Annotated in this window: 58 protein-coding genes (2 of these 58 running past the window's edge); 33 read left to right on the forward strand and 25 right to left on the reverse strand. The window is 72.1% G+C overall.

All coding sequences use genetic code 11. The annotated features are described in order from the left end of the window. Positions 1-127, reverse strand: partial view of a VOC family protein gene (locus tag ACZ42X_RS23270; RefSeq protein ID WP_361414994.1) — the 5' portion only. 275 nt of this gene lie to the left of the window's left edge; only the first 127 of its 402 coding nucleotides appear in the window; it begins with the start codon at positions 125-127; the stop codon falls past the left edge of the window. 285 nt (positions 128-412) lie between these two features. Between ACZ42X_RS23270 and abc-f the strand changes: the two genes are divergently transcribed. The 4 genes from abc-f to ACZ42X_RS23290 all read left to right on the forward strand — a co-directional run bounded on the left by abc-f (position 413) and on the right by ACZ42X_RS23290 (position 3,767). Further along, positions 413-2,011, forward strand: a complete 1,599-nt coding sequence (gene abc-f, locus ACZ42X_RS23275) for a ribosomal protection-like ABC-F family protein (protein ID WP_361414996.1) — start codon at positions 413-415, stop codon at positions 2,009-2,011. Between the two features lie 311 nt (positions 2,012-2,322). Then, positions 2,323-2,544, forward strand: a complete 222-nt coding sequence (locus ACZ42X_RS23280) for a helix-turn-helix domain-containing protein (protein WP_254751967.1) — start codon at positions 2,323-2,325, stop codon at positions 2,542-2,544. Positions 2,545-2,706: 162 nt separating this feature from the next. Continuing rightward, a complete protein-coding gene (locus ACZ42X_RS23285; RefSeq protein ID WP_468293238.1) occupies positions 2,707-3,507 on the forward strand; it encodes an enoyl-CoA hydratase/isomerase family protein in 801 nt (266 codons plus the stop codon). A gap of 8 nt (positions 3,508-3,515) precedes the next feature. After that, positions 3,516-3,767 (forward strand): hypothetical protein, encoded by a 252-nt coding sequence (locus tag ACZ42X_RS23290; protein ID WP_468293240.1) that lies wholly within the window; start codon positions 3,516-3,518, stop codon positions 3,765-3,767. A 78-nt stretch (positions 3,768-3,845) separates the two neighbouring features. Here ACZ42X_RS23290 and ACZ42X_RS23295 read toward each other — a convergent pair whose 3' ends face one another. Then, the gene (locus tag ACZ42X_RS23295) at positions 3,846-4,565 is read right to left on the reverse strand and encodes a hypothetical protein (protein WP_468293243.1); all 720 of its coding nucleotides are present in this window, start codon (positions 4,563-4,565) and stop codon (positions 3,846-3,848) included. Positions 4,566-4,658: 93 nt separating this feature from the next. Between ACZ42X_RS23295 and ACZ42X_RS23300 the strand changes: the two genes are divergently transcribed. Genes ACZ42X_RS23300 through amaP form a run of 5 tightly spaced genes read left to right on the forward strand, consistent with a single transcriptional unit; the run spans position 4,659 to position 6,897 of the window. Continuing rightward, positions 4,659-5,174 carry an Asp23/Gls24 family envelope stress response protein gene (locus ACZ42X_RS23300; protein ID WP_468293246.1) on the forward strand — a complete coding sequence of 172 codons (516 nt, stop codon included), beginning with the start codon at positions 4,659-4,661 and terminating at the stop codon, positions 5,172-5,174. A gap of 34 nt (positions 5,175-5,208) precedes the next feature. Further along, entirely contained in the window at positions 5,209-5,400 is a 192-nt protein-coding gene (locus ACZ42X_RS23305; protein WP_468293249.1) for a hypothetical protein, read from the forward strand. Positions 5,401-5,404: 4 nt separating this feature from the next. Next, positions 5,405-5,773, forward strand: a complete 369-nt coding sequence (locus ACZ42X_RS23310; protein ID WP_361415008.1) for an Asp23/Gls24 family envelope stress response protein — start codon at positions 5,405-5,407, stop codon at positions 5,771-5,773. After that, on the forward strand, positions 5,770-6,312 hold the full coding sequence (locus ACZ42X_RS23315) for a DUF6286 domain-containing protein (protein WP_468293253.1): 543 nt from the start codon (positions 5,770-5,772) through the stop codon (positions 6,310-6,312). Before ACZ42X_RS23310 ends, ACZ42X_RS23315 begins: the two co-directional genes overlap by 4 nt. 6 nt (positions 6,313-6,318) lie before the next feature. Continuing rightward, positions 6,319-6,897 (forward strand): alkaline shock response membrane anchor protein AmaP, encoded by a 579-nt coding sequence (gene amaP, locus ACZ42X_RS23320; protein ID WP_468293255.1) that lies wholly within the window; start codon positions 6,319-6,321, stop codon positions 6,895-6,897. A 15-nt stretch (positions 6,898-6,912) separates the two neighbouring features. Here the strand turns inward: amaP and ACZ42X_RS23325 are convergent, their stop codons facing one another. From ACZ42X_RS23325 to ACZ42X_RS23350, 6 genes are all read right to left on the reverse strand, one after another. Beyond that, entirely contained in the window at positions 6,913-7,668 is a 756-nt protein-coding gene (locus ACZ42X_RS23325) for an SDR family oxidoreductase (RefSeq protein WP_468293257.1), read from the reverse strand. Positions 7,669-7,673: 5 nt separating this feature from the next. Continuing rightward, positions 7,674-9,464 (reverse strand): glycoside hydrolase family 15 protein, encoded by a 1,791-nt coding sequence (locus ACZ42X_RS23330; protein WP_468293260.1) that lies wholly within the window; start codon positions 9,462-9,464, stop codon positions 7,674-7,676. 79 nt (positions 9,465-9,543) lie between these two features. After that, positions 9,544-10,392 carry an SURF1 family cytochrome oxidase biogenesis protein gene (locus ACZ42X_RS23335; RefSeq protein ID WP_468293263.1) on the reverse strand — a complete coding sequence of 283 codons (849 nt, stop codon included), beginning with the start codon at positions 10,390-10,392 and terminating at the stop codon, positions 9,544-9,546. A gap of 61 nt (positions 10,393-10,453) precedes the next feature. Then, on the reverse strand, positions 10,454-10,690 hold the full coding sequence (locus ACZ42X_RS23340; RefSeq protein ID WP_078887695.1) for a hypothetical protein: 237 nt from the start codon (positions 10,688-10,690) through the stop codon (positions 10,454-10,456). 54 nt (positions 10,691-10,744) lie between these two features. Further along, positions 10,745-11,755, reverse strand: a complete 1,011-nt coding sequence (locus ACZ42X_RS23345) for a DEDDh family exonuclease (RefSeq protein WP_468293266.1) — start codon at positions 11,753-11,755, stop codon at positions 10,745-10,747. A gap of 121 nt (positions 11,756-11,876) precedes the next feature. Further along, positions 11,877-14,462, reverse strand: a complete 2,586-nt coding sequence (locus tag ACZ42X_RS23350) for an MXAN_6230/SCO0854 family RING domain-containing protein (RefSeq protein WP_468293269.1) — start codon at positions 14,460-14,462, stop codon at positions 11,877-11,879. A 219-nt stretch (positions 14,463-14,681) separates the two neighbouring features. On the opposite strand from ACZ42X_RS23350, the gene ACZ42X_RS23355 reads away from it, so the two are divergent. Next, the gene (locus ACZ42X_RS23355) at positions 14,682-15,395 is read left to right on the forward strand and encodes a VIT1/CCC1 transporter family protein (RefSeq protein WP_468293271.1); all 714 of its coding nucleotides are present in this window, start codon (positions 14,682-14,684) and stop codon (positions 15,393-15,395) included. Here ACZ42X_RS23355 and ACZ42X_RS23360 read toward each other — a convergent pair. After that, positions 15,392-18,487: an NACHT domain-containing protein gene (locus tag ACZ42X_RS23360; RefSeq protein WP_468293274.1), complete on the reverse strand. Its 3,096-nt coding sequence runs from the start codon at positions 18,485-18,487 to the stop codon at positions 15,392-15,394. The two genes, ACZ42X_RS23355 and ACZ42X_RS23360, sit on opposite strands and share 4 nt — an antisense overlap. A gap of 159 nt (positions 18,488-18,646) precedes the next feature. On the opposite strand from ACZ42X_RS23360, the gene ACZ42X_RS23365 reads away from it, so the two are divergent. Beyond that, positions 18,647-19,525, forward strand: a complete 879-nt coding sequence (locus tag ACZ42X_RS23365) for a sterol desaturase family protein (RefSeq protein WP_468293277.1) — start codon at positions 18,647-18,649, stop codon at positions 19,523-19,525. After that, positions 19,522-20,301: a lysoplasmalogenase gene (locus tag ACZ42X_RS23370; RefSeq protein WP_468293280.1), complete on the forward strand. Its 780-nt coding sequence runs from the start codon at positions 19,522-19,524 to the stop codon at positions 20,299-20,301. The genes ACZ42X_RS23365 and ACZ42X_RS23370 overlap by 4 nt, the downstream gene beginning before the upstream one ends. On the opposite strand, the gene ACZ42X_RS23375 is transcribed toward ACZ42X_RS23370, so the two are convergent. After that, positions 20,202-21,611 carry a CoA transferase gene (locus ACZ42X_RS23375; RefSeq protein WP_468293283.1) on the reverse strand — a complete coding sequence of 470 codons (1,410 nt, stop codon included), beginning with the start codon at positions 21,609-21,611 and terminating at the stop codon, positions 20,202-20,204. The two genes, ACZ42X_RS23370 and ACZ42X_RS23375, sit on opposite strands and share 100 nt — an antisense overlap. 51 nt (positions 21,612-21,662) lie before the next feature. After that, positions 21,663-23,252, reverse strand: a complete 1,590-nt coding sequence (locus ACZ42X_RS23380) for a S8 family serine peptidase (RefSeq protein ID WP_468293286.1) — start codon at positions 23,250-23,252, stop codon at positions 21,663-21,665. A gap of 240 nt (positions 23,253-23,492) precedes the next feature. Here ACZ42X_RS23380 and ACZ42X_RS23385 point away from each other — a divergent pair, with 240 nt between their 5' ends. The 3 genes from ACZ42X_RS23385 (at position 23,493) to moaA (ending at position 26,636) form a co-directional block, all read left to right on the forward strand. Next, the gene (locus tag ACZ42X_RS23385) at positions 23,493-23,861 is read left to right on the forward strand and encodes a DUF485 domain-containing protein (RefSeq protein WP_468293289.1); all 369 of its coding nucleotides are present in this window, start codon (positions 23,493-23,495) and stop codon (positions 23,859-23,861) included. Next, on the forward strand, positions 23,858-25,492 hold the full coding sequence (locus ACZ42X_RS23390; RefSeq protein ID WP_468293292.1) for a solute symporter family protein: 1,635 nt from the start codon (positions 23,858-23,860) through the stop codon (positions 25,490-25,492). The genes ACZ42X_RS23385 and ACZ42X_RS23390 overlap by 4 nt, the downstream gene beginning before the upstream one ends. 154 nt (positions 25,493-25,646) lie before the next feature. Then, complete coding sequence (gene moaA, locus ACZ42X_RS23395; protein WP_468293294.1) at positions 25,647-26,636, forward strand: GTP 3',8-cyclase MoaA; 990 nt, start codon at positions 25,647-25,649, stop codon at positions 26,634-26,636. Positions 26,637-26,678: 42 nt separating this feature from the next. Here the strand turns inward: moaA and ACZ42X_RS23400 are convergent, their stop codons facing one another. Together ACZ42X_RS23400 and ACZ42X_RS23405 are read right to left on the reverse strand one after the other, a co-directional pair. Beyond that, positions 26,679-26,942: a hypothetical protein gene (locus ACZ42X_RS23400; RefSeq protein ID WP_468293297.1), complete on the reverse strand. Its 264-nt coding sequence runs from the start codon at positions 26,940-26,942 to the stop codon at positions 26,679-26,681. A gap of 214 nt (positions 26,943-27,156) precedes the next feature. Then, positions 27,157-27,564, reverse strand: coding sequence for a DUF3099 domain-containing protein (locus ACZ42X_RS23405; RefSeq protein WP_468293448.1), 408 nt, complete (start codon positions 27,562-27,564; stop codon positions 27,157-27,159). Between the two features lie 227 nt (positions 27,565-27,791). Between ACZ42X_RS23405 and ACZ42X_RS23410 the strand changes: the two genes are divergently transcribed. Beyond that, complete coding sequence (locus tag ACZ42X_RS23410; protein ID WP_361415044.1) at positions 27,792-28,067, forward strand: GlsB/YeaQ/YmgE family stress response membrane protein; 276 nt, start codon at positions 27,792-27,794, stop codon at positions 28,065-28,067. Between the two features lie 84 nt (positions 28,068-28,151). Here the strand turns inward: ACZ42X_RS23410 and tyrS are convergent, their stop codons facing one another. From tyrS to ACZ42X_RS23425, 3 genes are all read right to left on the reverse strand, one after another. Further along, entirely contained in the window at positions 28,152-29,420 is a 1,269-nt protein-coding gene (gene tyrS / locus ACZ42X_RS23415) for a tyrosine--tRNA ligase (protein ID WP_468293302.1), read from the reverse strand. A gap of 66 nt (positions 29,421-29,486) precedes the next feature. Then, complete coding sequence (locus ACZ42X_RS23420; protein ID WP_468293305.1) at positions 29,487-30,878, reverse strand: metallopeptidase TldD-related protein; 1,392 nt, start codon at positions 30,876-30,878, stop codon at positions 29,487-29,489. Then, positions 30,875-32,398 carry a TldD/PmbA family protein gene (locus ACZ42X_RS23425; protein WP_468293308.1) on the reverse strand — a complete coding sequence of 508 codons (1,524 nt, stop codon included), beginning with the start codon at positions 32,396-32,398 and terminating at the stop codon, positions 30,875-30,877. The genes ACZ42X_RS23420 and ACZ42X_RS23425 overlap by 4 nt, the downstream gene beginning before the upstream one ends. Positions 32,399-32,608: 210 nt before the next feature. Here ACZ42X_RS23425 and fabG point away from each other — a divergent pair, with 210 nt between their 5' ends. From fabG to ACZ42X_RS23440, 3 genes are all read left to right on the forward strand, one after another. Further along, positions 32,609-33,313 (forward strand): 3-oxoacyl-[acyl-carrier-protein] reductase, encoded by a 705-nt coding sequence (gene fabG / locus ACZ42X_RS23430; protein WP_361415052.1) that lies wholly within the window; start codon positions 32,609-32,611, stop codon positions 33,311-33,313. 4 nt (positions 33,314-33,317) lie between these two features. Then, a complete protein-coding gene (gene fabI / locus ACZ42X_RS23435; RefSeq protein ID WP_468293312.1) occupies positions 33,318-34,085 on the forward strand; it encodes an enoyl-ACP reductase FabI in 768 nt (255 codons plus the stop codon). Positions 34,086-34,278: 193 nt separating this feature from the next. After that, positions 34,279-34,608, forward strand: a complete 330-nt coding sequence (locus tag ACZ42X_RS23440; protein WP_468293315.1) for a hypothetical protein — start codon at positions 34,279-34,281, stop codon at positions 34,606-34,608. On the opposite strand, the gene ACZ42X_RS23445 is transcribed toward ACZ42X_RS23440, so the two are convergent. Then, positions 34,587-35,315, reverse strand: coding sequence for a FadR/GntR family transcriptional regulator (locus tag ACZ42X_RS23445; protein WP_468293318.1), 729 nt, complete (start codon positions 35,313-35,315; stop codon positions 34,587-34,589). The two genes, ACZ42X_RS23440 and ACZ42X_RS23445, sit on opposite strands and share 22 nt — an antisense overlap. A 91-nt stretch (positions 35,316-35,406) precedes the next feature. Here ACZ42X_RS23445 and ACZ42X_RS23450 point away from each other — a divergent pair, with 91 nt between their 5' ends. From ACZ42X_RS23450 to ACZ42X_RS23465, 4 genes are all read left to right on the forward strand, one after another. Next, positions 35,407-36,789, forward strand: coding sequence for a CynX/NimT family MFS transporter (locus ACZ42X_RS23450; protein ID WP_468293321.1), 1,383 nt, complete (start codon positions 35,407-35,409; stop codon positions 36,787-36,789). A gap of 18 nt (positions 36,790-36,807) precedes the next feature. Beyond that, positions 36,808-36,927, forward strand: coding sequence for an SGM_5486 family transporter-associated protein (locus tag ACZ42X_RS23455; protein ID WP_361415062.1), 120 nt, complete (start codon positions 36,808-36,810; stop codon positions 36,925-36,927). A 268-nt stretch (positions 36,928-37,195) separates the two neighbouring features. Continuing rightward, the gene (locus ACZ42X_RS23460; RefSeq protein WP_468293324.1) at positions 37,196-37,420 is read left to right on the forward strand and encodes a hypothetical protein; all 225 of its coding nucleotides are present in this window, start codon (positions 37,196-37,198) and stop codon (positions 37,418-37,420) included. A 57-nt stretch (positions 37,421-37,477) separates the two neighbouring features. Beyond that, positions 37,478-37,996, forward strand: coding sequence for a SixA phosphatase family protein (locus tag ACZ42X_RS23465; RefSeq protein ID WP_468293327.1), 519 nt, complete (start codon positions 37,478-37,480; stop codon positions 37,994-37,996). A 95-nt stretch (positions 37,997-38,091) separates the two neighbouring features. Here ACZ42X_RS23465 and serB read toward each other — a convergent pair whose 3' ends face one another. Beyond that, entirely contained in the window at positions 38,092-39,297 is a 1,206-nt protein-coding gene (serB, locus tag ACZ42X_RS23470; RefSeq protein ID WP_361415068.1) for a phosphoserine phosphatase SerB, read from the reverse strand. Positions 39,298-39,850: 553 nt separating this feature from the next. On the opposite strand from serB, the gene ACZ42X_RS23475 reads away from it, so the two are divergent. Continuing rightward, positions 39,851-42,463 carry an ABC transporter ATP-binding protein/permease gene (locus ACZ42X_RS23475; RefSeq protein WP_468293330.1) on the forward strand — a complete coding sequence of 871 codons (2,613 nt, stop codon included), beginning with the start codon at positions 39,851-39,853 and terminating at the stop codon, positions 42,461-42,463. An 80-nt stretch (positions 42,464-42,543) separates the two neighbouring features. Here the strand turns inward: ACZ42X_RS23475 and ACZ42X_RS23480 are convergent, their stop codons facing one another. From ACZ42X_RS23480 to ACZ42X_RS23490, 3 genes are all read right to left on the reverse strand, one after another. Next, entirely contained in the window at positions 42,544-43,275 is a 732-nt protein-coding gene (locus ACZ42X_RS23480) for a transglycosylase SLT domain-containing protein (RefSeq protein WP_468293334.1), read from the reverse strand. 301 nt (positions 43,276-43,576) lie between these two features. After that, on the reverse strand, positions 43,577-44,713 hold the full coding sequence (locus ACZ42X_RS23485; RefSeq protein WP_468293336.1) for an S-adenosylmethionine:tRNA ribosyltransferase-isomerase: 1,137 nt from the start codon (positions 44,711-44,713) through the stop codon (positions 43,577-43,579). Next, positions 44,710-45,414 (reverse strand): SDR family NAD(P)-dependent oxidoreductase, encoded by a 705-nt coding sequence (locus ACZ42X_RS23490; RefSeq protein WP_468293339.1) that lies wholly within the window; start codon positions 45,412-45,414, stop codon positions 44,710-44,712. Before ACZ42X_RS23490 ends, ACZ42X_RS23485 begins: the two co-directional genes overlap by 4 nt. Before the next feature lie 179 nt (positions 45,415-45,593). On the opposite strand from ACZ42X_RS23490, the gene ACZ42X_RS23495 reads away from it, so the two are divergent. From ACZ42X_RS23495 to ACZ42X_RS23505, 3 genes are all read left to right on the forward strand, one after another. Beyond that, positions 45,594-46,760 (forward strand): GAF domain-containing sensor histidine kinase, encoded by a 1,167-nt coding sequence (locus tag ACZ42X_RS23495; RefSeq protein WP_361415078.1) that lies wholly within the window; start codon positions 45,594-45,596, stop codon positions 46,758-46,760. Then, positions 46,753-47,415 carry a response regulator gene (locus tag ACZ42X_RS23500; protein ID WP_468293344.1) on the forward strand — a complete coding sequence of 221 codons (663 nt, stop codon included), beginning with the start codon at positions 46,753-46,755 and terminating at the stop codon, positions 47,413-47,415. Before ACZ42X_RS23495 ends, ACZ42X_RS23500 begins: the two co-directional genes overlap by 8 nt. A 142-nt stretch (positions 47,416-47,557) precedes the next feature. Next, complete coding sequence (locus ACZ42X_RS23505; RefSeq protein WP_361415082.1) at positions 47,558-47,803, forward strand: chaplin; 246 nt, start codon at positions 47,558-47,560, stop codon at positions 47,801-47,803. 285 nt (positions 47,804-48,088) lie between these two features. Here ACZ42X_RS23505 and ACZ42X_RS23510 read toward each other — a convergent pair whose 3' ends face one another. Then, entirely contained in the window at positions 48,089-48,877 is a 789-nt protein-coding gene (locus tag ACZ42X_RS23510; protein ID WP_468293348.1) for a hypothetical protein, read from the reverse strand. A 165-nt stretch (positions 48,878-49,042) separates the two neighbouring features. On the opposite strand from ACZ42X_RS23510, the gene ACZ42X_RS23515 reads away from it, so the two are divergent. The 5 genes from ACZ42X_RS23515 to ACZ42X_RS23535 all read left to right on the forward strand — a co-directional run bounded on the left by ACZ42X_RS23515 (position 49,043) and on the right by ACZ42X_RS23535 (position 52,550). Next, a complete protein-coding gene (locus ACZ42X_RS23515) occupies positions 49,043-49,834 on the forward strand; it encodes an ABC transporter ATP-binding protein (RefSeq protein ID WP_468293351.1) in 792 nt (263 codons plus the stop codon). 86 nt (positions 49,835-49,920) lie between these two features. Continuing rightward, the gene (locus tag ACZ42X_RS23520) at positions 49,921-50,349 is read left to right on the forward strand and encodes an NfeD family protein (protein ID WP_468293354.1); all 429 of its coding nucleotides are present in this window, start codon (positions 49,921-49,923) and stop codon (positions 50,347-50,349) included. A 171-nt stretch (positions 50,350-50,520) separates the two neighbouring features. After that, entirely contained in the window at positions 50,521-51,516 is a 996-nt protein-coding gene (locus tag ACZ42X_RS23525) for an SPFH domain-containing protein (protein WP_468293357.1), read from the forward strand. Positions 51,517-51,583: 67 nt separating this feature from the next. After that, the gene (locus ACZ42X_RS23530) at positions 51,584-52,357 is read left to right on the forward strand and encodes a sulfite exporter TauE/SafE family protein (RefSeq protein WP_468293360.1); all 774 of its coding nucleotides are present in this window, start codon (positions 51,584-51,586) and stop codon (positions 52,355-52,357) included. 4 nt (positions 52,358-52,361) lie between these two features. Continuing rightward, positions 52,362-52,550, forward strand: coding sequence for a DUF1272 domain-containing protein (locus ACZ42X_RS23535; RefSeq protein ID WP_468293363.1), 189 nt, complete (start codon positions 52,362-52,364; stop codon positions 52,548-52,550). A 44-nt stretch (positions 52,551-52,594) separates the two neighbouring features. On the opposite strand, the gene ACZ42X_RS23540 is transcribed toward ACZ42X_RS23535, so the two are convergent. The 3 genes from ACZ42X_RS23540 to ACZ42X_RS23550 all read right to left on the reverse strand — a co-directional run bounded on the left by ACZ42X_RS23540 (position 52,595) and on the right by ACZ42X_RS23550 (position 54,638). Further along, entirely contained in the window at positions 52,595-53,107 is a 513-nt protein-coding gene (locus ACZ42X_RS23540; protein WP_361415096.1) for an HNH endonuclease, read from the reverse strand. A 143-nt stretch (positions 53,108-53,250) separates the two neighbouring features. Beyond that, positions 53,251-53,790: a YbhB/YbcL family Raf kinase inhibitor-like protein gene (locus ACZ42X_RS23545; protein WP_468293368.1), complete on the reverse strand. Its 540-nt coding sequence runs from the start codon at positions 53,788-53,790 to the stop codon at positions 53,251-53,253. 65 nt (positions 53,791-53,855) lie between these two features. After that, entirely contained in the window at positions 53,856-54,638 is a 783-nt protein-coding gene (locus ACZ42X_RS23550) for a sporulation protein (protein WP_361415100.1), read from the reverse strand. 88 nt (positions 54,639-54,726) lie between these two features. Here ACZ42X_RS23550 and ACZ42X_RS23555 point away from each other — a divergent pair, with 88 nt between their 5' ends. Next, positions 54,727-55,225: the 5' portion of a DNA-3-methyladenine glycosylase gene (locus ACZ42X_RS23555; protein WP_468293372.1), read on the forward strand. It continues 143 nt past the right edge of the window; 499 of the gene's 642 nt are visible here — the first part of the coding sequence; its start codon is at positions 54,727-54,729; its stop codon lies off the right edge, out of view.

A 55,225-nucleotide genomic window follows, 5' to 3' on the forward strand; every position in this document is an offset into this window, starting at 1 on the left:
CGATCTGGCCGTCCTCGCCCTCGTACACACTCACCTCGGTGAACCCGAAGGCCTCCTTCAGCGTCCTGATGGCCGCCTTCGCGTCCTCGTAAAGGATCGCGGGATAGATGCTCGGTACGTCGGCCATGCTGGTCACTCTCCGATTCGGTGCTCGCTACGGCCTTCCGACTGCGATGTGATCCGGGTCTCAGCTGTTTCCCAGTCTGGCACCCGCCACCGACAGCGCACCCCCGCGCTCCACCGGCCGTGCGACGCCGCGAACGCGGCCCCGAACCGCCCGCCGCGGCCGGAAAACCAGTTGCACCCGCCCGTTAGACTGGCCCGTATGGCCATTCTCCCTGTGCATTAGCCGGCGTCGAAGCCACCGCACCCGCCGTCCTTCCCGCCGTCCCATCCGCCCTGGAGTCTGTCCGTGATCACCGCTTCCGGCATCGAGCTGCGCGCCGGCGCCCGCGTCCTCATCGAATCCGCTTCGTTCCGCGTCGCCAAGGGCGACCGCATCGGCCTCGTCGGCCGCAACGGCGCCGGCAAGACCACCCTCACCAAGTGCCTCGCCGGCGAGGGCATCCCCGCCGCCGGCACCATCACCCGCTCCGGTGAGGTCGGCTACCTCCCGCAGGACCCGCGCACCGGCGACCTCGACGTCCTCGCCCGCGACCGCATCCTCTCCGCCCGCGGCCTCGACGTCCTGATCCGCAAGATGCGGCAGAACGAGGAGAAGATCGCGAACGGCCAGGGCGCCACCCGCGAGAAGGCGCTGCGGCAGTACGAGCGCCAGGAGACCGAGTTCCTCACCAAGGGCGGGTACGCCGCCGAGGCCGAGGCCGCCACCATCGCGCACGCCCTCGGCCTCCCGGACCGCGTCCTCGGGCAGCCCCTCCACACGCTCTCCGGCGGTCAGCGCCGCCGCGTCGAGCTCGCCCGCATCCTCTTCTCGGACGCCGACACGCTGCTCCTCGACGAGCCGACCAACCACCTCGACGCCGACTCGATCGTCTGGCTGCGCGACTACCTCAAGACGTACCGCGGCGGCTTCATCGTGATCTCCCACGACGTCGACCTCGTCGAGACCGTCGTCAACAAGGTGTTCTACCTCGACGCCAACCGGTCGCAGATCGACGTCTACAACATGGGCTGGAAGCTCTACCAGCAGCAGCGCGAGGCCGACGAGAAGCGCCGCAAGCGCGAGCGCGCCAACGCCGAGAAGAAGGCCGCCGCCCTCAACGCGCAGGCCGACAAGATGCGCGCCAAGGCCACCAAGACCGTCGCCGCGCAGAACATGGCCCGCCGCGCCGAGCGCCTGCTGTCCGGGCTGGAAGAGGTCCGCGCCTCCGACAAGGTCGCCAAGCTCCGCTTCCCCGAGCCGGCGCCCTGCGGCAAGACCCCGCTCACCGCGGAGGGGCTCTCCAAGTCGTACGGCTCGCTGGAGATCTTCACCGACGTGGACCTCGCCATCGACAAGGGCTCCCGCGTCGTCATCCTGGGCCTCAACGGCGCCGGCAAGACCACGCTGCTGCGCCTGCTCGCGGGCGTGGAGAAGCCGGACACCGGCCAGGTGACGCCGGGCCACGGCCTCAAGCTCGGCTACTACGCCCAGGAGCACGAGACCCTCGACCCCGACCGCACCGTCCTGGAGAACATGCGGTCGGCCGCGCCCGACCTCGACCTCGTCGAGGTGCGCAAGACGCTGGGCTCCTTCCTCTTCTCCGGCGACGACGTCGACAAGCCGGCCGGCGTGCTCTCCGGCGGCGAGAAGACCCGGCTGGCGCTGGCCACCCTGGTCGTCTCCTCGGCGAACGTGCTGCTGCTGGACGAGCCGACCAACAACCTCGACCCGGCCAGCCGCGAGGAGATCCTCGGCGCGCTGCGCACGTACAAGGGCGCCGTCGTCCTGGTCACCCACGACGAGGGAGCCGTCGAGGCCCTGCAGCCGGAGCGCATCATCCTGCTGCCGGACGGCGTCGAGGACCTGTGGGGAGCGGACTACGCGGACCTGGTCGCCCTCGCCTGATCGTCCCCGCATGGATCATTCGGCTTACGCGTGATCCTTCATCTGAGTGAGTGCGTCTCATATCGCGGCGTGGCGAGCGGTGGATTCCCGTCCTCCGCTCCCGCGCCGCGCTGTCGTTCCCTCCACCGCCCTGACCTGGCACTTCGCCGCCGTCTCGGCGCCGAGCCGGGTTCCGGAGACGGGAAGGTGACCCTCCGGTGACCGCCGGTTGGCGAAACCTTGCGGCACCGACCTTGTCGAATGGCTGGCCATGTGGCCGCAGAGGGGTGATCATGAGAGTCCAGAGGCGCACTTCCCATGAGGAGGCACGGGTGGCCGAGACTCTGAAGAAGGGCAGCCGGGTGACCGGCGCCGCGCGCGAAAAGCTCGCGGCAGACCTGAAGAAGAAGTACGACTCCGGTGCGAGCATCCGGGCACTGGCCGAAGAGACCGGCCGGTCCTATGGGTTCGTCCACCGGATGCTCAGTGAGTCCGGAGTGTCGCTGCGGGGACGCGGCGGAGCTACGCGAGGCAAGAAGGCCCCTTCGGCCTGACGGTCTCCGCGTCGGCACTCGCCGTCCGAGCGGGCTCATCCGGCCCAAGGGATCCGGCAGGGCCACCCGGTCGACCGGCGTGTCGGCCGGGTGGTTACTGTGCAGTCACTTGATGGCTTGTCATCGGCTGCACAGCCGCCGCACCGGATCCGGAGGCGCCCCATGACCTCGCTCGACCCAGTCCTCGAAGTGTTCGACAAGGATGGCGTACGGCTCACCGTCGAGGATGCCGTCGCCACGGTGACGCTCGCCCATCCGGCCAAGCGCAACGCGCAGTCGCCCGCCCTGTGGCGGGCGCTGGTGGAGGCCGGGCGGTCGCTGCCGGGCAGCGTGCGGGTCGTCGTCCTGCGCGGCGAAGGCAAGTCCTTCTCCGCGGGGCTCGACCGGCAGGCGTTCACGCCCGAGGGCTTCGAGGGCGAGCCGTCCTTCCTGGATCTGGCCCGCGGCTCGGACGAGGAGCTCGACGCCGTCATCGCCGAGTACCAGGAGGCGTTCACCTGGTGGCGCCGCAACGACATCGTGTCGATCGCGGCCGTCCAGGGGCACGCCATCGGCGCCGGGTTCCAGCTCGCGCTCGCCTGCGACCTGCGGGTCGTCGCGCAGGACGTGCAGTTCGCCATGCGCGAGACGAGCCTCGGCCTGGTCCCCGACCTGACGGGCACGCACCCGCTGGTCGCGGCGGTCGGCTACGCCCGCGCGCTGGAGATCTGCGCCACGGGCCGCTTCGTCCAGGCCGCCGAGGCCGAGCGCATCGGTCTCGCGAACCTGGTCGTGCCCGTCGAGGAGCTCGACGGTGCCGTACGCGACCTGGCGGCGGCGCTGCTGGCGGCCCCGCGCGACGCCGTCGTCGAGACGAAGGCGCTGCTGCGGGGTGCGCAGGAGCGTACGTACGAGGAGCAGCGCGTCGCGGAGCGCGCCGCCCAGGCCCGGCGCCTGCGCGACCTGGCGGGCCTCGCCGACTAGTCCTGGCGGTGGGGCACCGCGTACGTGCGCCGGATCCGGTCGGCAAGGGCTACGTGGTGCGGCATCCGCACCCGCGCGATGCCCGCGCCCGCCTCCTGGGGCTGACCGAGACGGGCTGGGCCGCCACGCGCGCCGCCGACCAGGCGGCCCGGGCCGCCGTCGCGCCGTGGCGGGAAGCACTGGGCGAGGCGCGCTTCGGCGAACTCGTCGCCGACCTGACACGACTGACGCCGCCGGGACCGATCCGCCCTGCCTGGTGAGCTGACGACCCACCGCCCGAGCGGCGCGGCGGCGAGGCGTCGTGCCGGGCCCTCCGCGGGCCGGTGGGGCCATTCCGGTCAGGGCGCCGGCCTGCTCGGGGCATGTCCCCCCGCGGCGACGTCCGTGATCAGCACGGTCACCGGTGCCGCCGCGCCGACCGCTGCCCGGACCGCCCGTGCCACGTCCAGCGCGCGGTGGTCCGGCGCGGTCGCCACCTCGATACGGAGGTGGTCGGCCGCCCGGTGCACGGACGGGCCCAGCACCGTCGTCAGCCGCCGCACCCCCGGTACGGCCGCCGCGGCGGCGGCCACCGCGTCGGACAGGTCGACCGCGCCCGCCTCCTCCACGGGGGGTGCGGGCGGTTCCGCTTCCGGGGCGGGCGCGGGACCGTCCAGCAGTGCCGTCACCCGCAGGTCCACCTCCGTCACCACCAGCCCCAGCCGCTCCTCGCACGCCGCGAACAGGGCCGTACGCAGCCCGGCGGCGAGCTCCGGAAGCGGTACGCCGACGCCGTCGGCCGCCGCGAAGTCCGCCGAGAGCCGCAGCGGCCCCGGCGGCAGGGCGCCCGGCGGCCGGGGGAACGGGAGCGCCGGCTCCGGGGCCGCGTCCGGTTCCGCGAGATCGATGCGCAGCCGGCCGGGTGACACGCCCGGCACCCGCCGGGCCGCCCCGCGCAGCACCCCGTCCGCCGCCCGTTCCGCCAGCCAGGCCCCGTCCGCCGGGCTGCCCAGGGGGAGCAGTCGCCCCAGGCTCAGTCGACTGCGTACCGTCGTGGCCCATCCCTCAGCCGTCGTCATTCCTCCAGCCTGCCGCATCCCCGGCGCGAAACCGGGCAACCGCCCTTAATGTGGTCAACGGGGCGCAAACCCGCCTGGAAGGGATGAACGGTGATGAGCGACACCTCACAGACCTCGCAAGCGGCCCAGGCGGCGAAGGCCGGGCAGATCAGGGAACCGGCGGCCGAGGAAGCCCGCAGGAGCTCGGCTACGCGGCGCACCGTCGGCGCGGGCGCCGACCCGGGCTCGCGCGGCCGCACCACCATCGCCGACGGCGTGGTCATGAAGATCGCCGGTCTCGCGGCCCGGGACGTCGACGGCGTCCACGACATGGGCAGCGCGGCCTCGCGCACCTTCGGCTCGGTGCGCGACCGGGTCCCGGGCGGCGGCCGGGCCGGTGTGACGCGCGGCGTGAAGGCCGAGGTCGGCGAGGTCCAGACGGCGCTCGACCTGGAGATCGTCGTGGAGTACGGCGTCTCGATCATCGAGGTCGCGCGGGACGTCCGGGAGAACGTCATCTCGGCGGTGGAGCGGATGACCGGCCTCGAGGTCGTCGAGGTCAACATCGCCGTCAGCGATGTGAAGCTCCCCGACGAGGAGGAAGAGGAGCCCGAGACCCGGATCCAGTAGTCCAGGGGGTCCACGGACCACGAAGGAGCGCAGGATGAGCATGGCGGTGGTCGGCCTGCTGGCCGGGATGGGACTCGGGTTCGCCGGTTACTTCGGCGGCTTCGGCGCGTTTTTGCTGGTCGCCGCGTTGGGCGCGGTCGGCTTCGTGGTGGGGCGGTTCCTCGACGGAGACCTGGAGCCCGGGGACCTCTTCCGGGGCCGCGACCGCGACGACCGGCGGCGGTGACGCCGTGGCGGGGGAAACCGCGGCGGCCACCGGTGTCCGGGCACCCGAGCGCGGCGCGACCGTCATCGCCGACCGCGTCGTCGCGAAGATCGCCGCGCGGGCGGCGCGCGAAGCCCTCGACGACGCCCCCGAGGGCGGCGTACCGGAAGGCGGCGGGCCGCCGCACGCGTCGGTCGTCGTACACCGGGACAGCGCGCGCATCCGGATCAGCCTGGAACTCGGCTACCCCTCCGACATCGGCGCCCAGTGCGGGGCCGTGCGCCGCCACGTCACCCGGCGGGTCGAAGCCCTCGCCGGCATGAGCGTGCCGGAGGTGGCGGTCCAGGTCGAACGGCTCCACTCACCGCAGCGCACCCGCGGGAGGCTCGCGTGAACGGGCGCTTCTGGTCCGTACGGCGCGTCCCCGCCGCCCTCGTCGCGCTCGTGGTCCTCGGCGGCGCGGGCCTGCTGCTGTACGACGTCGCGGCGGTACGGGCCGGGCGGCCCGGCATGCGCTGGCGGCGGGTGCTCCTCGACGAACTGGACCGCCGCCCCCTGGACGACGTGTGGGTGCTCGTGGGCGCCGGGGCCGCGATGGCGCTGGGGCTGTGGCTGCTCGTGCTGGCGGTCACGCCCGGCCTGCGCCGGGTGCTGCCGATGCGCCGCGACGCCGTGCCCGTGCGGGCCGGGCTCGACCGGGAGGCGGTGGCGCTCGTGCTGCGCGACCGGGCGCAGGCCGTTCCGGGCGTGCGCTCCGTACGGGTACGCGCGCGCCGGCGTGCGGTCGCGGTGCGTGCCGTGTCGCACTTCCGCGACCTCGACGACGTACGGGACGACGTGCGCGCGGCGCTGGACGACGGGATCGACGAACTCGGCCTCAAGCGGCCGCCGGCGCTGTCCGTACGCGTCAGGCGCCCGGCGAAGAGGCGGTGAGAGGAGGTGGCCGGAGTGCTCCGTGCCGTCAACCGTGTCCTGGTCGGCCTCGCCGGTCTGCTGCTGCTCTGCGCGGGCGGCGCCGTCCTCGCGGCCGGGCTCGACCTGGGCGTACCGTCCTGGTGGCCGTGGCACGGCCCCGACGCGGTCCTGCTCAGCGAGGCCCGGCGCGGACGGGGCGAGTGGCGGTGGGCCGTCATCGTCGCGGTGCTCGCCGCCCTGGTACTGCTGGCGCTGGTGTGGCTGCTGGCGCAGCTGAGGCAGCGTCGGCTGGCCGAGGTGCTCGTCGACACGGGCGACGGGGAGGGCGCGGTGCTGCGCGGCCGGGCGCTGGAAGGCGCGGTCGAGTCCGAGGCGGAGACCCTGGACGGCGTGGCCCGCGCCCGGGTACGGCTCACCGGGCGCCGCACGGCCCCGGCCGCCCGCGTCTCCCTCCTCCTGGAACCCCACGCCTCCCCGGCCGACACGCTCCGGGAGCTCACCGCCGGAACCCTCGCCCGCGCCCGCGCCTCGGCGCGCCTGGCGGCCCTCCCGGCGGAGGCCCGCCTGCGCGCCGTCAAGCAGGCTCCGCGCCGGGTGAACTGACACCGGGCCCGAACGTCAGAACCCGTGCCGCGCGCCCCCGTCGACCGGCAGCATGACGCCGGTCAGGTACGAGGCGGCCGGCGAGAGCAGGAAGGCGGCGGTGTTGCCGAACTCCTCCGGGGTGCCGTACCTGCGCAGCGGGATGTTCGCCTCGTTCGCCGCGCGCGCCGCAGCCGGGTCGCCCGACAGGGCGTCCAGTTCGCGGACGCGGTCGGTGTCGATGCGGGAGGGCAGCAGGCCGACGACGCGGACGCCGCGCGGCCCCACCTCGTTGGCGAGGGACTTGGCGAAGCCGGCCAGCCCCGGGCGCAGGCCGTTGGAGATCGTCAGGCCGGTGATCGGCTCGTGCACCGAGCCGGAGAGCACGAAGCCGATGACGCCGCCCTCGCCCAGGGCCGCCGCCGCGGCGCGGGCCATCCGCACCGCGCCCAGGAACACCGCGTCGAACGCCGCCCGCCACTGCTCGTCGGTGTTGTCCGCCGCCGAGCCGGGCGGCGGCCCGCCCACGCTGATCAGGATGCCGTCGAAGCGGCCGAAACGCGTCCGGGCGGTGTCGATCAGGCGCTCCGCGGCCGCCGGGTCGGCGTTGTCCGCCGCGACGCCCACGGCGCCGGGCCCCAGTTCGGCCGCCGCCTCCGCAACCGCCTTCTCGTCGCGCGACGAGAGCACGACCCTCGCGCCGTCCGCCACCAGCGCCCGCGCCGACGCGTTGCCCAGGCCCCGTGACGCGCCCGTCACGACGTACACACGGTCCTTCAGTCCAAGATCCATGCGCCCTATCCTGCTCCGCCCGCCTCCTCCTGCGCCAGCGCCAGAGCGGTCCCGACGAGTCCGACGTGGCTGAACGCCTGCGGGAAGTTGCCCAGCTGCCGCCGCGACGACGGGTCGTACTCCTCCGCCAGCAGACCCACGTCGTTGCGCAGCGCGAGCAGCCGCTCGAACAGCTCGCGCGCCTCCTTGTTCCGGCCCGTCATGCGCAGCGCGTCCGCCAGCCAGAAGGAGCACGCGAGGAACGTCCCCTCGTCGCCCGGCAGGCCGTCGACCGCCACCCCCTCGGTGCTGTACCGGCGGATGAAGCCGTCGTGGCTGAGCTCCCGCCGTACCGCGTCCACCGTCCCCACCACCCGCGGATCGTCCGGCGGCAGGAAGCCGACGCGCGGGATCAGCAGCGTCGCCGCGTCCAGCTCCCGCGAACCGTACGACTGCGTGAAGGTGTTCCGGTCGGCGTCGTAGCCCTTCTCGCACACCTCCCGGTGGATCTCGTCCCGCATCGCGCGCCACCGGGTCGCGTCACCGCGCAGGACGGGGTGCTCCTCCAGCGTCCGCACGGCCCGGTCGGCGGCGACCCACGCCATCACCTTCGAGTGCACGAAGTGGCGGCGCGGCCCGCGCACCTCCCACAGCCCCTCGTCCGGCCGCCGCCACGCCGACTCCAGGAAGTTCAGCAGGCTGAGCTGGAGGTTCCACGCGTACGGCTCCGCCTGCAGACCCGCCTCGCGCGCCAGGTAGAGGGAGTCCATGACCTCGCCGTACACGTCGAGCTGGAGCTGGTGCACCGCGGCGTTGCCGATCCGCACCGGGCGCGATCCGGCGTAGCCGCGCAGCCACGGCAGCTCCGTCTCCGGCAGCCGCCGCTCGCCCGCCAGCCCGTACATGATCTGAAGGTCCGCCGGGTCACCCGCCACCGCCCGCAGCAACCAGTCCCGCCACGCCGACGCCTCCTCCAGGTACCCGGCGGACAGCAGCGCGCCCAGCGTGAGCGTCGAGTCGCGCAGCCAGCAGTAGCGGTAGTCCCAGTTGCGTACGCCGCCGATCTCCTCCGGCAGCGAGGTCGTCGGCGCGGCCACGATCCCGCCCGTCGGGGCGTACGTCAGCGCCTTCAGCGTGATGAGCGAGCGCAGCACCGCCTCCCGGTACGGCCCCTCGTACACGCACTGCGCCGCCCACGCCTTCCAGTCCTCGAGCGTGTGTTCCAGCGCCTCGTACGGGTCGACCAGTGGCGGGCGCGGCTGGTGCGAAGGGTGCCACGTCAGCACGAACGCCACCTTCTCGCCCGGGCGGACGGTGAAGGACGAGCAGGTGCTGTACTGCTGCCCCCACGTCCTGACCTCGGGTTCGCTGCGCAGCCATACGGAGTCGGGGCCGGCGACCGCCACCCGGTGCCCGTCCAAGCGGCGCACCCACGGCACGATCGACCCGTGGTCGAAGCGCAGCCGCAGCACGCCCGCCATCTCGACCGCGCCGCTGACGCCTTCGACGATCCGTACGACGTCGGGCGCCTGGTCGCGCTGCGGCATGAAGTCGAGGACCCGGACGGTGCCGGTGCGGGTCTCCCAGACCGTCTCCAGGATGAGCGAGTCGGTCAGGTAGCCCCGGCGCGTGCACACCGTCGCGTCCTTGGGCGCGATCCGCCAGTGGCCGTTGTTCTCATCGCCGAGCAGGGCCGCGAAACAGGCCGACGAGTCGAAGCGGGGCAGGCACAGCCAGTCGATGGAGCCGTCCTTGCCCACCAGCGCGGCGGTCTGGAGATCCCCGATGAGGGCGTAGTCCTCGATGCGTTGCGTCACCCCAGGCGTGTTCCCGCACCGGCGTTCGGTTAAGCAGGGCGCATCGCGGAGTGCCGGGGGCCGGGGGCCGGGGCGGGTGTCAGGGGGCGGACGGCGCGGTGGCCCCGGCGGTCTCGGCCGCGTCCGCGTCCGTCGCGTGCGGGTCCGCGTCCGCTGCGTCCGCTGCGGCCGCCGCCTCTGCCGCCGCCGCGAGGTCGCGCTTCTCGCGGCGCACCAGCACCACCCAGCCGACCGGGACACCCGCGGCGAAGAGCCACCACTGCACGGCGTACGCCATGTGCGCCCCGATGGAGTCGTGGTCCGGCTCCGGGATCAGCTCCGGGAGGTCACCGGAGGGCTGCGGCTCCGTCTGCTCCAGGTAGCCGCCGAGCACCTCGCGCCCGAGGCGCTGGGCCTGCTGCTCGCTGTTGATCAGCATCACCTGGCGGGGCGGCAGGCCGCTGAGGTCCTTGATGCCGCTGGCGCCGGTCGACTCGTCGGCCTTGAGGCGGCCTGTGACGGTCACCTCGCCCTTGGGGGCGGGCGGCACCTCCGGGAAGGCGGCCTGGTCGTCGGCGGCGGGGACCCAGCCCCGGTTCACCAGGACCACGCGGCCGTCGGTGAGGAGGAAGGGGGTCAGGACGAAGAAGCCGACCTTGTCGTCGGCGTTGGTCCGGCGGCGTACGACGACCTCGTGCGCGGTGTCGAAGGTGCCGGTGGCGGTCACCTGGCGCCAGTAGTCGGCGCGCGGGACGGTGTGCCCGGGGGAGGTGAGCTCCGCCACGGGGACGGGCTCGGCCCGGAGGTTGTCCGCGATCAGGGCGTTCTGGGCGACCCGGTGCTCGTGCCGGTGGAACTGCCAGAAGCCCAGCTCGATCATCACGGGGATGAGGACGAGGGCGAGGAGGGTGAGGATCACCCACTGCCGGGACAACAGGAAGCGGTACACCCCACGACGGTACAACCGGCGCCATGGGGTGCACCGAGGGGGGTGCGGGATGGGGGGTGCGTCACACTTTGTCGACGATGCCCACCTGGCCCTTCTCCGCACGGGCGCAGTGCCCGCCGCAGAACCACTGGCCGTCGACCTCGACGCCCTGACCGATGATCTGGACCCGGCAGTGCTCGCAGATGGGCGCCATGCGGTGGATGGCGCAGGCGAAGCAGTCGAAGACGTGCACCGCGCCCTGCGCGTGCACCTCGAAGGACATCCCGTAGTCGTTTCCGCAGACCTCACAACGTGCCATGCGCCACAGGGTGCGGTGTACGTCCGGGGAAGGGGCGGCGCAACGCCCGGACCGTCACTCGTCTGCTGAGTCCTTCGAGGCCTCGGCCGGGGCCACGTCGCGGAGCAGATGGGTGAACGCCGCCTCGTCGACGATCGGCGTGCCGAAGGACTTCGCCTTGACCGTCTTGGAGGTCGCCGCGTCCGGGTCGTTGGTGACGAGCAGGCTCGTCAGCCGCGACACGCTGGTGGCCACATGCAGGCCCGCCTCGATCGCGCGGTCCTCCAGCAGCTCTCGCTCGACGGACGTATCGCCCGAAAAGGCAACACGCATCCCCTGCTTGAGTGGTTTGTCCGCTTCGTAACGCCCCGGGTTCGGGTACGGGCACGCAGGCCGCTTCCGCGACGGCCGCCAGCTGTTCGCGCGGTACGACGACGTGGCCTGCTGCCCGGCGCGCGGCATCGGCACGGACGGCGACGGCGCCCACTCCGTCAGCGGACGGCACTCCAGCAGCGGCAGCCGTACGCCCCGCTCGGCCGCCGCGTGCAGGCTGGGGCGGAACGCCTCCGCCAGCACGCGCGCGTCGTCCAGCGCGTTGTGCGCGCGCTGTTGGACGACGCCGAAGTGCGCGGCGAGGGACTCCAGCTTGAGGTTGGGCAGAGGGAGCGCCAGCTCCTTGGCGAGCGCGATGGTGCACAGCCGCCGGCGTACGGGTGCGGTGTGCTCGGCGCGCGCGTACTCCCGGGCGATCATCGACCAGTCGAACATGGCGTTGTGCGCGACGAGCACCCGGCCGTCGAGCCGCCGCGAGAACTCCGCGACGATGTCGGCGAAGAGCGGCGCCCCCTCCAGCACGCTGGTCGTCAGACCGTGGATCCACACCGGGCCCGGATCCCGCTCCGGGTTGACCAGCGTGTACCAGTGGTCCTCGACGTTGCCCTGCGCGTCGAGCCGGTAGACGGCAGCCGACACTATCCGGTCGTCGCGGGCGAGGCCGGTGGTCTCCACGTCGACGACCGCGTACCCCTCTTGGGGGTAGGCGGTCGGCCACGCTGCTGCTGTCGTGCGGTCGTCGAGCATGGTCACTGAGAATAGAGGCCGCCACTGACAACGCCGCCCCCGGCATCCCCCGTGCACGCCCCTTCGGCCCGCCGTGTTGACGCCCCGAGGCGCTGTCCCCCTGCCGACGACGGCAGTTGGGAGTGGTTCAGCCGAGAGCCGCGAGCAGGTCCCCGGCCGCCGCCTGTTCCAGGCCGCAGCCGTCGACGGCGCCCGGCAGCAACCGGTACACCGTGCCCGACGCCCGTTCGGGTGCCACCGAGCCGTCCAGCAGGGCCAGCAGGACATGCCTCCCGGCCGCCGCCCGGGCGGCCGATGCCACCGGATCCTCCCCGGCCCGCCGCGCGTCCGGTGCCCGGTTCGTGCGGATACGCCGGGCGTACGAGCCGAGGGTCTCGCCGACGTGCCGGGTGAAGTAGACCAGTTCCCCGTCGCGCAGGACGGCGGTCTCCTCCGCCCGTGCGGCCGCGTGCCACACGGCCAGGTCCCACAGGGTCGTACGCCCGGCCGAGAAGTACTGGAACAGGTCCTTCCCGATCCGGCCCAGGTCGCGGCTGTGCCGCGCGACGCTGTGATACCCCTCGGACGGCGGCAGGTGCAGATCCGTCCACAGGAAGGCGCCCCGCTCCAGGTCGACCAGCATCGGCACATGGATCCTGGACTCGCCCACCAGGTCGTAGCGCTGGCGCACCGTCTTGGGGTCGTACCGCGCGCTCCTGGCCTCCTTCGACGGCAGCGACATGAAACCGGCGAACGCGTCGGCGAGTTGGTCGAAGGGGATGTTGTTGTAGCTGAAGACGAGGGGCAGCACGAACCGCACGCCCGCCGCCCTGAGCCCGTCCAGGTCCAGGTCGACGTACTCCGTCGCCCCGTACGGCGCCGGCGCGGACGTCAGGTCGCCGGAGTGGACAGCGGCCCTGCGCCCGTACACCAGGCGGGTGTAGTCGCACAGGCCGAGGTACGCCCACTCCGCGTCGTACAGCGCGACCGACAGGTCCAGGTCGACCCGCGTCCCCCGGGGCTGCGTCCAGTGCAGGAACAGCCGCAGCACCTCGCCCTCCGGCAGCTGCTGCGTGCTGCCGCGCGGAACCGACACCAGGGCCTTGGCGGCGGCCCCCTCGGCGGAGGGGACGGCAAGCCCGGACAGGCCCGCGTCGAGCACGGCCAGCCGGAAGCGGGAGGCGGTGGACAGCCGGCGCAGCACCTCCGCCTCCAGCAGGCCGCACACCCGCTCGGTGACGGCGGCGGGCAGCGGCGCGCGCGTGTCCTCGAGCGTGTACGCGTGGGTCACCCGGCCGCGCGGGAAGAACACCCTCCGCTCGGCGGGCAGGTGACGTCCCCGCAGGCGTCCGAGCGCGGCCAGCAGCGGGCCGGGACCCGCACCCGGGAGGACCTCCATCAGCGCCCGGGCCTCTGCGTCCGTCAGGCTCGCGCCGGCCTCGCCGTCCAGGCGCAGCAGGTGGTCCAGGCGACGCAGCAGCTCTCCGGGCCGCTGGAGGAGCAGGGCGAGGGCCGTGGAGCGGTCCCGGGCGCGCAGGGCCTCCTCGACCCGGCCGGACCAGGTGTTCGCCCTGATGCGCGTGCCGGCGATCCGCACCGCACGCGGGTGCTCGGCCGCCGTGCGCCGCAGCGCCTCGCCGAGGGAGGCGGAGACGGCCGCGGTGTCGGTCCCGCGCAGCACCGCGAAGGCGAGGGCCGCCTTCGGGTGGTCGCCGTGCCGCTCATACGGGTGGAGGACCTCGGCGGCACGCTTCCACGGCCCCGGGTACCGCAGCACGTCCTCGACCAGCGACTCGGCGGCCAGCCCGTCCAGGACGGCGAGCAGCTGCCGGCGCAGGCCGCGCGGCAGGGACCGGAAGCGGTGCCGCTCCAGCAGGTCCGGCTCGCCGCCCGACCAGACGGCGAGCAGCCGCAGCACGTCGGTCGCGGTGGTCAGCCGCTCGTCCAGCAGGGGGCGTACGGCCTCCCGCGTGCGCGGGTCGAGCAGCAGCGAACCCAGGACGAGCGCCTTGGTCTCCCGTACGGGAACGTCCTCGGGCAGCCAGTCCAGCGCGGGCGGCGCGTACGCCAGGAGCACCTTCAGGTCGTCACGGTCCTGCGGCGGCAGCGGCGTACGGCGGGCCAGCAGCGCGCCCAGCGCCTTGGCGGCGTCGGCGGACGGGTCGGTGCCCAGGTCGAGCGGGCACAGCGGGCCGCCGGGCGACGCTCCGGGCGTGCGGTGCGGCCGTGCGGCCGGCTTCAGGAACGGGTCCGCCGGGTCGATGCGGCGGTGGCAGAGGGGGCAGCCGGCGTAGTCGGCGCCGTCCCAGCAGGCCCGGCACACCAGATGCGCGCAGGGCGAGACGGGCTCGACACCGCCGACCGTGCCGCACAGCACGCACGGCTGGGCGGGCCACTGGAGCAGCAGCGCGAAGACCCGGTCCACATAGAGCCGGTCGGTGTCGTCCGGAACGGAGACCGGGAAATTGCGGAACAACGGCATATGGGTGCGATCCGACCCCAGCTCGGCGTCCAGCCGGCCCAGCAGCTCCTTGCCCGCCTCCGCGAGCCCGGCCGGCCCCAGCCACGCGAGCGCGGCCCGCAGGCGCGCCGTCGGTGTGAATCCGCGGTCCAGGAGCTCGGCCTCCAGGGCGACGAGCCCTTCGGTCGTCGGCCCGTCCCCGGGGCGGGGCCCGGCCCCACCGACGTAGACCGTACGGAGACGGCGGAGCAGTACGGACGACAGCGCGGACAAACAGATCCCCCTGGGAACCCGGTTACGGGCAGAAGAGTGTGAAGCGGGGACGGAGAGTGAGCGCGCTACACGGATTCTTTAGGTTAAGAAGGAGAAGGAAGCACGCGTGCGGAGCCGTCCCCGCGAGCACGGACTCTAGGGAACGCCCGTACGAGGCCGCCACCCAATTAACGGGGCCGCCGACGGGCATCCGGCCCACGCGGGTGAGACCCTCACCGGGTGACCGATGCACCACCCCACGACGAGGCGCACGCCGGCGCGCTCGGCACCCGCCTCAACTGGCTGCGCGCCGCCGTCCTCGGAGCCAACGACGGCGTCGTCTCCACCGCCGGACTCGTCGTCGGCGTCGCCGGCGCCACCGATGACCGCGCCACACTCCTCACGGCCGGCCTCGCGGGCCTGCTGGCCGGCTCCATGTCCATGGCGGTGGGGGAGTACGTCTCCGTCTCCACGCAGCGCGACTCCGAGAAGGCCGCCCTGGCCCAGGAGAAGCGCGAACTGCGCGAGCAGCCGGGCGCCGAACTCGACGAACTCACCGACCTCCTGGCGGCCCGCGGTCTGAGCCGCGACGTCGCCCGCGAGGCCGCCGAACAACTCACGGAACGCGACGCCCTGCGCGCCCACGCGCGCGTGGAGCTGGGCATCGACCCCGACGAGCTGACCAACCCCTGGCACGCGGCCGGAGCGAGCTTCCTCGCCTTCACGGTCGGAGCCCTGCTCCCGCTCCTCGCCATCGTCCTGCCCCCCGCGCCCCTGCGCCTCCCCGTCACGGTCCTCTCGGTCCTCGCGGCCCTCACCCTCACCGGCTGGTCTAGCGCCCGCCTCGGCGACGCCCCGGTGCGCCCGGCGGTCCTCCGGGTGGTGGGCGGGGGCGCGCTGGCGATGGCGGTGACGTACGGGGCGGGGTCGCTGCTGGGGGCGGCGGGGGTTTAGTCGTGGCGGCGGGTGATGCGGCCGGGCGGGAAGAGGTCTTCGCCGATGGTGGGCGTGTTGCCTGACAGGGTGATGGTCAGTTCCTCCAGGTCGAGGAGGGGGCGGAGGTCGATGGGGCCGTCGTGGCCACGGCAGTACGACAGCCAGAGAGAGGTGAGGTCGGGAAGGTCACGCAGCGGCTCCAGGCCTCCGACCAGCGCGCATCGGTACAGGGTGAGTTCGGTGAGCCCGCCCAGCGGAACGAGCGATCGGAGGTCGAGTTCGGTCTGCCACTGCAGGCGGAGGAAGTGCAGCTCGGGGAGGGACTGCTGCGCCAGCAACTCGTCGCGTTGCCTGTCGCTTGCCAGCGACAGCCAGCGCAGGCGTGGCCACTGGCTGATGTCGTCGAGGTGTAGATGTCTGCTGTCCCGGTACAAGGCGAGTTCTGAGAGCTGAGGCCCTATCGGCAACTGTGCCACGCGATTGACACGGCACGGGAAATCCAAGGCTAAGTGCTGCAGCCTCTTCATACCGCGCAGCGCGTCCAGAGAGAGGCCCGGCGCTGCCTCGAAGAGATAAAGCCGTTCGAGGTCGCTCCCAGTGAGCGGAACCAGGTCCGTCAGAGCACTGCACCTTTCCAGGGAGAGCAGTCGTAGGGAAGGAATGTGTTCCAGCGGTCCGAGGTCGGTGAGGATCGGGTTGTTGTGCACGTACACGAACTTTGGCGCTATGAGCGTCAGCAGCGGTCCGAGGTCGGTGTGTGGCCCCTCCACAGAGACATACGTCGCTTCAGGAGCATGGCGCAAGGCCGCGAATTGCTCTGGGGTGCGCACATTCAGGTATGTGGATGCCCATACCGTTGAGCTCAGCACCCGCCGCGCGTACGTCTCGGCGTCGAAGCGCACCCACGCTTCGGATACCTCGTCCGCGACCCGAAACCGCTTGTCCTTCCGGAACCGTGCTAGTACCTCCATCGCTGCATCCCCACCCACCAGCCCCGCCGTCCGCACCACCGCCGCAGCCGCCTCCTCCTCCAGCCCCTCCGGCCCCGGCAGCAGCTCCAGCACCAGCTCGCCCACCTTGGCCAGCTCCTCCGCGTCCGCGAGCGAGCGCGGTGGCACAAGCTCCCTCGCGCGGGTCTCCACCTCCGCCCGCACCGCCGGGTCCAGCTCCGGCGCGTGCTCCAGGCAGGCCGCGGCCAGGAGGACCAGGCGGTGGCGGAGCCGGGGCGCGCGGTCGGCGCGCTTGAGCAGCTGCCGCAGCAGACGCGCGCGCTCCTCCACGCGCGCGTGGCCCACGGCCATGCGGACGACGTCGTCCCACTGGTCGTCGTCCGCGTGGCGCACCAGCACGCCGAAGTCCCGCGACTCCACCGCCGCCTTGGCGCCCAGGTAGTCCTGGAACGTGCGGTGGACGAAGTCGACGGAGCCCGGCACCGGCTCGCGCAACAGGCCGCTGCGGATCAGCAGGTGGGCGAAGACGGCGTCCGGGCCGGCGGTCACCTGGGGCATCGCGGTGAGCCACTCGCCCACCATCTCGACGGCCTCCGCGCGCGCCGCCTCCGCCTGCCCGTTGCGGACCAGCCAGTACGCCAGGCGCTGGAGCAGCGCGGTCTGCTCCTCGCGGGACAGGGCCACGCCCTCCACGCAGCCGATCTCGCGCTCCATGTCACGCCGTACGAGCAGCATGTCGAGCGCCGCGTCGTACAGCTCCTTGCGGGCGCGCGGAAGGTGCATGCGCCGGTCGCGGTTGAGGGCGCACAGCAGCGCGCACATCAGGGGGTTGGTGGCCAGCCGCCCGAGGTCCCGGCGGGTCGTGACGGCTTGGAGGAGCGACTGCTCGTACGTGTCGAGGAGTTCCGCCTCCCCGGGGCTCTCCAGCCGAGCCGAGGCGTGCCAGTGCGCGACGAAGGCCCGGATGTCCTCGCGGTCCATCGGCAGCAGCGAGCGGGCCGTGAAGCCCTGGGTGGCGAGCCAGTCCTCCGGTACGGCGGACGGCCGCGTGGTCACCACGTACCGCGCCTCTGGGAAGGCGGCGATCAGCGACTTCAGCCACGCCACGGTACGGCCGCGCAGCCGGGCCGGTACCTCGTCGACACCGTCGACCAGCACCAGGGCCCGCCCGGACGACAGCAGCGACTCCACCCACCCCCCGGGCGCCGAGCCGTGCAGCGGGACGCCCGCCGCCCGCAGGAAGTCGTCCGGGAGGGGCAGGGCCTCCGCCGAGGTGAAGGCGCGCAGCCGCAGGACGAACGGCACGCACCGGTTCCAGTCGGCCAGCTCGGCGGGGAAGGTGCGCCGGGCCGCGTTGAGCGCGAGCCACTGCACGAGCGTGGACTTGCCGGAGCCCGCCGGGCCGCGCAACAGGACCCGGTCCGACTCGGCGAGCGCCTGCTCGGCCGTGACGGCGCCCCGGCCCGCGTGCGGCAGGTCCATGGCGTCGCGCCGCTCCACGCCGCCCGTGTCGCTCACCGTGAGGCTGATGTAGGCCGTGTCCAGCGGCCACTCGCTCGCCGACCGTCCGAGGGTCAGCCCGAACAGCTCCAGCCGCCCGTACGTCTCCGTCACGTACGTCGCGTACCGCTCCTCGAACTCCGCCGCCGCCGCGTCCCGGCGGCGGTGCGGGGCGGTGGCCAGGTCCTCCACCAGGGCTCGGGTGCGACCGGCCGCACGGGTTTGTTCGACCGCCGCGCGGGCCGGGAACGACGGGTGCGCCGTCAGCTGCTCCACCAAGTGCGCGCAGCACAGCGCGAGCAGCTCCTCGTACAGGTCGAGCGCGCGCGTGCTCAGCCCGGCCGCCGGCGCGCACAGCTCACCGGCCAGCCGCCCCGGCTCCAGGTCGAGCCGGAAGAGGCGTTCCGCGTCGATCTCCCCGGCGGCCGCGAAGGTGTCCCGTACGGAGTCGACCGCCGCCAGCCGTTCGTGCTCGGGAAGGGAACCGTACGGCGCGGTGAGCCGCTCGGACAGGACCCGTGCCAGCCGGTCCGGTTTCGCCGGGCGGGGGAGGGGGCGCACGGGGCGGTCCACCAGCCCCGCGCCCGCCCTGGGGGCGACCAGCGACCGCGCGACCGCGCCCAGCACCGTACCGGCGAGACGAGCGACCGCAAGTTCCATACCCTGCACGGCGATTGATCCCCCTCACGCTGCCCCTGCCACCGGATCGTACGCCGCCGCTCTTGGCGGAAGTCGCCAAAGCCCGCTGACAAGTCGTCTCGCATACTTGTCGGTAACCACCTCTAGCCGCGCCACGATCCCCCGCTCTACGGTGCTCGCATGCCGCCGAACCTGCCCGATGTCGTGCTGTGGTCCATCCCCGCGTTCGTCCTGCTCACCGTCCTCGAAATGGTCAGCTACCGACTGCATCCCGACGAGGACGCCGCCGGGTACGAGGTGAAGGACGCCGCCACGAGCATCGGCATGGGCCTCGGCAGCATCGTCTTCGACCTGCTGTGGAAGATCCCGGCCCTCGCCCTCTTCACCGCCGTCTACGAGCTCACGCCGCTGCGTGTCCCCGTCCTGTGGTGGACCGTTCCGCTGATGCTGCTCGCGCAGGACTTCCTCTACTACTGGTCCCACCGCGGCCACCACGTCATCCGGATCCTGTGGGCCTGCCACGTCGTCCACCACTCCAGCCGGAAGTTCAACCTCACCACCGCGCTGCGCCAGCCCTGGACCTCGCTCACGGTGTGGCCCTTCTTCCTGCCGATGGTGGCCCTCGGCGTGCACCCGGCGGCGGTCTTCTTCTGCTACTCCGCCAACCTCGTCTACCAGTTCTGGGTCCACACCGAACGGATCGGGAAGCTGCCCCGCCCCGTCGAGTACGTCTTCAACACCCCCTCCCACCACCGCGTCCACCACGCCTCCCAGGGCGGCTACCTGGACCGGAACTTCGGCGGGATCCTCATCCTGTGGGACCGGATGTTCGGCTCCTTCGTCGCGGAGACGGAGCGGCCCGTCTACGGGCTCACCAAGAACATCCACACGTACAACCCGCTGCGCGTCGCCACCCACGAGTACGCGGCCATCGCCCGTGACCTGCGTGCCGCCCGGAGCTGGCGCGAGCGGGCGGGGCGGATCTTCCGCGGGCCCGGCTGGCAGCCGGCGGCGCTCGACGCGCGGGTCGAGCGCCAGGTCCCGGAGCGCACCGCGTGACCCCGACCCCCAGGGGACCGGTCGCCCGGGTGCTGCTCCTCGCCTTCGTGGTGGCCGTCGCCGCGGACCTGGCCGCCCTGCTGGCCGGGTCCGACACCGGGCACCGGATCGCGAAGCCGCTGCTCATGCCGCTGCTCGCGGCGTACGCGGTGTCCGCGGTGTCCGCGGTGTCCGCGGTGTCCGCGGCGTCCGCGGTGGCGAGCCGCCCGCCGGGGCGCGTACCCCGGCCCCTGCTCGCCGCCCTGCTCTTCGGCTGGGGCGGTGACGTGTTCCTGCTGTCCGACGCGGAGTGGACCTTCCTCGTCGGCATGGGCTCCTTCGCCGCCGGACACGTGTGTTACCTGTTCCTGTTCCGCCGTGCCCGTACGTCCCCGGCTCTGGGGGCCGTCTACGGTGCCGCTCTCGTCGTCACGGTCGTCCTCCTCTGGCCCGGCCTGCCCGCCGACCTGAGGGTTCCGGTCGCCGGGTATGCGGCGCTGCTCACGGCCATGGCGTACCGCGCCAGCGGGCTGGGTCTCGCCGCCGGGGCGGGCGGGGCGCTGTTCCTGCTCTCGGACACGCTCATCGCCGCCGGGGTCGCCGACTGGCCGCAGCCGCCCGTCCCCGACTTCTGGATCATGGCCACCTACACGGCGGCCCAGTACCTGCTGGTCCAGGGGGTGCTCTGGACAGCCGGTCAGGGACCGAGCCACTCCGCACGGTCCGTACCCAGCGGCGCGGGCGGCCGTGCCCAGTCCGCCGGGCCCCCTTCGTACGACACGGGCGAGCGCGCGTAGCGCAGCCGTCCCAGGGGGCTGTCCCGTTCCGTCAGCCACCGCTCCGGGTCGTACGGGCCGCCGCCCTCCGGGCCCTTGGCGAGGCCGTGCGTCAGCCAGTGCGCGGTCTGCGTCAGCGCCAGCCGGGCCAGGCGGGTCCCGCCTGCCCTGTGCTGCTCGGTCAGCGCACGCAGGACGGCGGCGGCGAGCAGATAGCCCGTGCCGTGGTCCAGGGCCTGGACGGGGAGGGCGCCCGGCTCCTCCGCGGAGCCCTCCAGCAGGGCGATGCCCGTCGCCGCCTGGACCAGGCTGTCGAAGCCGCGCCGCCCGCCCCACGGGCCGTACCGGCCCCACGCCGACAGCTGCGCGACCACCAGACCCGGGCGGCGCTCGTCGAGCGCCTCGGGCGAGAGCCCGAACCGGTCCAGCGCGCCCGGCCGGTAGCCGGTGACCACCACATCGGTGTCCGCCAGCAGCTCCTCGAACGCCCGCCGGTCCGCTCCCCGCCCCAGGTCCAGGGCCGTCGACCGCTTGCCCATCCCCGTGTCGTTGTGCGCCTCCGGGGTCTCCGGCAGCTGCGGGGCGTCCACCCGCAGCACGTCCGCGCCCAGCAGCGCCAGCGTGCGCGTGGCGACCGGCCCCGCGAGCACACGCGTGAGATCCAGCACCCGCACGCCGGCGCACGGCAACGGAGCCTCACCGCGCACGAGCCCCGGCAGCGTGCGCGCCCCGGGCACCCGCGCCGGGGCGTCACCGAGGCGCTCCAGCGTCAGCAGCGGCTGCCGCGCCACCAGGGCGCCCTGTTCGTGTGCCGCCCACGCGGCGGAGCCGCGTACGGCGACGGCGAGCCCGCCCGCCGCGTACACGGCGTCCTCCACGGCCACGGCCGGGCGCTCGGCGATCGCGGCCGCGACGGCGTCCGGCCCGGCGCCGCCCGGCAGGCCGAGCGCGGCGAGCAGCCGGGCCCGGTGGTGCGGATAGTTGGCGTGCGTCCGGACCCATCCGTCCGCAGCCCGCCAGAACCGCGACAGCGGCGCGAACCCCTCCCAGGGGCGCCCGTCCAGCCGTACGAGGCGGTCGCTGCGGAAGGCCGTCGCGACCGCCCCGTCGTCCACCTGTACGCGCGGCACGGGCTGCCCTGTACGGACCGCGCCAAGCTCGGCGGCCGCCAGCGCGCAGGCCGCCACCGTCGCACGGGCCAGTTCCATGACCGGCAGCCGCGCGGGCAGCCCACCGGACGGGCCGCCGTACGCGACGCGGCCCAGGAGGGCGGCGTCGGCACCCAGTGCCACCCAAACGGACGCCGTGGCGGTGGAAAGGGTCGACTCCATACCGCCACTATGGCACTGGGTGCCACCTCAGGGAAGGTCTTACCGCGCGGCCTAGCGGCGCACCGCGTCCAGGGCGTCGACCATGCCGACGCCGTAGAACCCGTTCCGCCGCTCACCGCCCTCGCACACCGCGTCGACCGTGCCGTTCTTGTCGATGTCGTACGGAACGGTGCACGGCATGGCGTCGGCCCGCGCGTACAGCAGCGCCTTCACCTCGGCCGGCGTGGCATGCGGCCGTACGGACTTGACCAGCGCCGCGACACCCGCGACGTGCGGCGACGCCATGGACGTACCGGACTTGTAGGCGTACGTGTGGCCGCCGCGGAACGTGGTGGACAGGATCCCGCCCTTGGTGGCCGGCGCCTGGGGCGGCTGGTACGCCGTCGAGTCGCCGCCCGGCGCCGCGATGTCCACGACGCCGAGGCCGTAGTTGGAGTACGAGGACTTCAGCCCCTGTGCGCCCGTGGCCGAGACGGTCACGATGCCCGGCAGCTGGGACGGGATGTCGAAGCACTCACGCGTGTTGACGGTCCGTACGACCGGGGTGGTGTCGTTCGGGCTGGTCTTGTCGGTCAGGGTCTCGGACGCCAGGTCCATCCGCGCGTTGCCGGCCGCGGCCACGTTCACCACGCCCTTGCGCTCCGCGTACCGGGACGCGCGCGTGACGGCCTCCACGAGCGCCTTCTGGTCGGGGTCCGTCGTGCAGTTGAACAGCCAGGGGTCCGTGTAATAGCTGTTGTTGGTCACGTCGACGCCGTGCTCCGCCGCCCACACGAAGCCGCAGACGACCGCCTCCGTGTAGTACAGGCCGCTGTCCGGCTCCGCCACCTTGAGGCTGGAGACCTTCACCCCCGGCGCGATCCCGGTGACGCCGATCCCGTTCTTCGCCGCCGCGATGGTGCCCGCCACGTGCATGCCGTGGTCGCTCTCCTCGGCGGCCGGCCGCCAGGCGTTGTCCTTCTGCACCGGTACGCCGCCGAGGCAGCTCGCCGACGCCGCGCGGTCGAAGTTCGGCGCGATGTCCGGGTGCGTGTCGTCGACCCCCGAGTCGAGCACCGCGACGGTCACGGCGCGGCTGCCCAGCGTCTTGAGGTGGGCCTTGTCCGCCTTGATGGCGGGCAGGTCCCACTGCAGCGGCTGCAGCGGATCGTCGTCGGCCGTCGAGGTGGCCGCCCGCGCCGTCGCCGCCCGCGCCTCAAGGACGGTCAGCGGCTGGTCCCCCGCGACGTCGTCGCTGGTCTGGGCCGCCAGCGGAGCGGTCCGCGTCGCACCGGCCGATTCCACGCCCGGCACCGCGCGGAGCTCCGCCGCGAAGCGCGGGTTGCTCGCGTGGACGATGATGACGCCGATCTGGTCGTACGCGATGACCACCCTGCCGCCGGCCGCGGCTATCGCGCGCTTCACCGCCGTGGCGGTGGGCTGGCCGCCCGTCACATTGACGACGTACGACATCGCCGGGCCGACCGCCGGGCCGACCGCCGTTCCGGCCGCTGTGGCGGCCTGCGCGGGGGCGACCGGTGCCGGTGCCGGTGCGGCCGACGCCGCGCCCGCCGGCAGCAGCAGGCCGAGTGACGCCGTGAGCGCCAGTCCGGCGGGCAGGGCGGCGCGACGCCGCACGCGCCCGGATCCCAGATGAGCCATGGGTTCTCCACATCATCCGTGACGGCCGCCCACACCGGGTGAGGTGTGGGCGGGTACATGACGAGCGAAGCTAGCGCCGATCATCCCGGCGCAGCAACGAGTTGGCCGATCCGGGCGACCGCACGAGGAAAAAACGGCTGGAGGTGAACCGCTTCGCCCGGCTCCCCGTGACGTTGACAGGGAGAACCGTGAGGTCCTTTCCGTCCCTGCCCAGCCCATCCGCGTCGCGAGGAGTTTTTCGTGGCTACCGATGCACCGCCGCCCCCTCAGGGCGGTACGGACACCAGCCCTGTCCAGCCCACGACCGAGTCGTTCGTCGAGGTGCAGGGGAGTGCTGAATTCGGCGAACTACGCCGCACGTACCGCTCCTTCGCCTTCCCCCTGACCATCGCCTTCATCGCCTGGTACCTGCTGTACGTGCTGCTGTCCAACTACGCGGGCGGCTTCATGGGCACCAAGCTCTTCGGCAACATCAACGTGGCGCTCGTCCTGGGCCTCGCCCAGTTCGTCACCACGTTCCTCATCGCCTGGTTCTACTCGCGGCACGCGGCCGAAAAGCTCGACCCCAAGGCGGAAGCCATCAAGACCCGTATGGAGGCCGACGCATGAGTGCCGCTCACCCCACCGTCCTGCTCGCGGCCGGAGCCGGCGACGCCTCGGAGCACCGGCCGCTGATCGTCACGCTCTTCGCGTGCTTCGTCGTCGCCACCCTCTGCATCACCGTCTGGGCCGGCCGCCAGACCAAGAGCGCCGCCGACTTCTACGCGGGCGGGCGGCAGTTCACCGGCTTCCAGAACGGCCTGGCCATCTCCGGCGACTACATGTCCGCCGCGTCGTTCCTCGGCATCGCCGGAGCCATCGCCCTCTTCGGCTACGACGGCTTCCTCTACTCCATCGGCTTCCTGGTCGCCTGGCTCGTCGCCCTGCTCCTGGTGGCCGAGCCGCTGCGCAACTCCGGCCGCTTCACCATGGGCGACGTGCTGGCGTACCGGATGCGCCAGCGGCCCGTCCGCACCGCGGCCGGCACCTCGACCATCGTCGTCTCGATCTTCTACCTGCTGGCCCAGATGGCCGGCGCGGGTGTGCTCGTCTCCCTGCTGCTCGGCATCACCTCGGACGGCGGCAAGATCGCGATCGTCGCCCTCGTCGGCCTGCTGATGATCGTGTACGTCACCATCGGCGGCATGAAGGGCACCACCTGGGTGCAGATGGTCAAGGCCGTCCTGCTCATCGCGGGCACCCTGCTCATCACCCTGCTGGTGCTGTGGAAGTTCAACTTCAACATCTCCGACCTGCTCGGCAAGGCCGCCGAGAACAGCGGCAAGGGCGCCGCCTTCCTGGAGCCCGGCCTCAAGTACGGCGCCACGGGGACGTCCAAGCTCGACTTCATCTCGCTGGGCATCGCGCTCGTCCTCGGCACCGCCGGACTGCCGCACATCCTGATCCGCTTCTACACCGTGCCCACCGCCAAGGCGGCCCGGAAGTCCGTCAACTGGGCCATCGGCATCATCGGCGCCTTCTACCTGATGACCATCGCCCTCGGCTTCGGCGCCGCGGCCATCGTCGGGCCCGCCGACATCACGGCGTCCAACAAGGCGGGGAACACCGCGGCCCCGCTGCTCGCCCTGCACATCGGCGGCGTCGACTCGGCGGGCGGCGCCATCCTCCTCGCCGTGATCTCCGCGGTCGCCTTCGCCACCATCCTCGCCGTCGTCGCCGGGCTGACCCTCGCCTCGTCCTCGTCCTTCGCGCACGACATCTACGCCAGCGTGATCCGCAAGGGGCAGGCCACCGAGAAGGAGGAGGTCCGCGCGGCCCGCTGGGCGACCGTCTTCATCGGCATCGTCTCCATCGCCCTCGGCGCCCTCGCCCGCGACCTGAACGTGGCCGGGCTCGTCGCCCTCGCCTTCGCCGTCGCGGCCTCCGCCAACCTGCCGACGATCCTCTACAGCCTCTTCTGGAAGCGGTTCACCACCCAGGGCGCCCTGTGGTCGATCTACGGCGGCCTGGCCGCGTCCGTCGCGCTGGTGCTCTTCTCGCCGGTCGTGTCGGGCAAGCCGAGTTCGATGTTCCCGGACGCCGACTTCGCCTGGTTCCCGCTGGAGAACCCCGGCCTGATCTCCATCCCGCTGGGCTTCCTCCTCGGCTGGCTCGGCTCCCTGCTCTCCAAGGAGGAGCCGGACAAGGGCAAGTACGCGGAACTCGAGGTCAAGTCCCTCACCGGTGTCGGAGCGCACTGACCCGGACACCGTACGAAACGGGCGGGCGGGCCGCGTCGTAGGTCCCTACGACGCGGCCCCGCCGCTCCTGTGGACAATGGCCCGTGTCGTTGTCAGTGGTCTCGCGTAGTCTCGCTGGTAGACGGATCCCGGTAACTCGGGGAAGGGGGCCCCAGTGCTCATCGACACCTTCGGCCGCGTGGCCACTGACCTGAGGGTCTCGCTCACCGACCGCTGCAATCTGCGGTGTACGTACTGCATGCCCGAAGAGGGGCTGCAGTGGCTCGCCAAGCCCGACCTGCTCACCGATGACGAGATCGTCCGGCTGATCACCATCGCCGTCACCGACCTGGGCATCACCGAGGTCCGCTTCACCGGCGGCGAGCCGCTCCTGCGCCCGGGACTCGTGGGCATCGTCGAGCGCTGCGCCGCCCTCGAGCCCCGCCCGAAGATGTCCCTGACCACCAACGGCATCGGGCTCAAGCGCACCGCCACCGCCCTCAAGGCCGCCGGCCTGGACCGGGTCAACGTCTCGCTCGACACCCTGCGGCCCGACGTCTTCAAGACCCTCACCCGCCGCGACCGCCACCACGACGTGCTCGACGGCCTCACCGCCGCCCGCGACGCCGGCCTCACCCCGGTGAAGGTCAACGCCGTCCTCATGCCGGGGCTCAACGAGGACGAGGCCCCCGACCTGCTGGCCTGGGCCGTGGAGAACGACTACGAGCTGCGCTTCATCGAGCAGATGCCGCTCGACGCCCAGCACGGCTGGAAGCGCGACGGAATGATCACCGCCGGCGACATCCTGGAGTCCCTGCGTACGCGCTTCACGCTGACGCCCGAGCCCGACGAGGCGCGCGGGTCGGCCCCCGCCGAGCGCTGGATCGTCGACGGCGGCCCGCACCGCGTGGGCGTCATAGCCTCCGTCACGCGTCCCTTCTGCCGGGCCTGCGACCGCACCCGCCTCACGGCGGACGGCCAGGTGCGCACCTGCCTCTTCGCCCGGGAGGAGACCGACCTCAGGGCGGCGCTGCGCTCGGACGCCCCCGACGAGGAGGTCGCCCGGATCTGGAAGCTCGCGATGTGGGGCAAGAAGGCCGGCTCCGGCCTGGACGACCCGAGCTTCCTGCAGCCGGACCGCCCCATGTCGGCGATCGGCGGCTGAGGCCCGGGCCCGGTTTCGGCGGCCCCGCTCCGCGCGCCGAGCTCAGTGCTCGGAGGCCGGGCGCGACTCCCACTCGGCGAGCGTCACCACGTCCTTGAGGAACCCGCGCACGCCCAGGAACTGGGACAGGTGCTCGCGGTGCTCGTCACAGGCCAGCCAGGTCTTGCGGCGCTCCGGCGTGTGCAGCTTCGGGTTGTTCCAGGCCAGGACCCACACGGCGGCCGTCCGGCAGCCCTTGGCGGAACAGATGGGCCGGCTCACCTGCTGCGTCTCCGGCTGGCTCTCCGGCTGGGTTTCGTCGCTCACCACACGTCCAAACAAAAACGGCCCGAACAAAGGCGACGCCGAGCAGCCACGGGGGGAGCTGCCCGGCGTCGGTCCGTCGCTCCGACGGGGGATGCGGAGCGCCTACGCAGTATGTCACGCACACCCCGTCGCAGTGCACTGGAACGTCATGATTGATCTGAGCTTTTCTTGAGCTTGTATGCCCGCCGACCGGCGCCTCACCGGCGGCCGCGGCTCACCTCTGCTCGTACTGCCGTTCCCCTTCGGGTTCCGGCTGACGTTCCGCTTTCTCCCGTACGGGCGGCTGCGCGGGCTCCCGGTCGCCGTCCCCCGCGGGCTCCGACGCCTCCAGCATCGGATGCGTGGGCGTCGGCGTGACGACGAAGCTCGACGGCGCCGGGGGCGCGGTCTCCCGGCCCGCGTTCGCGATCACCACGGCGATGTACGGCAGCACCGCGCCGAGCACCAGCGCCACGATCGCCACATGCCGTTCCACGTTCCACAGGGACGCCGCCGCGATCACCGCCAGCGTCCGCACCGACATCGAGATCACATAGCGGCGTTGCCGGCCCCGTACGTCGTCGGCCAAGCCCTGACGGGCGCCGGTGATCCGGAAGACCTCGTCATGACCGCGCTTCCGCATCGCGTTCCACCACCCGACGTCTGTGCCGGACACTCCCCGGACCGGACCTGCTTCCACGGTACGCCCGCCCTGCGCCCCGTTCGAGAGCGGGGCACCCCTTCACCAGGCCATACGCCCTCCTGTGTACCGCGTACGGTTCGCTCCGACATGCGCCGTACGGCGCGGACCCGCACACTGTCGATGACTGCTCATGTCGATCTGTACCGATCTGTACCGAGGAGGCAGCCATGGGCTGGTTGTGGGCGATCATCGTGGGATTCGTGCTGGGTCTGCTGGCCAAGGCGATCCTGCCGGGCAAGCAGCACAGCCCCCTGTGGCTGGCCACCATCTTCGGCATCATCGGCGGCATCGTCGGCAACGCCCTCGCCCGGGCGTTCGGCATCGAGGCGACGCCCGGCATCGACTGGGGCCGGCACGCCCTGCAAGTCGTGGCGGCGGTCGTCATCGTCGGAGTCGGCGACATGCTCTACATGTCGATGCGCGGCAGGAAACAGCGCGCCTGACCGGCCGTGCAACAGGCCGAGGCGGCCCGGGCGCGTCCTCCGTGCCCGGGCCGCCTCGGCCCTTCGTCATCCGTCCCGGGGGCGTCAGCCCGCCGCGACCTCGATCGCCGCCAGGTTCTTCTTGCCCCGGCGCAGCACCAGCCAGCGCCCGTGCAGCAGTTCCTCGGCCGAGACCTCGGCGTCCTCGGCGGTCACCTTGGCGTTGTTCACGTACGCACCGCCCTCCTTCACCGTGCGGCGGGCGCCCGACTTGCTCGGCGCCAGGCCGACCTCGACGAACAGGTCGACCACCTGGCCCAGCTCGGTGACCCGGGCGTGCGGGAGCTCGGCCAGCGCCGCCGCCAGCGTCGCCTCGTCCAGCTCCGCCAGCTCGCCCTGCCCGAAGAGCGCCTTCGACGCGGCGACGACGGCGGCGCACTGCTCCGCGCCGTGCACCAGCGTCGTCAGCTCCTCGGCCAGCGCCCGCTGGGCGGCACGGGCCTGCGGCCGCTCCTCGGTGAGCCTCTCCAGCTCCTCGATCTCCTCGCGGGACTTGAAGCTGAAGATCCGCAGGAACTTGGAGACGTCCCGGTCGTCCGCGTTCAGCCAGAACTGGTAGAACGCGTAGGGCGTGGTCCGCTCGGGGTCCAGCCAGACGGTGCCGGACTCGGTCTTGCCGAACTTGGTGCCGTCGGCCTTGGTGATCAGCGGCGTCGCCAGGGCGTGCACCGTGGCGTGGGGCTCGACCCGGTGGATCAGGTCGGTGCCCGCGGTGAGGTTGCCCCACTGGTCGCTGCCGCCGGTCTGCAGGATGCAGCCGTGGCGGCGGTACAGCTCCAGGAAGTCCATGCCCTGCAGGATCTGGTAGCTGAACTCGGTGTAGCTGATGCCCGCGTCGGAGTTCAGCCGCCGCGCGACCGCCTCCTTGGTGATCATCTTGTTCACCCGGAAGTACTTGCCGACGTCCCGCAGGAAGTCGATCGCCGACAGCCCCGCCGTCCAGTCCAGGTTGTTGACCATGGTCGCGGCGTACGGCCCCTCGAAGTCGAGGAACCGCTCGATCTGGGCCCGCAGGCGCTCCACCCAGCCGGCGACGACCTCCGGGGAGTTCAGCGTGCGCTCCGCGTTCGGCTTCGGGTCGCCGATCAGGCCCGTCGCCCCGCCGACCAGACCCAGCGGACGGTTGCCCGCCTGCTGGATCCGGCGCATGGTGAGGATCTGCACCAGATTGCCCAGGTGCAGGCTCGGTGCCGTCGGATCGAAGCCGCAATAGAACGTGACGGGACCGTCCGCGAACGCCTTGCGCAGTGCGTCCTCGTCAGTGGAAAGGGCGATGAGCCCCCGCCACTGCAGTTCGTCGACGATGTCCGTCACGGTGACGTCTCTCCTTGAACGAAGTGGGATCGAACAGGTGCGGTGTTCCCTGCCAGTCTATGGGGGTCAGACGCCCAGGCTGACCGAACTCATGTTGAAGTCCGGCACCCGCAACGGCGGCATCGCCGCCCTGGTGAACCAGTCGCTCCACTCACGCGGCAGCGTCTTCTCGGTCCGGCCGGCCTCCGTGGCCCGCGACAGCAGGTCGACCGGCGACTCGTTGAACCGGAAGTTGTTCACCTCGCCGACGACCTCGCCGTCCTCGACGAGATAGACCCCGTCCCGGGTCAGCCCGGTCAGCAGCAGCGTCGCCGGGTCCACCTCGCGGATGTACCACAGGCAGGTCAGCAGCAGCCCGCGCCGCGTGGAGGCCACCATCTCCTCCAGCGACCGCTCGCCACCGCCGTCCAGCACCAGGTTGCCGATCGCCGGAGCCACCGGCAGGTGCGTGAGCCCCGCGCTGTGCCGCGTGGTCACCAGCCGCTCCAGGCGCCCCTCCCGTACCCACGCGGTGGGTTCCAGCGGCAGCCCGTTGTCGAACACCGAGGAGTCGTCGCCCGACGCGTGCGCGATCACGAACGGCGCGGACTCCAGGCCCGGCTCGTACGGGTCGCTGCGCAGCGTCAGCGGAAGCGGGGAGAGGGTCTCGCCGAGCCGCGTGCCGCCGCCCGGCTTGGAGAAGACGGTGCGGCCCTCCGTTGCGTCCCGGCCCGCCGCCGACCACATCTGGTAGATCAGCAGGTCGGCCACCGCGGTCGGCGGCAGCAGCGTCTCGTACCGCCCGGCGGGTAGCTCGACGCGCCGCTCCGCCCAGCCGAGCCGCCGCGCGAGCTCCGCGTCCAGCGCCAGCGGATCCACGTCCTTGAAGTCCCGCGTCGCCCGCCCCGCCCACGCCGAGCGCGTCCGGTCCGGAGACTTGGCGTTCAGCTCCAGCGTCCCGGACGGCTGGTCGTGCCGGAGCCGCAGCCCCGTCGACGTACCCAGGTACGTCGACGTCAGCTCGTGGTTCGCGAACCCGTACAGCTCCCGCCCGCCCGCGCGGGCCCGGCCGAACGCCTCGCCCAGCGCGGGCGCGAAGTCCCCGAAGACCGCCGAGGACGTCTCGGCGGGCGCGTCCGTGAAGTCCGGCGAGGCCGCGATCCCGGAGACCAGCGGCTGCGCGTCCTCGGCGGGCCCGGCCGCCCGCGCCGCCGCCTCGGCGGCCCGCACCAGCGGCTCCAGGTCCTCGGCCGTCACCGCCGACCGCGACACGACACCGGAGGCGGTGCCCTGCGCCCCGTCGACGGTGGCGATCACGGTGAGCGTCCGCCCCCGGGTGACACCGTTCGTCGTCAGGGTGTTGCCCGCCCAGCGCAGGTTCGCGGACGACTGCTCGTCCGCGATGACGACGCACCCGTCCGCGCGGGACAGCTCCAGGGCCCGCTCGACGATCTCGTACGGCTTGCTGACGGGGCTCATCGACCGGCCTCCTGCGTGGTGTTCAGAATGTTCACGCCCCGGAACAGGGCCGACGGGCAGCCGTGCGAGACCGCCGCGATCTGGCCCGGCTGGGCCTTGCCGCAGTTGAAGGCGCCGCCGAGGACGTACGTCTGCGGGCCGCCGACCTTCTCCATCGAGCCCCAGAAGTCCGTCGTCGTCGCCTGGTACGCGACGTCGCGCAGCTGCCCGGCCAGCCGCCCGTTCTCGATGCGGAAGAACCGCTGCCCGGTGAACTGGAAGTTGTAGCGCTGCATGTCGATCGACCAGGAGCGGTCGCCGACCACGTAGATGCCGCGCTCCACGCCCCCGATCAGGTCCTCCGTCGACAGACCGCCCGGATCCGGCTGGAGGGACACGTTCGCCATCCGCTGCACCGGCACGTGCGACGGCGAGTCCGCGAAGGCGCAGCCGTTCGACCGGCCCAGCCCCGTCAGCCTCGCGATCCGCCGGTCGAGCTGGTAGCCGACGAGGACGCCGTCCTTGACCAGGTCCCAGCTCTGCGCCTCGACGCCCTCGTCGTCGTATCCGATCGTCGCCAGGCCGTGCTCGGCGGTCCGGTCACCCGTCACGTTCATGATCGGCGAGCCGTACACCAGCTTGCCCAGCTGGTCGAAGGTGGCGAAGGAGGTGCCCGCGTACGCCGCCTCGTAGCCGAGCGCCCGGTCCAGCTCGGTGGCGTGGCCGATCGACTCGTGGATCGTCAGCCACAGGTTCGACGGGTCGACGACCAGGTCGTACGTGCCCGCCTCCACGCTCGGCGCCCGCATCTTCTCCGCGAGCAGCTCCGGGATCTGCTCCAGCTCCGCGTCCCAGTCCCACCCGGTGCCGGTCACGTACTCCCAGCCGCGCCCGGCCGGCGGCGCGAGCGTCCGCATCGAGTCGAACTCACCGGTCGTCGCGTCCACCGCCACCGCCGTCAGCTGCGGGTGCAGGCGTACGCGCTGCTGCGTGGTGACGGTCCCGGCCGTGTCCGCATAGAACTTGTTCTCATGGACGGTCGTCAGCGACGCGTCCACGTGCGCCACCCCGTCCGCCCGCAGCAGCCGCGCGCTCCACTCCGCCAGCAGCCCGCTCTTCTCCGCGTCCGGCACCGTGAAGGGGTCGATCTCGTACGCCGAGACCCAGGTGCGGTCCGCGTGCACCGGCTCGTCCGCCAGCTCCACCCGCTCCTCGGAACCCGCCGCCGCGATGACCCGCGCCGACAGCTTCGCCATGGCCACGGCCTGCGAGGCGACCTTCGCCGCCGCGTCCATGGTCGGGTCGACCCCGGACGCGAACCCCCACGCCCCGCCGTGCACCACCCGCACCGCGTACCCGAGGTCCGTGGTGTCCGACGACCCGGCGGGCTTGGCGTCCCGCAGCCGCCACGAGGCACTGCGTACGCGCTCGAAACGGAAGTCGGCATGCTCGGCGCCGAGCGCCCGGGCCCGCGCGAGCGCCGCGTCGGCGAGGGCCCGCAGCGGCAGCGCCGTGAAGGCTTCGTCGATGGAATGAGGCACGAATGTCTCCTGTCGTATGAGACCGGTCGCCTCCGATCATGTCGCGCCGCACGGTTCGCTGCCCAGTGCTTTCCGTGGTCCCGCCAGGGGTTTTCTGTAGGGACCCGACAGTGCGGCCCGTACGCCACTGTCAGAGGCCGATTCCGCGTACGACCAGCGGGACCGATAGGTTTTCGGGGTACCACACCATGCAAGGGAAAGGGTGATCCGTTGAGCCGCTCGGTTCTTGTCACCGGAGGAAACCGGGGCATCGGCCTCGCCATCGCCCGCGCGTTCGCCGACGCCGGCGACAAGGTCGCGATCACGTACCGGTCCGGCGAGCCGCCGGAGGGCTTCCTTGCTGTCAGGTGTGACATCACCGACGCCGAGCAGGTGGAGCAGGCCTACAAGGAGATCGAGGAGAAGCACGGTCCGGTGGAGGTGCTGGTGGCCAACGCCGGCGTCACCAAGGACCAGTTGCTGATGCGCATGTCGGAGGAGGACTTCACCTCCGTCATCGACACCAACCTCACCGGCACCTTCCGCGTGGTCAAGCGTGCCAACCGCGGCATGCTGCGCGCCAAGAAGGGCCGCGTCGTCCTCATCTCCTCCGTGGTCGGCCTGCTCGGCTCGGCGGGCCAGGCCAACTACGCCGCCTCCAAGGCCGCGCTGGTCGGCTTCGCGCGCTCGCTCGCCCGTGAGCTGGGCTCGCGCAACATCACGTTCAACGTCGTCGCACCCGGCTTTGTCGACACCGACATGACCAAGGTGCTGACCGAGGAGCAGCGCGCGGGCATCGTCGCCCAGGTGCCGCTCGGCCGCTACGCGCAGCCCGAGGAGATCGCCGCCACCGTCCGGTTCCTCGCGTCCGACGACGCCTCGTACATCACTGGAGCCGTCATCCCGGTTGACGGCGGATTGGGCATGGGTCACTGATCACATGAGCGGAATTCTCGAGGGCAAGCGGGTCCTGATCACCGGTGTGCTGATGGAGTCGTCCATCGCCTTCCACACCGCCAAGGTGGCCCAGGAGCAGGGCGCCGAGGTCATCCTGACGGCCTTCCCGCGGCCCACGCTGACCGAGCGCATCGCCAAGAAGCTGCCCAAGCCCGCCAAGGTCATCGAGCTCGACGTCACCAACGACGAGCACCTGAACCGGCTCGCGGACGTGGTCGGCGAGGAGCTCGGCGGCCTCGACGGCGTCGTGCACTCCATCGGCTTCGCGCCGCAGGACGCGCTCGGCGGCAACTTCCTCAACACGCCGTTCGAGTCCGTGGCGACCGCCATGCACGTCTCCGCCTTCTCGCTGAAGTCGCTGACGATGGCCTGCCTGCCGCTGATGCAGAACGGCGGCTCGGTCGTCGGTCTGACCTTCGACGCGCAGTACGCCTGGCCGCAGTACGACTGGATGGGCCCGGCCAAGGCCGCGCTGGAGGCCACCAGCCGGTACCTCGCCCGCGACCTGGGCAAGCAGAACATCCGCTGCAACCTGATCTCGGCCGGACCGATCGGCTCGATGGCCGCCAAGTCCATCCCGGGCTTCGGCGAGCTCGCGAAGGTCTGGGACGAGCGCTCCCCGCTGCAGTGGGACATGTCCGACCCGGAGCCGGCCGGCCGCGGTGTCGTCGCGCTGCTGTCGGACTTCTTCCCGAAGACGACCGGCGAGATCGTGCACGTCGACGGCGGCGTGCACGTCATGGGCGCCTGACCCATCGCGAAACGCACCGCGTAAACCCATCGCGTACCGGAAGGGCCGCGCACTCCGTCACGGACGGGGTGCGCGGCCCTTCGCGCACGGCGCGCGTGCCCGGGCCGGCGCTCGAGTCGAAGAGTCGCCGTGATCACGGCACACTGGTGCAGAACGGATATTCGTGTCCGTTGATCGGGGAGGAGGTGTGGCTGTGCGTACGAAGCACCACCTGGCCCTGGTGGCGGTGGCGGCCCTCCTGTGGGGGCCCGCCCTCAGCGCCCAGGCCTATGCCGAAGACCTCGAACGGTACGTCGCCTCATGCCGTACGTCGGTCGAGGGCTCGCGCGTCACCGCGCACTGCCACAACCCCTACCCCCACACGGACCGGGTCCGGCTGCACGTCGAGTGCGACCGTTGGTGGGACATCGACTCCGACAGCGCCGCCGTCGAGGTGGGCCCCACCGCCTACGCCGAGCTGACCGAGCGGTGCTGGAAGGAAGTACGCGCCGCCTGGATCACTCACGAGCCCGTACGCGGCTGATCGGCCGGCTCTGCTCCCCGATCGACGGCCGCCGCGCCGGCTTGGCGCAGGCACATGAAGGGGTAGCCGGCCGCCTCCGAGGCCGCCCGCTCCGCGTCGCCCGCGCGAATGGCCTCCACCAGCCGCGCGTGGTCCATGTGGTACTCCGGCCGCAGCTCCTGCCCCACGTCCTCGCGCAGCCAGTCGCGTACGAGATGCCCGAGGTCGGCGTAGAGCTCCGTCATGACGTCGTTGTGCGACGCCGCCACCACGGCCAGGTGGAACGTCGAGTCCGCCGCCACGAACCGCTCCGCGTCCCCGGCTTCCCAGGCCTCCTCGCGCCGTGCGAGCAGCGCGTCCAGCTGCTTCATGTCCCGGTCGGTGCGGCGCTCCGCGGCCAGGCGGGCGGCCGCCGACTCCAGCGTGGAGCGGAGCTCGGCGATGTGCCTCGGATCGGCGCCGGAGAAGCGGCGGTGCATCACCCCGGCGAGCTCGCTGGTGGCGATGACGTACGTGCCCGAGCCCTGGCGGATGTCCAGCAGGCCGTTGTGCGCCAGCGCGCGGACCGCCTCGCGGATCGTGTTGCGGGCCACGCCCAGCTGCTGGACCAGCTCCGGCTCGGTGGGGATGCGCGAACCGATCGGCCACTCGCCCGAGGTGATCTGGTTCCGGAGCTCGGCGATCACCTGATCGGTGAGCCCGGACCGGCGGGGAGTGCTGAGCGCCATGGGTGCTCCTCGGCGTCGTGAAGGGAAGCGGCGGAAGGGAAGCGTCCGACGATTGGACAGCCAATCATCCCATGATTCTATGATGGGTCCCATGTCCGACGAGCCGCTGACCCCGACCACGACCGAGTCCCCCACCCGCATACCCCGGCAGAGCGCCGCAATGAGCTCCGCCTCCGGCGCGGAAGCCACCGTGCCCGCTCGTAAAAGCACCACCACTACCGCCCTCTGGCTGCCCCGGCTCCTGGTCCTCGGACTCGTCCTCGCCGCGCTCAACCTCCGTCCCGCCATCACCAGCCTCGGTGCCCTCCTCGAAGAGGTCCGCGACGGGCTGCACATGAGCGGCAGCGTGGCCGGGGTGCTCACCTCCGTACCGCCGCTGTGCTTCGCCGTCTTCGGCATCACCGCGCCCCGGCTCGCCCGTCGCTTCGGGCCGGCCGCGATCGTGTTCGCCGGCATGGCCGCCATCGCGCTCGGGCTGGCCATCCGGCCCTTCACCGGCGGCACGGCCGCCTTCCTCGCCGCCAGCGCCCTCGCGCTGATGGGCATCGCCCTCAGCAACGTCCTGATGCCGGTCATCGTCAAGCGGTACTTCCCCGACCGCGTCGGCAGCATGACCGGCCTGTACTCGATGGCCCTGGCCCTTGGCACCTCCCTCGCGGCCGCCGCGACCGTGCCCATGACGGACGCGCTGGGCGGCAGCTGGCGCACGGGCCTCGGCGTGTGGGCCGCCCTCGCCGCCCTCGCGACGCTGGCCTGGCTGCCGCTGGTACGCGACCGGGGGCGGGGCCGGGGCGCCGCGACGGCGGAGGGCCGGGCGGAGGGCCGGGTGGAAGGCCGGGCGGAAGGCCCGGCTGAGCGTGGTCCGGCGGTGGACGCCGCCGCCGGGGCGCCGGCCCTGCGGATCACCCGCAGCCGGACCGCCTGGGCGCTCGGCGTCTTCTTCGGGCTCCAGGCCACCGGCGCGTACATCACCATGGGGTGGATGCCGCAGATCTTCCGCGACGCCGGGGTCTCCGCCGGTACGGCGGGCGTCCTGCTCGCCGTGACGATGGTGATGGGTGTGCCGCTCGCCTTCGTCATTCCCCGGCTGGCCGGGCGGATGAAGAACCAGGGCCCCATCGTGGTCGCCCTCTGCCTGTGCGGCCTGAGCGGATACGCGGGCCTCTTCTTCGCCCCGGCCGCCGGAGCATGGCTCTGGGCGCTGCTGCTGGGCGTCTCCAACTGCTCCTTCCCGCTCGCCCTCACCATAATCGGCATGCGTTCGCGCACCGGCGGCGGCGTCGTGCGGCTCTCCGCCTTCGCCCAGAGCGTCGGCTACCTCATCTCCATCCCGGGACCGACGCTGGTCGGCGCGCTCTACCAGCACAGCGGCGGCTGGGACGTGCCGCTGGCCCTGATGGCCGGGCTGATGGTGCCGCAGATGGCCGTCGGCATCCTGGCCGGACGGGACCGCACGATCGAGGACGAACTCTGAAGTGCGAGACTGGGCGGCATGGAACCTGTGCTTGACCCGAACCCCCAGAACGGTCAGAAGAAGCTGCTCGGTGTGCTCGGCGCGATGCTGGCGATCGGCTTGATCATCGGCATCGTCGCGTCGATCGCCTCGCCCTGACGCGCCGGCGGCCGGAGGACAGGGCCGGGCTGACGCCCGGCGCCCGGTGTCCGTGGTCGGGTGTCCGGGGTCCGGGGTCCGGCCGGGGGTGGGGGTAGCCCCCGATCCCCTAGGGGGCCGGGATCAGGGTGAAGTGGGTGGATCACCGGATGGGCCGGGACCACCGTGATCCGTAACGTCTGAGGTAGATCGGGACGCCGGGCCTCGGCGCCCCGCGCACTCGCGACCACGGACTCGGACCGCGGACCACGGACCCACGGAGGCGGCCATGTCGGCTCGTACGCACCCCCGGCCCCACGCCACCGGCGGCGTCGGCACCCGGCTGACCTGGTGGGCCGTCACCCTGCCGGTGATGGCGTTCGTCGCCCTGCTGGTGCTGATCACCGGGGGCGGAACCCGGGGCGGTACCGGGGGCGCTGAGGCGCATGCGACGGGTGGGGATCCAGCGGTGGGACGCATACTCGAACACATCCAACAGACGCTCTCCCCCTGAGGGGAGAGCTGGTCAACACCCTGCGCCCCGTGGCGGCTTTCATGCGAAGCTGGGGCCATGAGCGTCGATACACCCCGCAGGATCGTGCTACTCCGGCATGCGAAGGCCGACTGGAACCAGGTGTCCGACCACGAACGGCCGCTGGCCGACCGAGGCCGCAAGGACGCACCCGTGGCCGGCCGTCGGCTCGCCGAGACGGGCATCACCTTCGACCTGGCCCTGTGCTCGACCGCGGTCAGGACCCGCGAGACGTGGAAGCTGGTGGTCTCGGAGCTGCCGCAGCGACCCAAGACCGTGTACGAGGAGCGGCTCTACGAAGCCTCGCTCGGCGAGCTCATCGCGCTGCTCAACGAGACCTCCGACGAAGTGAACAACGTCCTCGTCATCGGCCACAACCCGGGTGTGCACGCCCTCGCCGACGCCCTGGCCGGGAGCGCGGAGGGGGACACGCTGGTCCGCATGAACCGCGGCGGCTTCCCGACCGCATCGTTCGCGGTCGTGGAGTTCGCCGGCTCCTGGAAGTCGGTGGAACACGGCGTCGGCACGCTCACCGGCTACTGGGCGCCGCACGAGTAACCCGCCCCTTCGTCACCCGGACCTTCGACCCGTGCGAACGACAAGGGGCCCGGACACCGGGTCGGTGTCCAGGCCCCTTCGGCCCGGCGCAGCCGCTAGGCCACGTCGACGTCCGCCGCCTCGACCTCTTCCCGGGTGATCCCCAGCAGGTAGAGGACCGTGTCGAGGAAGGGCACGTTGACGGCCGTGTGAGCGGCGCGGCGCACCACCGGCTTGGCGTTGAAGGCCACGCCCAGCCCCGCCGCGTTCAGCATGTCGAGGTCGTTGGCCCCGTCGCCGATCGCGACGGTCTGGGCCAGCGGCACGCCCGCCTCGGCGGCGAACCGGCGCAGCAGCCGCGCCTTGCCGGCCCGGTCGACGATCTCGCCGGTCACGCGGCCGGTCAGCTTGCCGTCGACGATCTCCAGCGTGTTGGCGGAGGCGAAGTCGAGCCCGAGCCGGGCCTGCAAGTCGTCCGTGACCTGGGTGAAGCCACCCGACACCACACCCACCTGGTAGCCGAGCCGCTTGAGCGTACGGATCAGGGTGCGCGCGCCCGGCGTCAGCCTGACCTCCGCCCGCACCTTGTCCACGACCGACTCGTCCAGCCCGGCGAGCAGCGCCACGCGGGCGTGCAGCGACTGCTCGAAGTCGAGCTCGCCGCGCATGGCGGCGGCAGTGATCTCGGCGACCTTGTCCTCACAGCCCGCGTGCGCCGCGAAGAGCTCGATCACCTCGTCCTGGATGAGCGTGGAGTCGACGTCCATCACGACCAGCCGCTGGGCGCGGCGGTGCAGCCCCGCCGACACGACCGCCACGTCCACGCCGATCTCGGCGGCCTCGGTGGCGAGGGCGGTGCGCAGCGGCTCCGTCTCCGTGCCGGACACCGCGAACTCCACCGCCGTCACCGGATACTTCGCCAGCCGGAAGATCCGGTCGATGTTGCCGCCCGTCCCGGTGATCGTCGCCGCTATGGCCGCCGTGTTCTCGGCGGTCAGCGGGTGCCCCAGTACGGTGACGTGGGAGCGGCCGACGCCACGCGGCCGGTTGTCACCCGTACCGGAGATGATCTCCGCCTGCAGCTTCAGCGACTCCGCCCAGCTGTGGACGGTGGCTCGCAGCTCACCCTCCGTGCTCACCGTGGGCTCCGTGACGAGCGCGCACAGGACGATGCGGCCCCGGGTCACGACCTGCTCGATGTCGACCACGTCGACGGAGAAGGCGGCGAGGGTGTCGAACAGCCCGGCGGTGATCCCGGGCCGGTCCTTCCCGAAGATCTTGACGAGAAGGGTGGGTACGTCGGAGGTCTGCAATGCGCTCATGGTCCTCCCACCGTATCCGGCCCAGGCGGCCCGGGCTTCCCCTGTCCCGCGTACCGGACACCGCCGGCGCACCGTGCGACCCGCCGCCTGTGGACCCGGCTCGGCCTCCGCACTCCAGGCGGGGTGCCGGCCCTGCGGATTCCGCACATCCCCCCCCGCCCCGGCCGCCCCGCCGATACCGCCGGCCGCGCCGGCCGCACCACGACCCAGTCGCGATCATGCCGCGCCTCCGCGCCGAGGCCGCCGCTCTCATGCCCGTGCCGTGTGGCGGGTGCGCCGCGTGGCGGGTGCGCCGTGTGCGGGGTGTGCCGTGTGGCGGCGTGCGGGCGCCACCGATTCCGTACCGTGCGAACGCCTCTCGGGGAGTTCCGAGTTGCCCCGTTCGCTCCTGTTCCGTACGCACTCGGGGGTGCCATCACACGGGCCTGCGCGCCCTCTTCACACCGCCCGACTTTCGAATAGGGGACCGGGCCTGAAATAGTTCCCCACGATGTTCGCATCCCTTGACTCCCCGCGACGGGGGTCACTCGGGGGACAACTAGTGGGGCATGGAGTGCCGGAACTCGTACTGGAATTGAACGGAAGGACCTGGACTCTCGATGCGTCCAGGTCGTACACCCTTGGCCGGGATCCGCAGGGCGACCTGGCGGTCGACGACGCAAGGGTCTCGTGGCGGCATGCCACGATCAGGTGGGACGGCCGCAGTTGGCTCATCGAGGACCACGGCTCCACCAACGGTACCTATGTGCAGGGCCAGCGGATCCAGCAGATGGAGATCGGCCCCGGGTCGGCCGTCCACCTCGGTAACGCCACCGACGGCCCGCGGCTGAACTTCACGGGCGCGGCCGCCTACAACGCACAGGGCGCGGCCCCTCAGGCGCCCCAGGTCTCACAAGGCCAGCCCCCGCAGCAGCCCCACCAGGCCCCGCAGCAGGGCTGGCCCCAGCAGCATCAGGCTCCTGCCGCCGCCCCGCAGAACCAGGGCTGGCAGCAGCATCCGCAGCAGCAGCCGCACCAGCCCCACGTACCGCACCAGCAGCAGGCCGGCCCGCACGGCGGCGGCGCGGCAGCCCCGGCCGGCCCTGCCCAGCAGTACGCCTCGAAGGTCCCGGCCCAGGGCGGCGGCGGCGCGGCGGGGGCGCCGCCGGTCCACGGGGGCGACCGCAGCCCGACCACCTTCCACCAGGTGGCCCTCGGCCGCGTGATGCGCATCGGTCGTGCGCTCGAGAACGACCTGGTCGTCTCCGACCTCCAGGTCTCGCGCCACCACGCCGAGTTCCACGCGACCCCCGACGGCCGCTTCGAGATCCGCGACCTCGGCTCGCACAACGGCACGTACGTCAACGGCCAGCCGCTGCCCAAGTCGGGCTCGGCGCTCATCGGCCCGAACGACACCGTCGGTGTCGGTCACTCGACGTTCCGGGTCGTCGGCGACCGCCTCGAGGAGTTCGTCGACACCGGTGAGGTCTCCTTCTCCGCCCGTCACCTCACCGTCACGGTCGACGGCGGCAAGCAGATCCTCAAGGACGTCTCCTTCGGCGTCCCGGAGAAGTCGCTCGTCGCGGTCATCGGCCCCTCGGGCTCCGGCAAGTCCACGCTGCTCAAGGCGCTGACCGGCTACCGCCCCGCGAACCAGGGCGACGTCCTCTACGACAACCGGAACCTGTACAAGCAGTTCGCCGAGCTGCGCCAGCGCATCGGTCTGGTCCCGCAGGACGACATCCTGCACAAGGAGCTGACCGTCCGGACCGCGCTCAAGTACGCCGCCAAGCTCCGCTTCCCCGCCGACACCACCGAGCAGGAGCGCGAGGCGCGGATCGACGAGGTCCTGCGCGAGCTGAAGCTCGACATCCACAAGACCAAGAAGATCACCGCCCTCTCCGGCGGCCAGCGCAAGCGCGTCTCCGTCGCCCTGGAGCTGCTGACCAAGCCGTCCCTGATCTTCCTGGACGAGCCGACCTCGGGCCTCGACCCGGGCATGGACCGCGACGTCATGCAGCTGCTGCGCGGCCTGGCCGACGACGGCCGCACGGTCCTCGTCGTCACGCACTCCGTCGCCGAGCTCGCGCTCTGCGACAAGCTGCTGGTCATGGCGCCCGGCGGCTCGGTGGCGTACTTCGGCCCGCCGGAGGAGGCGCTCAACTTCTTCGGCTACGAGACCTGGGCCGACGTCTTCTCCGCCTTCGAGAACTACCGCGACTACGACTGGGCGGGCCGCTGGAAGGGCTCGCAGCACTACCAGATGTACGCCGCGGACCTCGACGCCGTCGCCCCGCAGTCCGTCCAGATGCCGCCGGCCCAGGCGATGCGCCCGCCCAAGCCGCAGGGCTGGGGCGCGCAGCTGTGGACGCTGATCCGCCGCTACCTGTCCGTCATCGCGTCGGACAAGGGATTCATGGCGCTGATGGTGATCCTGCCGGCCGTCCTCGGTGTGGTCTCCACGCTGATCAGCTCGAACTACGGGCTCCGGCCCAGCCCGCGCGGCCCCAACGGCAGCGCGGCGACCATCCTGCTGATCCTGGCCGTCGGTGCCTGCTTCGCCGGCGCGGCCAACTCCGTGCGTGAACTGATCAAGGAACGGGTCATCTACGAACGGGAACGGGCCACCGGCCTGTCACGTTCGGCGTATCTGATGTCGAAGGTGATCGTCCTCGGTCTGATCACGATCGTGCAGGGCGCGATCATCGGCGGCATCGGCTTCGGCATGCGCGAGGTCCCGGACGAGGGCCTGCTCTTCGGCTCCTCCCTGGTCCGGCTGGAGCTGAGCCTGCCGATCATGGCGCTCGGCTTCACCTCGATGATGTTCGGCCTGATCATCTCCTCGCTGGTGAAGACCGCCGAGAAGACCATGCCGCTGCTGGTGATGTTCGCGATCATCCAGGTCGTCTTCACCGGCTGCCTGTTCACCCTGCACGGCCAGGTCGGCGTCAACGAGTTCTCGTACCTCATGCCGTCCCGCTGGGCCGTGGCCGCCGCAGGCACGACCGCCCAGCTGAACGTCCTGTTCCCCAACCAGGACGACCCGACCGACACCGACCCGCTGTGGGACCACGAGATCGGTATGTGGTTCGTCGACATGGGGGCGCTCCTCGCCCTCGGCGCCCTCTGCGGCGTGATCGTGGCGCGCCTGCTGCGCCGCCACGAGCCCGAGGTCATGCGCAAGTAGCGGTCACCGGCACGCACGCGCGAAGGGCGGCACCCCGCAGGGGGTGCCGCCCTTCCGCATGTCACACGTGGTCACACAGCTCAGTACGCGCTGTTGACGTTGTCCATGGAGCCGTAGCGGTCGGCCGCGTAGTTGCAGGCCGCGACGATGTTGGCGACCGGGTCCCACTGGCTCTTCTTGGTGCCAGGGATGTGGTACGCGTCGAAGGTCGGCTTGATGACCTGGAGGAGACCGATCGACGGGACGCCGTTGATGGCGTTGATGTCCCAGTTGTTGATCGCGTTCGGGTTACCGCTGGACTCCCGCATGATGTTGCGGTGGATGCCCTCGTAGGTGCCCGGGATCTTGTGCTTCTTCATGATGTCGAGCGCCTCGCGGATCCAGCCGTCGAGGTTGTTCGCGTACACCGGCTTACGGGCGGCGGCGCGGCTGGCGGCGGCCTTCTCGGCGGCGCGCTTCTTCGCGGCGGCCTCGGCCTGGGCCTTCGCCTTGGCGGCGGCAGCGGCCTTGGCCTTGGCGGCAGCCGCGGCCTGAGCCTTCGCGGCGGCGGCGTCGGCCTTCGCCTTGAGCTCGATGGTGGTCAGCTGGTCGGTGATGCCCAGCTGGAGGGTGCCGGCGGCCTGCTTGCCACCCCAGGCGACCGGAGCGGCGGCGGCAACGGCCTGCGGCTCGACGGTCTGCGCGGGGGAAGCGTTGCTCGGAACGGCGGTGAACGCCAGGGCGGCGGCGCCGATGGCGGCCACGCCGGCGATGGAGAGCTTCTTCTGGTTGTTCTTGAGACGGCTGAAGCCGGAAGTCCTGGACGCGGACATGCAGTCGTACCTCTTCGAATCGCGGGACGTTGCCTGGCCGGGTGGCGCTGCGCCTGCTCGGCGGGCAACGGCTGCAATTCTTAGCGGCAGCAAAAACCCCTGGCAAAGGTGTGACGTACGATCCCCGATAGTGGATCAGGAGGTGGCGCCAAGCGCCACAAATCGCCCACGCCACCCCCTCAACCAGGGCTGATCCGGTCCTTACGTGTCCACTACGCCGCTTCGTAAGTGACCTGGGTCCTATGCGCGGGCTCACATCGGCCGTGTAACAACCTCACCATCTGTTGCACGCGCAATGCGTTCAGTGAGCACCTGCCGCGGGCCCGGGAAGCAGCAGGTGGACGTCCCCGAACTCGTGCCACAGATACCGGCACCGCAGCGCCTCCCCGTAGGCCCGGTCCAGCGCCTCCCGCCCCGCGACCGCCTCCAGCATCAGCAGGTGCGAGGCCCGCGGCTCGTGCAGCCCGGTCAGCAGCCCGTCCACCACCCGCACCCCGCGCTGCGGTGTCACCACCAGGTCCGTCCACCCCGCCGCCTCCCGTACGACCCCGTCCGCACCCACCGCCGACTCCAGCGCCCGCACCGCCGTCGTCCCCACGGCCACCACCCGGCCCCCGGCGGCCCGGGCCGCGTTCACCAGCCACGCCGTGGCCGCCGGCACCCCGAAGCGCTCCGGATACGGCGGCTCGTGCGCCTCCGCCGACGCCACGCCCGTATGCAGCGTCACCGGCGCGAACTGCACCCCCCGGCTCACCAGCTCCGCGACCGTCCCCGCCGTGAAGGGCCGCGCCGCGCTCGGCATCTCCGCCGAGCCCGCCCCGTCCGGCGAGGGCCGCGCGAAAACCGTCTGGTACGCGGCGAGCGGCTGGTCCCGCTCGGTGTACCCGTACCGGATGGGCCGCCCGTACCGCGCCAGTAGCCCCGGCACACCGACCGGCACCGGCGCCACCGACTCCACCGGCGTCACCGACTCCACCGACGCCACCGGCGTCCCCCACGACACCGACGCCCACCACAGCCGCGCCGCACCGGCCACCAGCGGTTCCTCCAGTACGAGCCGGGCGCCCCCCGGCAGCCGTACGACCCCGCCGGCCGGACCCCCGGCGCGTGGCCGGGTGCTGCCCCGCCCGTCCGGCGCCCGCAGCTCCACGGCCCAGCGCCCGTCGTCCCCGCACGTCGAGAAGTGCACGACCACGGCCTCCGCGCCGATCCGCCCGCCGACGGCGGCCGCGAGCGTGGGCGACGTGTTCACCACCAGCACGTCCCCGGCCCGCAGCAGCCCCGGCAGCTCCCGGAAAGAGCGGTGCGACACCGCCGAGCCCCGCGACAGGAGCAGCCGCACGTCGTCCCGCCCGCTTCCGCGCTGCTCGGCGGGCACCCGCGCGGACAGCTCCTCCGGCACCCGCAGCGCGTCCAGGCCCTGCCCCAGCGCCCTCACGCCCCCACCCCCAGCAGCGCGGACGCCGTGTACCGCCCGCTCGCCGGGCGCTCCGCCAGCAACCGCAGGAAGGCGGGCACCACCGACTCCGGGCTGGGACGGCCCGACTCGTCGTCGACGGGGACCGCGGCCCGGTACAGGTCCGTCCGCATGTCACCCGGGTCCACCGCCCACACCCGCAGCCCCGGCTCCTCGACGGCCAGCACCGCCGCCAGCAGGTCCAGCGCCGCCTTCGACGCCCCGTACCCGCCCCACGTCCCGTACGCCTCCACCGCCGCGTCGGAGCTGACCGCGATCACCGTCCCGCCGCCCGCGCCCGCCCGCAGCAGCGGCAGCGCCTCCTGTACGAGGCCGAGGGCGGCGACCACGTTCGTCTCCAGCGCCGCCCGCAGCCCCTCCAGCGGCAGCGCGTCCAGCCGCACGAGCGGCTCGGCACCCAGCGCGCTGGCATTGCTCACCAGCAGGTCCAGCCCACCCAGCCCCCGGGCCGCGGCCGCCAGCTCCGCACGGTGCGCCGCGTCCGTCACGTCCCCGGGCACCGCCACCATCCGCGTCCCGTACGCCCCCGCCTCCCGCGCGCTCTCCTCCAGCACGCGGGCGGTCCTGGCGTCCAGCACCAGGTCCCAGCCCTCCCTCGCGAGCGCCCCCGCGAGCGCGCGCCCCAACCCCTTGGAAGCCCCGGTGATGATCGCGACAGCCATGACACCCATCCCCTTCACACGTGCGGTGCTCTGTGCCCCCACCCTCGAACGCGTACGCCGCCCCTCGCCTCGTCCAGAGGCCTCGACGTGCGGGGGACTTCGGCCTAGGTCCGCGGGCCCAGGGGGCCGCCGTCCCCGGTCGGATACGGACTGTCACACCCCGCCGGTAACGTGAACGCATGACCGATCGACGAGAGCGACCACCCCGCTCCGGCCTGGCCGCCGTCAGCACCGCCCTGCTGGCGATGAGCAGGCACCTCGAGGTGCGCGACGTCCTCAAGACGATCGTCGCCTCGGCGCGCGAGCTGCTCGACGCCGAGTACGCGGCCCTGGGCGTACCCGACGATCACGGCGGCTTCGCCCAGTTCGTGGTGGACGGCGTCAGCGAGGAGCAGTGGAAGGCGATCGGCCCCCTGCCCCGCCAGCACGGCATCCTCGCCGCGATGCTCCACGAGGCGAAGCCCGAGCGCCTCGCCGATGTGCGCAAGGACCCCCGCTTCGAGGGCTGGCCCGACGCCCACCCCGACCTGGCCGACTTCCTGGGGCTGCCGATCCGGGACGGCGACGAGACGATCGGCGCGCTGTTCCTCGCGAACAAGCGCTGCGCCAGACCCGCCGGCGCCGAGCAGCGCTGCGGCTTCACGGAGGAGGACGAGGAACTGCTCGGCATCCTCGCCCAGCACGCCGCGATCGCCCTCACCAACGCCCGGCTGTACGAACGCAGCCGCGAGCTCACCATCGCCGAGGAGCGCTCGCGCCTCGCCCACGAACTGCACGATGCCGTCAGCCAGAAGCTCTTCTCCCTGCGGCTGACGGCCCAGGCCGCGGCCGCCCTCGTCGACCGGGACCCGGCCCGCGCCAAGGGCGAGCTCCAGCAGGTCGCCGCGCTCGCCGCCGAGGCCGCGGACGAGCTGCGCGCCGCGGTCGTCGAACTGCGGCCGGCCGCGCTCGACGAGGACGGCCTCGTCCACACCCTGCGTACGCAGATCCAGGTCCTGGACCGCGCCCACAGTGCGCACGTCACCTTCGACGCCCGGGGGATACGCGCCCTGCCGGCCTCCCAGGAGGAGGCCGTCCTCCGCGTCGCCCAGGAGGCCCTGCACAACGCCCTGCGCCACTCCGGTGCGGACCGGGTGGAGGTCTCCCTCCACCGGCACGGCCAGGGCGCGCTCCTCAGCGTCACCGACAACGGCAAGGGGTTCGCACCGCGCGCGGTCCGCAGGGCGGGCCGCCACCTGGGCCTGGTCTCCATGCGGGACCGGGCGAGCGGCGTGGGCGGCAAGCTCACGGTCCAGTCCGAGCCCGGCAAGGGCACCACGATCGAGATGGAGGTCCCCGGTGGCTGAGGCCGCACCCCGAGCGAAAACCGGCATCCGCGTCCTGCTGGTCGACGACCACCAGGTGGTCCGCCGCGGACTGCGCACCTTCCTGGAGGTCCAGGACGACATCGAGGTCGTGGGGGAGGCGTCGGACGGCGCCGAGGGCGTGGCCCGCGCGGAGGAGCTGCGCCCGGACGTCGTGCTCATGGACGTCAAGATGCCCGGCATGGACGGGATCGAGGCCCTGCGCAAACTGCGCGAGCTGGCGAACCCGGCGAGGGTGCTGATCGTCACCAGCTTCACCGAGCAGCGCACGGTCGTGCCCGCCCTGCGCGCGGGCGCCTCCGGGTACGTCTACAAGGACGTGGACCCGGACGCGCTGGCCGGCGCCATCCGCTCCGTCCACGCGGGCCACGTCCTCCTCCAGCAGGAGGTGGCCGGAGCACTCCTCAGCCAGGACGAGGGCAACGGCGGCACGGGCCGCGGCGGCACCCTCACCGAGCGGGAGCGCGAGGTCCTCGGGCTGATCGCCGACGGCCGCTCCAACCGCGAGATCGCCCGGGCGCTGGTCCTCTCCGAGAAGACGGTCAAGACCCACGTCTCGAACATCCTCATGAAGCTGGACCTCGCGGACCGCACCCAGGCGGCGCTGTGGGCGGTGCGCCACGGCCTGACGGGCTAGTCAACCAGCGCACCCATATAAGTCGGAGATTCATACCGTCGTGTGTATGTCACCCACTCGGCGCAACCTGGGGGGCGTGCGGCCGTTCTCCAGGGCGTGCTGCGGTGATCTCCGCAGCGATGTCCAACGGAGGATTCCAGAAGTGAAGAACCTGAAGAAGGCCGCCACCGTGACCCTGCTCGCCGGTGGGCTGGTCGCCGCCGCCGCGGGCGCCGCGTCCGCCACCTCCGGCGCGCACGCGGACGGCGCCGCCGTCGGTTCCCCCGGCGTCGGCTCCGGCAACCTGATCCAGGCCCCGGTCCACGTCCCGGTGAACGTCAACGGCAACAGCGTCAACGTGATCGGCGCGCTGAACCCGGCCTTCGGCAACACGTCCGTCAACCACTGACGGCTTTCTCACCGCACGGCCCCCAGCCCCCACCTGGGGGCCGTCGCCATGCCACCCCGGCCCCAGCCCCCTGCCGGTCCTCCCGCCGGGCTCCGTGCCGGGCCTCCGCCCCGGCCCCCTGCCGGTCCTCCCGCCCGGCTCCCCGCGCCGGCTTGGTCCGCCCCCTAGCCGGACCTCCGCCCGCCCCGGCTTGAGGCCCCCGCCCCACACCGCTGGGCGCCCACCGAGGCCCGGCCCCCGGCACAGCCCCTCAGACGGGGGCCGGACCCCCCGGAGACAGGCGTCTCACCCCCGCCCGCGCTCACGCTCCTCCACGTACGCGTTGAACGCCGCCACCTGCGCCCGCCGCGCCACCCGTTCCACCGGGCGCAGCGCCGCCGTCCGCGCCGCCATCTCCGACGCGCTCACCGCGCCGCCGTGCCCGTTGCCGTACGCCAGCGAGACCAGGAACGCCACCCGCTGCGCCAGCTCCAGCACCCGCACCGCCCGCGGCGGATACCCCGGCGCCAGCACCTCGCGCCCCACCTCCGCGCGCGCCCGGTACGCGTCCAGCGCCGCCTCCGCCACCGGCCCCGACGCCGCCACGTCCAGCCGCGTCAGCACCACCGTCGCCTCCCGCAGCGCCTCGGCCAGCTCCCGCTCCGCCTCTCCGAGCGACGGCACGTCCGCCGGCGGAGCCTCCCGCACCGGCAGGCAGTGCCACAGGACCTCGACGTGCACGTCCCCGGCCGGCCCCGCCTCGTACACCTCCGGTACGAGGCCGAAACCGGCCCCGTACCCGACCACCGCCTCCTCCGCCTCCAGCGCCCGCGCGTTGAACTCCGGCGGCCCGCTCAGCCCCAGCGGATGCCCCGGCGCCGGCAGCGCCACCCGCCACCCGGTCACCCCGAGTGCCCGCAGCCGCCCCAGCGCCAGCGTCAGCCCGACCGGCCCCGCCTCGCCCGGGAGCCCCTCCACCCGGTGCACCGCGTCGTCCCCGACAATCGCGAGCACGGCCTCGTCGGGCGAGACCAACCCGGCCAGCAGGGCGTTCCCCCATGCGGCCAACCGTCCTGAACGTGGTTCCGAAAGCATGCCCCCACCCTAGGCACTGGCCCCGGCACCCCCGGGCCACCGCCCCGAACCGCCCCTAACGACCGCCCCGCCGCAGCGGTGGCGTAGGTTTTCCCCTGGGAGCCGCGCCCACAGGTGCGAGCGACCACAAGACCCGACAGACCGCATAGGGGAGACAACGCGCTCATGAGCGATGTACTGGAGCTGGTGGACGTATCCGTGGTCCGCGACGGACGTGCTCTGGTGGACGACGTCTCCTGGTCGGTCAAGGAGGGCGAGCGCTGGGTGATCCTCGGCCCCAACGGCGCCGGCAAGACCACCCTCCTCAACGTCGCCTCCACCTACCTCTTCCCGAGCGCCGGCACCGCCACCGTCCTCGGCGACCGGCTCGGCAAGGTCGACGTCTTCGAGCTGCGCCCCCGCATCGGCATGGCCGGCATCGCCATGGCCGACAAGCTGCCCAAGCGCCAGACGGTCCTGCAGACCGTCCTCACCGCCGCGTACGGCATGACCGCCACCTGGCGCGAGGACTACGACGCCGTCGACGAGCAGCGCGCCCGCGCCTTCCTCGACCGCCTCGGCATGACCGAGTTCCTGGACCGCCGGTTCGGCACCCTCTCCGAGGGTGAGCGCAAGCGCACGCTGATCGCCCGCGCCATGATGACCGACCCCGAGCTCCTCCTCCTCGACGAGCCGGCCGCCGGCCTGGACCTCGGCGGCCGCGAGGACCTGGTCCGCCGCCTGGGCCGCCTCGCCCGCGACCCATACGCGCCCTCCATGGTGATGGTCACGCACCACGTCGAGGAGATCCCGCCGGGCTTCACCCACGTCCTGATGATCCGTCAGGGCAAGGTCCTCGCCGCCGGCCCCATGGAGATGGAGCTCACCTCCCGCAACCTCTCCCACTGCTTCGGCCTCCCCCTGGTCGTCGAGCACGTCGGCGAGCGCTACACGGCCCAGGGCCTGCCCCTCTCGTAGACCGGTCCCGTAAGCCGGTCTCGTAGGTCAACCCCCCGCCCACCGCGCCCTGTCGGGGAACCGGGCCCCGGTCCTACCATGACGATGTGGACATCGACGCATGGGTTTGGTGGCTGATCGGCGCGGTGGGACTCGGCATCCCACTCGTCCTGACCGCGATGCCGGAATTGGGAATGCTGTCCGTCGGCGCGATCGCCGGAGCCCTCACCGCGGCCCTCGGCCTGGGCGTGGTCGCCCAGGTCGTGGTGTTCGCCGTGGTCTCCGTCGCGCTCATCGCGGTGGTACGCCCCATCGCCGCACGCCACCGCGACGGCCGGCCCGAACACGTCTCGAACGTCGACGCGCTGAGAGGCCGTCAGGCCGTCGTCCTGGAACGGGTCGACGGCACCGGCGGCCGGATCAAGCTCGCCGGCGAGGTCTGGTCCGCCCGCTCCCTCGACGCCGGCCAGGTCTTCGAACCGGGACAGCAGGTGGACGTGGCCGAGATCGACGGAGCGACCGCCGTGGTCATGTGAGGGAACGTCACCGAGGGATGACGGCGCACGAGGCGTGCGACATCCACATGTTGCGGCATTGACATGTGACGGAAGCCGGTCAACCCCGCAGAACGGCGCACGCCACCCCCCGCCGTCTGGGAAACTCGATCACCGAAAGCAACCGCGGCAGCGAAGGACACGGGGAACACGATGCCATCAGTCATTATCGTCCTGGTCATCCTGGTGGTGCTCGTCTTCATCGCCCTGATCAAGACGATCCAGGTCATCCCGCAGGCCAGCGCCGCCATCGTGGAGCGCTTCGGCCGCTACACGCGCACCCTCAACGCGGGCCTCAACATCGTCGTCCCGTTCATCGACTCGATCCGCAACCGGATCGACCTGCGCGAACAGGTCGTCCCCTTCCCGCCCCAGCCGGTGATCACCCAGGACAACCTGGTCGTCAACATCGACACCGTCATCTACTACCAGGTGACGGACGCCCGCGCGGCCACCTACGAAGTCGCCAGCTACATCCAGGCCATCGAGCAGCTCACCGTCACCACCCTCCGCAACATCATCGGCGGCATGGACCTGGAGCGGACCCTCACCTCGCGCGAGGAGATCAACGCGGCCCTGCGCGGCGTCCTCGACGAAGCCACCGGCAAGTGGGGCATCCGCGTCAACCGCGTCGAGCTCAAGGCCATCGAGCCCCCGACCTCCATCCAGGACTCGATGGAGAAGCAGATGCGCGCCGACCGCGACAAGCGCGCCGCCATCCTCACCGCCGAGGGCATCCGCCAGTCGCAGATCCTGACCGCCGAGGGTGAGAAGCAGTCCGCCATCCTCCGCGCCGAGGGCGAGGCCAAGGCCGCGGCCCTGCGCGCCGAGGGCGAGGCCCAGGCCGTCCGCACGGTGTTCGAGGCCATCCATGCCGGCGATCCCGACCAGAAGCTGCTCTCCTACCAGTACCTCCAGATGCTCCCGAAGATCGCCGAAGGCGACGCCAACAAGCTCTGGATCGTCCCCAGCGAGATCGGCGACGCACTCAAGGGCCTCTCCGGTGCCTTCGGCAACATCGGCAACGGCACTCCCGGCTTCAACACAGGTGGCAACGGTGGCCACGGCGGCAACGGCGGTGGCAACGGTGGCTCCGGCATCGCCAAGCAGCCGCCGCAGCAGCGCCGCGAAGAGCCCCCCGTCGACTGACGCGCCCTCCCTTCGTGCATGATCAGTGCATCAAGCACCGATCATGCACGAAGGCCGAGGACACAGCGTGACGATCTGGGAGATGCTCGCGGTATTCGCCGCCGGCATAAGCGCGGGCACCATCAACACCATCGTCGGCTCGGGCACGCTCATCACCTTCCCGGTGCTGATCGCCACCGGCCTCCCACCCGTCACCGCCACCGTCTCCAACGCCCTGGGCCTCATCCCTGGCTCCATCAGCGGTGCCATCGGCTACCGCGCCGAACTCACCGGCCAGCGCCGCCGCATCCTGCGCCTCGGCACGGCCGCGGCCATCGGCGGACTCTGCGGAGCCATCCTGCTGCTGCTCCTGCCTGCGACCGCCTTCGAGACGATCGTCCCCGTCCTCGTGGCGCTCTCCCTCGTCCTGGTCATCCTGCAACCCCGCATCTCCCGGGCCGTCCAGCGACGCCGCGAGCGCCAGGGCGACGACACCGGCGATCCCGCCGGCGGCCCGGCGCTCTTCGTCGGCCTGCTCCTCGCCAGCGTCTACGGCGGCTACTTCACCGCCGCCCAGGGCATCATCTACCTCTCCCTCATGGGCATGCTGCTCCACGACACCCTGCAGCGCCTCAACGCCGTCAAGAACATCCTCGCGGCCGTCGTCAACACCATCGCCGCGCTGTTCTTCCTCTTCGTCGCCCACTTCGACTGGACGGCCGTCCTCCTCATCGCCGTCGGCTCCACCATCGGCGGCCAGATCGGAGCCAAGGTCGGCCGCCGCCTGCCCCCGACCGCCCTCCGCGCGCTGATCATCGCCGTGGGTATCGTCGCGATCATCCAACTCACCACCCGGGGATGACCACATGGCACTGGACATGCGCGAACTCTGCGAACGCTGCGAGCGACCCGTCTCCGCCACCGGCACCGCGTACATCTGCAGCTACGAGTGCACCTTCTGCGAGCCCTGTACAACGGCGATGAACCACATCTGCCCCAACTGCGGCGACGACCTCGTCCTGCGGCCGACACGCACGAAGCCCGCCTCGGCCTGAGACGGGCTCTTCGCACGGCGAACGGGACGAACCCGAGCGCTCGCTCAAGCGGCCGCGGCCTGCGTCGCCAGCCACTCCGGCAACTCCGCGCGGTCCCGTACCCCCAACGCCAGCAGCATCGCGTCCGCCGGCGACGGTACGAACGGCTGGAACAGCAACGGCATGCCCGCCTGCTCCGGCGTACGGTCCGCCTTGCGGTGGTTGTCCTCCGCGCAGGACGCCACCGTGTTCAGCCAGTTGTCGCCACCACCCTGCGCCCGCGGCACCACGTGGTCCACGGTCGTCGCGCGTTTCCCGCAGTACGCGCACCTGTGCTGGTCCCGTACCAGCACACCCCGCCGCGACCACGGCGCCTGTCTTCGGAAGGGCACCCGGACATACCGGCACAACCGGATCACCCGTGGTACCGGCAGCTCAACCGCCGCCGCACGCACACGAAGACGCGGATGCGACTGCTCGACAACGGCCTTGTCCTGCAGCACCAGCACCACCGCACGGTTGAGCGTCACCGTCGACAGCGGCTCGAAGCTTGCATTCAGTACCAGCGTGTCCCGCATTGCTCGCCCACCTCCCGTGTGCCGGCCCACCCCCTGGCGGGCTTGGATCAACTCTGGCCGGGCTGGCCGGGTTGGACAACGCAATAAAAAATGCCCGCTTCTGATCTCTCCAAGACCAGAAGCGGGCAAACAACGAGCGAACGTCAGGACTCCGCGGGAGCCGCGTACTCACCGATCAGCTGAGCCCGCGCCAGCGTGTGGAACCGCAGGTTGAACCCGACCACCGCGGGCGACGCGTCCGCGTCCGGACCCAGCTTCTCCTGGTCCACCGCGTACACGGTGAACACGTACCGGTGCGCCGGATCCCCGGCCGGCGGCGCCGCACCGCCGAAGTCACGCGATCCGTAGTCGTTCCGTACGTGCACCGCCCCCTCGGGCAGCCCCTCGAACGCCCCACCGCCCGCACCCGCCGGCAGCTCGGTGACGGACGCCGGGATGTCGAACAGCACCCAGTGCCAGAAGCCGCTCCCGGTCGGCGCGTCCGGGTCGAAGCACGTCACGGCGAAGCTCTTCGTCTCCACCGGGAAACCCTCCCACCGCAGATGCGGCGAGGTGTTCCCCTCGGCGTAGACCTGCGCGTCCGCCAGCACGGCACCCGGAGCAATGTCCTTGCTCACCACCGTGAACGACGGCACCGGCGGATGGAAGTCGTGAGGGAGCGGCGCCCTCTTCCCCTCTGCCACGCTGTGAACCTCCCTTTCGGTCGTTCGAGCCTTCAGCCTTCTGCGTTCAGCCTTCCGCACCGACCTTAGAGCCAGTTGCGGCGGCCACCGACGTCGGCGAGCCACTGATTGAGGTACGCCACCCAGTCGGTGTTCCGGAAGTCGTTCAGCCCCACCTTGAACGCCCGGTACGAGTCGCTGCCCTCGCTGAACAGCCCCGGCTTCTTGTCCATCTCCAGCACCACGTCCATCTCGCGCTCGTCCGCGACGAAGGACAGCTCGACCTGGTTCAGCCCCCGGTACTGCTGCGGCGGCAGGAACTCGATCTCCTGGTAGAACGGCAGCCGCTGCCGCGTCCCGCGGATGTGCCCGCGCTCCATGTCCGCGTTCTTGAAGCGGAAGCCCAGCTGGATGAAGGCGTCGAGGATCGCCTGCTGCGCCGGCAGCGGGTGGACGTTGATCGGGTCCAGGTCGCCCGAGTCCACGGCCCGCGCGATCTCCAGCTCGGTCGTCACGCCGATGTCCATCCCGTGCAGGTGCTGCCCGGCGATCATCGTGACCGGCGTCTCCCACGGGATGTCCAGCCCGAACGGCACCACGTGCACCGCCCCGGCCTTGACCTCGAAGGCCCCGCCCAGCCGCACCTTCGTGAACTCGATGTCCTGCTTGACCTCCTGGTCGCCGCCCTCGACCTCGACGCGCGCCTGCAGACCGACCGACAGGGCCTCGATCCGCTGGTCCACCGTGCCGCCCTGGATCCGCACCTCGCCCTGGACGACCCCGCCCGGCACGACGTTCGCCTCGGTGAGCACCGTCTCGACGGACGCACCCCCCGCACCCAGGCTCGCGAGCAGCTTCTTGAACCCCATGTTCGCTCCTTCTCGTCCTTCTGCTTCTTCCCGTACGCGACGGAAACGCGCCACGACCGTAGCCCGTCCCCCATTACGCTCGTACGACATGACCGAGAGCCCCGACCGTACGCCGCTCCCGCGCACCTTCTTCGACCGACCCGTTCTGGAGGTCGCACCGGACCTCCTCGGTCGCGTCCTTGTACGCATGACGGACGACGGACCCATCGAGCTCCGCCTCACCGAGGTCGAGGCGTACGCGGGCGAGGCCGACCCCGGCTCCCACGCCTTCCGGGGCCGCACCGCGCGCAACGCGGTCATGTTCGGCCCGCCCGGTCACGCGTACGTCTACTTCACCTACGGCATGTGGCACTGCCTGAACCTGGTGTGCGGCCCCGAAGGCCACGCCGGCGGTGTCCTCCTCCGCGCCGGAGAGATCCAGACCGGTCACGAGCTGGCCCGGAAGCGCCGCGCCACGGCCCGGAACGATCGAGAACTGGCCAAAGGCCCCGCCCGTCTTGCCACCGCCCTGGACGTCGACCGCACCCTCGACGGCACCGACGCCTGCGCCGGCCCCGAGTCGCCCCTCTCCGTACTGACCGGCACCC

Source organism: Streptomyces sp. NPDC030862, from assembly GCF_055571835.1.

What these genes read in the sequence shown, in the direction of transcription:
- ACZ42X_RS23285 (WP_468293238.1), top strand. Translation starts at nt 2,707, where the DNA reads ATGACCTCGCTCGACCCAGTCCTCGAAGTGTTCGACAAGGATGGCGTA.
- ACZ42X_RS23295 (WP_468293243.1), bottom strand. Translation starts at nt 4,565, where the DNA reads ATGACGACGGCTGAGGGATGGGCCACGACGGTACGCAGTCGACTGAGC.
- ACZ42X_RS23300 (WP_468293246.1), top strand. Translation starts at nt 4,659, where the DNA reads ATGAGCGACACCTCACAGACCTCGCAAGCGGCCCAGGCGGCGAAGGCC.
- ACZ42X_RS23305 (WP_468293249.1), top strand. Translation starts at nt 5,209, where the DNA reads ATGAGCATGGCGGTGGTCGGCCTGCTGGCCGGGATGGGACTCGGGTTC.
- ACZ42X_RS23325 (WP_468293257.1), bottom strand. Translation starts at nt 7,668, where the DNA reads ATGGATCTTGGACTGAAGGACCGTGTGTACGTCGTGACGGGCGCGTCA.
- ACZ42X_RS23340 (WP_078887695.1), bottom strand. Translation starts at nt 10,690, where the DNA reads ATGGCACGTTGTGAGGTCTGCGGAAACGACTACGGGATGTCCTTCGAG.
- ACZ42X_RS23360 (WP_468293274.1), bottom strand. Translation starts at nt 18,487, where the DNA reads ATGGAACTTGCGGTCGCTCGTCTCGCCGGTACGGTGCTGGGCGCGGTC.
- ACZ42X_RS23365 (WP_468293277.1), top strand. Translation starts at nt 18,647, where the DNA reads ATGCCGCCGAACCTGCCCGATGTCGTGCTGTGGTCCATCCCCGCGTTC.
- ACZ42X_RS23375 (WP_468293283.1), bottom strand. Translation starts at nt 21,611, where the DNA reads ATGGAGTCGACCCTTTCCACCGCCACGGCGTCCGTTTGGGTGGCACTG.
- ACZ42X_RS23380 (WP_468293286.1), bottom strand. Translation starts at nt 23,252, where the DNA reads ATGGCTCATCTGGGATCCGGGCGCGTGCGGCGTCGCGCCGCCCTGCCC.
- ACZ42X_RS23390 (WP_468293292.1), top strand. Translation starts at nt 23,858, where the DNA reads ATGAGTGCCGCTCACCCCACCGTCCTGCTCGCGGCCGGAGCCGGCGAC.
- ACZ42X_RS23405 (WP_468293448.1), bottom strand. Translation starts at nt 27,564, where the DNA reads ATGCGGAAGCGCGGTCATGACGAGGTCTTCCGGATCACCGGCGCCCGT.
- ACZ42X_RS23410 (WP_361415044.1), top strand. Translation starts at nt 27,792, where the DNA reads ATGGGCTGGTTGTGGGCGATCATCGTGGGATTCGTGCTGGGTCTGCTG.
- ACZ42X_RS23420 (WP_468293305.1), bottom strand. Translation starts at nt 30,878, where the DNA reads ATGAGCCCCGTCAGCAAGCCGTACGAGATCGTCGAGCGGGCCCTGGAG.
- fabI (WP_468293312.1), top strand. Translation starts at nt 33,318, where the DNA reads ATGAGCGGAATTCTCGAGGGCAAGCGGGTCCTGATCACCGGTGTGCTG.
- ACZ42X_RS23445 (WP_468293318.1), bottom strand. Translation starts at nt 35,315, where the DNA reads ATGGCGCTCAGCACTCCCCGCCGGTCCGGGCTCACCGATCAGGTGATC.
- ACZ42X_RS23450 (WP_468293321.1), top strand. Translation starts at nt 35,407, where the DNA reads ATGTCCGACGAGCCGCTGACCCCGACCACGACCGAGTCCCCCACCCGC.
- ACZ42X_RS23455 (WP_361415062.1), top strand. Translation starts at nt 36,808, where the DNA reads ATGGAACCTGTGCTTGACCCGAACCCCCAGAACGGTCAGAAGAAGCTG.
- ACZ42X_RS23460 (WP_468293324.1), top strand. Translation starts at nt 37,196, where the DNA reads ATGTCGGCTCGTACGCACCCCCGGCCCCACGCCACCGGCGGCGTCGGC.
- ACZ42X_RS23465 (WP_468293327.1), top strand. Translation starts at nt 37,478, where the DNA reads ATGAGCGTCGATACACCCCGCAGGATCGTGCTACTCCGGCATGCGAAG.
- serB (WP_361415068.1), bottom strand. Translation starts at nt 39,297, where the DNA reads ATGAGCGCATTGCAGACCTCCGACGTACCCACCCTTCTCGTCAAGATC.
- ACZ42X_RS23480 (WP_468293334.1), bottom strand. Translation starts at nt 43,275, where the DNA reads ATGTCCGCGTCCAGGACTTCCGGCTTCAGCCGTCTCAAGAACAACCAG.
- ACZ42X_RS23490 (WP_468293339.1), bottom strand. Translation starts at nt 45,414, where the DNA reads ATGGCTGTCGCGATCATCACCGGGGCTTCCAAGGGGTTGGGGCGCGCG.
- ACZ42X_RS23495 (WP_361415078.1), top strand. Translation starts at nt 45,594, where the DNA reads ATGACCGATCGACGAGAGCGACCACCCCGCTCCGGCCTGGCCGCCGTC.
- ACZ42X_RS23510 (WP_468293348.1), bottom strand. Translation starts at nt 48,877, where the DNA reads ATGCTTTCGGAACCACGTTCAGGACGGTTGGCCGCATGGGGGAACGCC.
- ACZ42X_RS23515 (WP_468293351.1), top strand. Translation starts at nt 49,043, where the DNA reads ATGAGCGATGTACTGGAGCTGGTGGACGTATCCGTGGTCCGCGACGGA.
- ACZ42X_RS23525 (WP_468293357.1), top strand. Translation starts at nt 50,521, where the DNA reads ATGCCATCAGTCATTATCGTCCTGGTCATCCTGGTGGTGCTCGTCTTC.
- ACZ42X_RS23535 (WP_468293363.1), top strand. Translation starts at nt 52,362, where the DNA reads ATGGCACTGGACATGCGCGAACTCTGCGAACGCTGCGAGCGACCCGTC.
- ACZ42X_RS23540 (WP_361415096.1), bottom strand. Translation starts at nt 53,107, where the DNA reads ATGCGGGACACGCTGGTACTGAATGCAAGCTTCGAGCCGCTGTCGACG.
- ACZ42X_RS23550 (WP_361415100.1), bottom strand. Translation starts at nt 54,638, where the DNA reads ATGGGGTTCAAGAAGCTGCTCGCGAGCCTGGGTGCGGGGGGTGCGTCC.